Annotated in this window: 58 protein-coding genes and 3 pseudogenes (2 of these 61 cut by a window edge); 49 read left to right on the forward strand and 12 right to left on the reverse strand. The window is 69.3% G+C overall.

What is annotated here, in order from left to right:
- From ACIA8R_RS04060 to ACIA8R_RS04100, 9 genes are all read left to right on the forward strand, one after another.
- On the forward strand, positions 1-170 hold the 3' end of the coding sequence (locus ACIA8R_RS04060) for an acetoin utilization protein AcuC (RefSeq protein WP_357692469.1). The gene continues 994 nt to the left of window position 1, outside the view; the window shows 170 of its 1,164 coding nt (coding positions 995-1,164); its start codon lies off the left edge, out of view; its stop codon occupies positions 168-170.
- A 33-nt stretch (positions 171-203) separates the two neighbouring features.
- A complete protein-coding gene (locus tag ACIA8R_RS04065; RefSeq protein WP_397036419.1) occupies positions 204-986 on the forward strand; it encodes a phosphatase in 783 nt (260 codons plus the stop codon).
- Positions 987-1,298: 312 nt separating this feature from the next.
- Entirely contained in the window at positions 1,299-1,502 is a 204-nt protein-coding gene (locus ACIA8R_RS04070; protein WP_026214222.1) for a helix-turn-helix domain-containing protein, read from the forward strand.
- Between the two features lie 175 nt (positions 1,503-1,677).
- Positions 1,678-1,776 carry a 30S ribosomal protein bS22 gene (locus ACIA8R_RS04075; RefSeq protein ID WP_018654693.1) on the forward strand — a complete coding sequence of 33 codons (99 nt, stop codon included), beginning with the start codon at positions 1,678-1,680 and terminating at the stop codon, positions 1,774-1,776.
- A 22-nt stretch (positions 1,777-1,798) separates the two neighbouring features.
- Entirely contained in the window at positions 1,799-2,794 is a 996-nt protein-coding gene (locus tag ACIA8R_RS04080; protein WP_364082629.1) for an NAD-dependent epimerase/dehydratase family protein, read from the forward strand.
- Positions 2,791-3,693 carry a lysophospholipid acyltransferase family protein gene (locus ACIA8R_RS04085; protein WP_397036421.1) on the forward strand — a complete coding sequence of 301 codons (903 nt, stop codon included), beginning with the start codon at positions 2,791-2,793 and terminating at the stop codon, positions 3,691-3,693. Before ACIA8R_RS04080 ends, ACIA8R_RS04085 begins: the two co-directional genes overlap by 4 nt.
- A 70-nt stretch (positions 3,694-3,763) precedes the next feature.
- A complete protein-coding gene (locus ACIA8R_RS04090; RefSeq protein ID WP_357692463.1) occupies positions 3,764-4,549 on the forward strand; it encodes an SDR family oxidoreductase in 786 nt (261 codons plus the stop codon).
- A gap of 58 nt (positions 4,550-4,607) precedes the next feature.
- A complete protein-coding gene (locus ACIA8R_RS04095) occupies positions 4,608-5,189 on the forward strand; it encodes an RNA polymerase sigma factor (protein WP_364082626.1) in 582 nt (193 codons plus the stop codon).
- Positions 5,190-5,191: 2 nt separating this feature from the next.
- Complete coding sequence (locus ACIA8R_RS04100; protein ID WP_397036423.1) at positions 5,192-6,205, forward strand: LCP family protein; 1,014 nt, start codon at positions 5,192-5,194, stop codon at positions 6,203-6,205.
- Between the two features lie 5 nt (positions 6,206-6,210).
- On the opposite strand, the gene ACIA8R_RS04105 is transcribed toward ACIA8R_RS04100, so the two are convergent.
- From ACIA8R_RS04105 to ACIA8R_RS04115, 3 genes are read right to left on the reverse strand one after another with little or no spacing between them, the layout of a single operon-like run.
- Positions 6,211-7,080, reverse strand: coding sequence for an HAD family hydrolase (locus tag ACIA8R_RS04105; protein WP_397036425.1), 870 nt, complete (start codon positions 7,078-7,080; stop codon positions 6,211-6,213).
- A 22-nt stretch (positions 7,081-7,102) separates the two neighbouring features.
- On the reverse strand, positions 7,103-7,750 hold the full coding sequence (locus ACIA8R_RS04110) for a DUF5667 domain-containing protein (RefSeq protein ID WP_364082620.1): 648 nt from the start codon (positions 7,748-7,750) through the stop codon (positions 7,103-7,105).
- A 60-nt stretch (positions 7,751-7,810) separates the two neighbouring features.
- Positions 7,811-8,374 (reverse strand): sigma-70 family RNA polymerase sigma factor, encoded by a 564-nt coding sequence (locus ACIA8R_RS04115; RefSeq protein ID WP_397036427.1) that lies wholly within the window; start codon positions 8,372-8,374, stop codon positions 7,811-7,813.
- A 288-nt stretch (positions 8,375-8,662) separates the two neighbouring features.
- Between ACIA8R_RS04115 and ACIA8R_RS04120 the strand changes: the two genes are divergently transcribed.
- The gene (locus ACIA8R_RS04120) at positions 8,663-10,054 is read left to right on the forward strand and encodes a putative quinol monooxygenase (protein ID WP_397036429.1); all 1,392 of its coding nucleotides are present in this window, start codon (positions 8,663-8,665) and stop codon (positions 10,052-10,054) included.
- Here ACIA8R_RS04120 and ACIA8R_RS04125 read toward each other — a convergent pair.
- Positions 10,051-10,284 (reverse strand): glutaredoxin family protein, encoded by a 234-nt coding sequence (locus tag ACIA8R_RS04125; RefSeq protein ID WP_357692449.1) that lies wholly within the window; start codon positions 10,282-10,284, stop codon positions 10,051-10,053. The two genes, ACIA8R_RS04120 and ACIA8R_RS04125, sit on opposite strands and share 4 nt — an antisense overlap.
- A 114-nt stretch (positions 10,285-10,398) precedes the next feature.
- Between ACIA8R_RS04125 and ACIA8R_RS04130 the strand changes: the two genes are divergently transcribed.
- The 7 genes from ACIA8R_RS04130 to hemL all read left to right on the forward strand — a co-directional run bounded on the left by ACIA8R_RS04130 (position 10,399) and on the right by hemL (position 17,850).
- Complete coding sequence (locus tag ACIA8R_RS04130) at positions 10,399-11,076, forward strand: redox-sensing transcriptional repressor Rex (RefSeq protein ID WP_397036431.1); 678 nt, start codon at positions 10,399-10,401, stop codon at positions 11,074-11,076.
- The gene (locus tag ACIA8R_RS04135; protein WP_364082610.1) at positions 11,073-12,329 is read left to right on the forward strand and encodes a glutamyl-tRNA reductase; all 1,257 of its coding nucleotides are present in this window, start codon (positions 11,073-11,075) and stop codon (positions 12,327-12,329) included. Before ACIA8R_RS04130 ends, ACIA8R_RS04135 begins: the two co-directional genes overlap by 4 nt.
- Positions 12,326-13,231: a hydroxymethylbilane synthase gene (gene hemC, locus ACIA8R_RS04140; protein ID WP_364082607.1), complete on the forward strand. Its 906-nt coding sequence runs from the start codon at positions 12,326-12,328 to the stop codon at positions 13,229-13,231. The genes ACIA8R_RS04135 and hemC overlap by 4 nt, the downstream gene beginning before the upstream one ends.
- A gap of 35 nt (positions 13,232-13,266) precedes the next feature.
- On the forward strand, positions 13,267-14,772 hold the full coding sequence (locus ACIA8R_RS04145; RefSeq protein WP_357692441.1) for a bifunctional uroporphyrinogen-III C-methyltransferase/uroporphyrinogen-III synthase: 1,506 nt from the start codon (positions 13,267-13,269) through the stop codon (positions 14,770-14,772).
- Positions 14,769-15,752, forward strand: a complete 984-nt coding sequence (hemB, locus tag ACIA8R_RS04150) for a porphobilinogen synthase (RefSeq protein ID WP_357692439.1) — start codon at positions 14,769-14,771, stop codon at positions 15,750-15,752. The genes ACIA8R_RS04145 and hemB overlap by 4 nt, the downstream gene beginning before the upstream one ends.
- A 130-nt stretch (positions 15,753-15,882) precedes the next feature.
- Positions 15,883-16,512: a bifunctional DNA primase/polymerase gene (locus ACIA8R_RS04155; RefSeq protein ID WP_357692437.1), complete on the forward strand. Its 630-nt coding sequence runs from the start codon at positions 15,883-15,885 to the stop codon at positions 16,510-16,512.
- Positions 16,513-16,560: 48 nt separating this feature from the next.
- A complete protein-coding gene (hemL, locus tag ACIA8R_RS04160) occupies positions 16,561-17,850 on the forward strand; it encodes a glutamate-1-semialdehyde 2,1-aminomutase (RefSeq protein ID WP_364082602.1) in 1,290 nt (429 codons plus the stop codon).
- Here hemL and ACIA8R_RS04165 read toward each other — a convergent pair.
- On the reverse strand, positions 17,792-18,691 hold the full coding sequence (locus ACIA8R_RS04165) for an EamA family transporter (protein ID WP_397036435.1): 900 nt from the start codon (positions 18,689-18,691) through the stop codon (positions 17,792-17,794). The two genes, hemL and ACIA8R_RS04165, sit on opposite strands and share 59 nt — an antisense overlap.
- A gap of 183 nt (positions 18,692-18,874) precedes the next feature.
- On the opposite strand from ACIA8R_RS04165, the gene ACIA8R_RS04170 reads away from it, so the two are divergent.
- A complete protein-coding gene (locus tag ACIA8R_RS04170; protein ID WP_357692431.1) occupies positions 18,875-19,795 on the forward strand; it encodes a LysR family transcriptional regulator in 921 nt (306 codons plus the stop codon).
- A 39-nt stretch (positions 19,796-19,834) separates the two neighbouring features.
- On the opposite strand, the gene ACIA8R_RS04175 is transcribed toward ACIA8R_RS04170, so the two are convergent.
- A complete protein-coding gene (locus tag ACIA8R_RS04175) occupies positions 19,835-20,695 on the reverse strand; it encodes a DMT family transporter (protein ID WP_364082596.1) in 861 nt (286 codons plus the stop codon).
- A 246-nt stretch (positions 20,696-20,941) separates the two neighbouring features.
- Between ACIA8R_RS04175 and ACIA8R_RS04180 the strand changes: the two genes are divergently transcribed.
- The 5 genes from ACIA8R_RS04180 (at position 20,942) to ccsA (ending at position 25,450) form a co-directional block, all read left to right on the forward strand.
- A complete protein-coding gene (locus ACIA8R_RS04180) occupies positions 20,942-21,580 on the forward strand; it encodes a histidine phosphatase family protein (RefSeq protein WP_397036437.1) in 639 nt (212 codons plus the stop codon).
- A 71-nt stretch (positions 21,581-21,651) separates the two neighbouring features.
- On the forward strand, positions 21,652-22,224 hold the full coding sequence (locus ACIA8R_RS04185; protein ID WP_357692425.1) for a TlpA disulfide reductase family protein: 573 nt from the start codon (positions 21,652-21,654) through the stop codon (positions 22,222-22,224).
- Positions 22,217-22,939: a cytochrome c biogenesis protein CcdA gene (locus tag ACIA8R_RS04190; protein WP_364082590.1), complete on the forward strand. Its 723-nt coding sequence runs from the start codon at positions 22,217-22,219 to the stop codon at positions 22,937-22,939. The genes ACIA8R_RS04185 and ACIA8R_RS04190 overlap by 8 nt, the downstream gene beginning before the upstream one ends.
- Positions 22,939-24,501: a cytochrome c biogenesis protein ResB gene (locus ACIA8R_RS04195; RefSeq protein ID WP_364082587.1), complete on the forward strand. Its 1,563-nt coding sequence runs from the start codon at positions 22,939-22,941 to the stop codon at positions 24,499-24,501. Before ACIA8R_RS04190 ends, ACIA8R_RS04195 begins: the two co-directional genes overlap by 1 nt.
- The gene (ccsA, locus tag ACIA8R_RS04200) at positions 24,491-25,450 is read left to right on the forward strand and encodes a cytochrome c biogenesis protein CcsA (RefSeq protein WP_357692419.1); all 960 of its coding nucleotides are present in this window, start codon (positions 24,491-24,493) and stop codon (positions 25,448-25,450) included. The genes ACIA8R_RS04195 and ccsA overlap by 11 nt, the downstream gene beginning before the upstream one ends.
- Here ccsA and ACIA8R_RS04205 read toward each other — a convergent pair.
- Entirely contained in the window at positions 25,447-25,734 is a 288-nt protein-coding gene (locus ACIA8R_RS04205; protein WP_364082584.1) for a PLD nuclease N-terminal domain-containing protein, read from the reverse strand. The genes ccsA and ACIA8R_RS04205 overlap by 4 nt on opposite strands.
- Positions 25,735-25,857: 123 nt before the next feature.
- On the opposite strand from ACIA8R_RS04205, the gene ACIA8R_RS04210 reads away from it, so the two are divergent.
- Both ACIA8R_RS04210 and ACIA8R_RS04215 read left to right on the forward strand, forming a co-directional pair.
- Positions 25,858-26,835 carry a hypothetical protein gene (locus ACIA8R_RS04210; RefSeq protein ID WP_397036441.1) on the forward strand — a complete coding sequence of 326 codons (978 nt, stop codon included), beginning with the start codon at positions 25,858-25,860 and terminating at the stop codon, positions 26,833-26,835.
- Positions 26,836-26,845: 10 nt separating this feature from the next.
- Positions 26,846-27,088: a hypothetical protein gene (locus ACIA8R_RS04215; protein WP_357692412.1), complete on the forward strand. Its 243-nt coding sequence runs from the start codon at positions 26,846-26,848 to the stop codon at positions 27,086-27,088.
- A gap of 165 nt (positions 27,089-27,253) precedes the next feature.
- Here ACIA8R_RS04215 and ACIA8R_RS04220 read toward each other — a convergent pair whose 3' ends face one another.
- Positions 27,254-27,475, reverse strand: coding sequence for a BldC family transcriptional regulator (locus tag ACIA8R_RS04220; RefSeq protein WP_026214226.1), 222 nt, complete (start codon positions 27,473-27,475; stop codon positions 27,254-27,256).
- Between the two features lie 257 nt (positions 27,476-27,732).
- Here ACIA8R_RS04220 and ACIA8R_RS04225 point away from each other — a divergent pair, with 257 nt between their 5' ends.
- Positions 27,733-27,951: a DUF4229 domain-containing protein gene (locus tag ACIA8R_RS04225; protein ID WP_357692410.1), complete on the forward strand. Its 219-nt coding sequence runs from the start codon at positions 27,733-27,735 to the stop codon at positions 27,949-27,951.
- Here the strand turns inward: ACIA8R_RS04225 and ACIA8R_RS04230 are convergent.
- Entirely contained in the window at positions 27,948-29,108 is a 1,161-nt protein-coding gene (locus ACIA8R_RS04230; RefSeq protein WP_357692408.1) for a hypothetical protein, read from the reverse strand. The genes ACIA8R_RS04225 and ACIA8R_RS04230 overlap by 4 nt on opposite strands.
- A gap of 207 nt (positions 29,109-29,315) precedes the next feature.
- On the opposite strand from ACIA8R_RS04230, the gene ACIA8R_RS04235 reads away from it, so the two are divergent.
- The 18 genes and pseudogenes from ACIA8R_RS04235 to ACIA8R_RS04320 all read left to right on the forward strand — a co-directional run bounded on the left by ACIA8R_RS04235 (position 29,316) and on the right by ACIA8R_RS04320 (position 48,535).
- On the forward strand, positions 29,316-30,032 hold the full coding sequence (locus ACIA8R_RS04235) for a demethylmenaquinone methyltransferase (RefSeq protein WP_397036444.1): 717 nt from the start codon (positions 29,316-29,318) through the stop codon (positions 30,030-30,032).
- Between the two features lie 519 nt (positions 30,033-30,551).
- Positions 30,552-30,719 (forward strand): annotated as a pseudogene (locus ACIA8R_RS04240) (DUF397 domain-containing protein); the annotation flags it as partial.
- 183 nt (positions 30,720-30,902) lie between these two features.
- A complete protein-coding gene (locus ACIA8R_RS04245; protein ID WP_357692404.1) occupies positions 30,903-32,156 on the forward strand; it encodes a geranylgeranyl reductase family protein in 1,254 nt (417 codons plus the stop codon).
- Between the two features lie 64 nt (positions 32,157-32,220).
- Entirely contained in the window at positions 32,221-32,616 is a 396-nt protein-coding gene (locus ACIA8R_RS04250) for an NADH-quinone oxidoreductase subunit A (protein WP_364082570.1), read from the forward strand.
- A 2-nt stretch (positions 32,617-32,618) separates the two neighbouring features.
- Positions 32,619-33,170, forward strand: coding sequence for an NADH-quinone oxidoreductase subunit B family protein (locus ACIA8R_RS04255; RefSeq protein WP_352322512.1), 552 nt, complete (start codon positions 32,619-32,621; stop codon positions 33,168-33,170).
- The gene (locus ACIA8R_RS04260; protein WP_397036447.1) at positions 33,167-33,874 is read left to right on the forward strand and encodes an NADH-quinone oxidoreductase subunit C; all 708 of its coding nucleotides are present in this window, start codon (positions 33,167-33,169) and stop codon (positions 33,872-33,874) included. Before ACIA8R_RS04255 ends, ACIA8R_RS04260 begins: the two co-directional genes overlap by 4 nt.
- On the forward strand, positions 33,871-35,196 hold the full coding sequence (locus tag ACIA8R_RS04265) for an NADH-quinone oxidoreductase subunit D (protein ID WP_357966348.1): 1,326 nt from the start codon (positions 33,871-33,873) through the stop codon (positions 35,194-35,196). The genes ACIA8R_RS04260 and ACIA8R_RS04265 overlap by 4 nt, the downstream gene beginning before the upstream one ends.
- Positions 35,183-35,917, forward strand: a complete 735-nt coding sequence (nuoE, locus tag ACIA8R_RS04270; RefSeq protein ID WP_364082567.1) for an NADH-quinone oxidoreductase subunit NuoE — start codon at positions 35,183-35,185, stop codon at positions 35,915-35,917. Before ACIA8R_RS04265 ends, nuoE begins: the two co-directional genes overlap by 14 nt.
- The gene (gene nuoF / locus ACIA8R_RS04275) at positions 35,914-37,206 is read left to right on the forward strand and encodes an NADH-quinone oxidoreductase subunit NuoF (protein ID WP_357692395.1); all 1,293 of its coding nucleotides are present in this window, start codon (positions 35,914-35,916) and stop codon (positions 37,204-37,206) included. Before nuoE ends, nuoF begins: the two co-directional genes overlap by 4 nt.
- Entirely contained in the window at positions 37,203-39,590 is a 2,388-nt protein-coding gene (locus ACIA8R_RS04280) for an NADH-quinone oxidoreductase subunit G (protein WP_397036450.1), read from the forward strand. Before nuoF ends, ACIA8R_RS04280 begins: the two co-directional genes overlap by 4 nt.
- A complete protein-coding gene (nuoH, locus tag ACIA8R_RS04285; RefSeq protein WP_352322507.1) occupies positions 39,587-40,891 on the forward strand; it encodes an NADH-quinone oxidoreductase subunit NuoH in 1,305 nt (434 codons plus the stop codon). The genes ACIA8R_RS04280 and nuoH overlap by 4 nt, the downstream gene beginning before the upstream one ends.
- A complete protein-coding gene (gene nuoI / locus ACIA8R_RS04290; RefSeq protein ID WP_189646988.1) occupies positions 40,878-41,393 on the forward strand; it encodes an NADH-quinone oxidoreductase subunit NuoI in 516 nt (171 codons plus the stop codon). The genes nuoH and nuoI overlap by 14 nt, the downstream gene beginning before the upstream one ends.
- Positions 41,386-42,168 (forward strand): NADH-quinone oxidoreductase subunit J, encoded by a 783-nt coding sequence (locus tag ACIA8R_RS04295; protein WP_357692390.1) that lies wholly within the window; start codon positions 41,386-41,388, stop codon positions 42,166-42,168. Before nuoI ends, ACIA8R_RS04295 begins: the two co-directional genes overlap by 8 nt.
- Positions 42,165-42,461 carry an NADH-quinone oxidoreductase subunit NuoK gene (gene nuoK, locus ACIA8R_RS04300; protein WP_125643825.1) on the forward strand — a complete coding sequence of 99 codons (297 nt, stop codon included), beginning with the start codon at positions 42,165-42,167 and terminating at the stop codon, positions 42,459-42,461. Before ACIA8R_RS04295 ends, nuoK begins: the two co-directional genes overlap by 4 nt.
- A 12-nt stretch (positions 42,462-42,473) precedes the next feature.
- The gene (nuoL, locus tag ACIA8R_RS04305) at positions 42,474-44,387 is read left to right on the forward strand and encodes an NADH-quinone oxidoreductase subunit L (RefSeq protein WP_364082558.1); all 1,914 of its coding nucleotides are present in this window, start codon (positions 42,474-42,476) and stop codon (positions 44,385-44,387) included.
- The gene (locus ACIA8R_RS04310) at positions 44,387-45,946 is read left to right on the forward strand and encodes an NADH-quinone oxidoreductase subunit M (protein WP_364082555.1); all 1,560 of its coding nucleotides are present in this window, start codon (positions 44,387-44,389) and stop codon (positions 45,944-45,946) included. The genes nuoL and ACIA8R_RS04310 overlap by 1 nt, the downstream gene beginning before the upstream one ends.
- Entirely contained in the window at positions 45,943-47,532 is a 1,590-nt protein-coding gene (gene nuoN, locus ACIA8R_RS04315) for an NADH-quinone oxidoreductase subunit NuoN (RefSeq protein ID WP_364082552.1), read from the forward strand. Before ACIA8R_RS04310 ends, nuoN begins: the two co-directional genes overlap by 4 nt.
- 13 nt (positions 47,533-47,545) lie before the next feature.
- A complete protein-coding gene (locus tag ACIA8R_RS04320; RefSeq protein ID WP_357692382.1) occupies positions 47,546-48,535 on the forward strand; it encodes a polyprenyl synthetase family protein in 990 nt (329 codons plus the stop codon).
- Here ACIA8R_RS04320 and rarD read toward each other — a convergent pair.
- Positions 48,497-49,426 carry an EamA family transporter RarD gene (gene rarD / locus ACIA8R_RS04325; RefSeq protein WP_357692380.1) on the reverse strand — a complete coding sequence of 310 codons (930 nt, stop codon included), beginning with the start codon at positions 49,424-49,426 and terminating at the stop codon, positions 48,497-48,499. The two genes, ACIA8R_RS04320 and rarD, sit on opposite strands and share 39 nt — an antisense overlap.
- 169 nt (positions 49,427-49,595) lie before the next feature.
- Between rarD and msrA the strand changes: the two genes are divergently transcribed.
- Positions 49,596-50,258, forward strand: a complete 663-nt coding sequence (gene msrA, locus ACIA8R_RS04330) for a peptide-methionine (S)-S-oxide reductase MsrA (RefSeq protein WP_397036455.1) — start codon at positions 49,596-49,598, stop codon at positions 50,256-50,258.
- A 75-nt stretch (positions 50,259-50,333) separates the two neighbouring features.
- On the opposite strand, the gene ACIA8R_RS04335 is transcribed toward msrA, so the two are convergent.
- Positions 50,334-51,506, reverse strand: coding sequence for a Fic family protein (locus tag ACIA8R_RS04335; protein ID WP_397036457.1), 1,173 nt, complete (start codon positions 51,504-51,506; stop codon positions 50,334-50,336).
- Positions 51,507-51,818: 312 nt separating this feature from the next.
- Between ACIA8R_RS04335 and ACIA8R_RS04340 the strand changes: the two are divergent.
- Positions 51,819-51,926, forward strand: a pseudogene (locus tag ACIA8R_RS04340) (peptide-methionine (S)-S-oxide reductase); the annotation flags it as partial.
- 296 nt (positions 51,927-52,222) lie between these two features.
- Here ACIA8R_RS04340 and ACIA8R_RS04345 read toward each other — a convergent pair.
- Positions 52,223-52,495, reverse strand: a pseudogene (locus ACIA8R_RS04345) (DUF4143 domain-containing protein); the annotation flags it as partial.
- A 146-nt stretch (positions 52,496-52,641) separates the two neighbouring features.
- Here ACIA8R_RS04345 and ACIA8R_RS04350 point away from each other — a divergent pair.
- From ACIA8R_RS04350 to ACIA8R_RS04360, 3 genes are all read left to right on the forward strand, one after another.
- Positions 52,642-52,839 (forward strand): hypothetical protein, encoded by a 198-nt coding sequence (locus tag ACIA8R_RS04350; protein WP_397036459.1) that lies wholly within the window; start codon positions 52,642-52,644, stop codon positions 52,837-52,839.
- 489 nt (positions 52,840-53,328) lie between these two features.
- Positions 53,329-53,595, forward strand: a complete 267-nt coding sequence (locus tag ACIA8R_RS04355; protein WP_364099399.1) for a hypothetical protein — start codon at positions 53,329-53,331, stop codon at positions 53,593-53,595.
- Between the two features lie 220 nt (positions 53,596-53,815).
- Positions 53,816-54,423, forward strand: the 5' portion of a protein-coding gene (locus ACIA8R_RS04360; RefSeq protein WP_397036461.1) for a GNAT family N-acetyltransferase. It continues 22 nt past the right edge of the window; the window shows 608 of its 630 coding nt (coding positions 1-608); the start codon lies at positions 53,816-53,818; its stop codon lies beyond the right edge, outside the window.

Genomic DNA, 54,423 nt, shown 5'->3' on the forward strand with positions numbered 1-54,423 from the left:
ACGTCAGAGAGCGCACCGGCGAGGTGCCCCCGCTGACCATGACCGATGGACGACACCCGGAATTTCACGACTTCTCCGACGGTTATGACCCAGCGGACCCCATCGACCGTGCGGTCATGGCGACCCGGCGCGCGGTGTTCCCCCTGCACGGCCTCGACCCGATGCCCTGACGACGCTTGACGTGCCCCTGATGAGGAAGACCTGTGCTGAGCCGCGACGAACTCCGCCGACACCTGATCCGAACCCGCATCGCCGGTGACGTCGCGACGTCGCGCGAGAACAATCTCGACCACTACAGCTCGCTGGCCAACCGCGACCCCTACTACATGCTCGGCCTGACGTTCGAGCAGCCGTGGTCCTTCCGGGACGTCCTCGCCCTGATGGCCAAGTCGGCGGGCGTGGTCGCCGATCCCGGTCACCGCCGGGGCCAGGACACCATCGACGCCGACCTGACGATCGACGCGATCGACGCCATGGCCGATCGGATCGCGTCCGTGCTGGCGCGGCCGGCCCCGCGCGTGCTGTTCGCCACCGGGCACCCGACCGGGCTGCTCGCCGTCCACCTGCCGCTGGCCAGGTTCGTCGTCGAGCGCGGCGCGACCCTGCTCACCCCGGCCGAGGGCTGGACGTACGCCGGCTCCGACTTCGGCCGTCCGCGCCGCCTGCGCTACCTCCAGGACGTCGCCATGCTGGACGACCGCGGCGGCTTCGTGCACACCCACGACTCGGCCCCGATGCGGCACATGCTCGACGAGCTCGAAGGCGAGCTGCCCGACCTGGTGATCGCCGACCACGGCTGGGCGGGAGCGGCGGGCGAGGCGGGGGTGCCGACGGTGGCCTTCGCCGACAGCAACGACCCCGGACTGTTCCTCGGCGAGGCCGAGGGAAAGATCGACGTGGTCGTGCCACTCGACGACAATGTGCTACCGCGCTATTACGCTCCGCTGACCGAGCGGTTGGTCACTCTGGTCTCACGAGCCCTTTGAGTCGAAAACGGCCCTCCCCATACCGTCTTTTCGCGCCTGCATTCCAAGAGGCTCGCTGTCCCTTTGCCAACTTTTGATGGTGCTTGGGCGACTCTTATGTGTGGCAACTTGGACAGTTCCAAGGTCCAGGCGAGGTGCTCGGCCTGGCTGCTAACCAGCGACTTTACTGGTCCGGCTGACAGGTGGCTCCGTGGACTGAGAAAATAGGGGGTTTGCGCACCCGGAGTCCCGACTTACGCTGACGGCAGTACACGTGCGTGAGCAATGGCACCAGTGGGGATAACCCGGAAACACGTGCGGAAGAGGCGTCCGATGGGTGCAGGCGAAAGACCTCTCAGCGAGGTGAAGTTCCTGACCGTGGCAGAAGTGGCGACGGTCATGAGGGTGTCCAAGATGACGGTGTACCGGCTCGTCCACTCAGGTGAGCTGCCGGCCATCCGAGTAGGCCGGTCGTTCAGAGTGCCCGAGCAGGCGGTCCACGACTATCTGCGGGAGGCCTACATCGAGGCAGGTTGAAGTAGCGGCGCGCCCGAACGCGCCGTGAATTCGGTCGCGGGAGAGGCCCGGCCTGCGCACCACGAGGCCGGGCTTTCGCCCCCCAAGGGGCGATCCACCTCGGATCGCCGGTAGTCTGTCACCCGGTGTGCGCTCGCACATCGATTCAGACTTGCTATCAGTACCTGGGGGTCCCGTGGGCTCTGTGATCAAGAAGCGCCGCAAGCGGATGGCCAAGAAGAAGCACCGCAAGCTGCTCAAGAAGACGCGCATCCAGCGGCGTAACAAGAAGTAACCGACGCAGCTGCGAGGCGCTGATGACCCACACCGTGCTTGTCACCGGGGTCTCGCGCCACATAGGCGCCCGGGTGGCGAGCGTCCTCGCGGCTGACCCGGAGATCAGCCGCGTCATCGGAGTGGACACCGTGCCGCCCCCCTCGCTGACGCGGGACGGCGGCATCACTCTGGGCCGGACGGAGTTCGTCCGGGTCGATCTGCGCAGCCCCGACATCGCTCAGGTGATCGCGGCCGCGGACATCGACACCGTTGTGCACATGAGCCTGGTCAGCGCCCCGTCCAAGGGCGACGGCAGGGCTGCCATGAAGGAGCACAACGTCATAGGCACCATGCAACTGCTCGGTGCCTGCCAGCGGTCGTCGACTGTGCGGCGCGTGGTGGTGCGCTCCACCACCGCCGTCTACGGCTCGTCCCCGCGCGATCCGGCGGTGTTCACCGAGGACCTGGAGCCGCACGAAGGCCCCGTCCACGGCTACGCCAAGGACGCGGCCGAGGTCGAGGGCTACGTGCGCGGTTTCGCGCGCCGCCGGCCCGACGTCACGGTGTCGCTGCTGCGCTTCGCCAACTTCATGGGTCCGGGCGTCGACTCGCCGCTCACGCGTTACTTCACCCAGCCCGTCCTGCCGACGGTGTTCGGCTTCGATCCGCGGTTGCAGTTCGTCCATGAGGACGACGCGGTCGAGGTGCTGCGCAGGATGGCGAACGAAGACCACCCCGGCACGTTCAACGTGGCCGGGGCAGGCGTGTTGCTGCTGTCGCAGTGCGCGCGCCGGGCGGGGCGGGCGTCGCTGCCGCTGTTCTCGCCGGTCTTCCGCGCGCTCGGCAACACCGTGCGCCGGGTGGGCCTCGTCGAGTACTCGCCCGAGCAGCTCCGGCTGATGAGTTACGGCCGGGCGGTCGACACCTCCAAGCTGGAGGCCGAGCTGGGCTGGCGGCCCAAGTACACCACGGCGGCGGCCTTCGACGACTTCGTGCGTTCGCGGGGTATGCATCCGTTCGGAGGTGTGCGTCCGTGAGCGTGCCGCACGACGAAGAGGAGGGCCGCGTGATCCCGATCCGCGCCGCGCCCTCCTTCGAGGAGCCCGATCCGCTGGCCCGGGTGCTGGCGTTCGTCCGCCGGCGCATCACCGGCGAGTACGACGTCGACGAGTTCGGCTACGACCCCGAGCTGACCGACAAGGTGCTGCTCGAACTGATCAGGCCGCTCTACCACCACTGGTTCAGGGTGGAGACGGCCGAGCTGAAGAACGTGCCCGCCGAGGGCGGCGCGCTGGTGGTGGCCAACCACTCGGGCACGCTGCCGGTCGACGCGCTCATGATGCAGGTCGCGCTGCACGACGAGGCGGGGCGGGCCGTCCGCCTGCTCGGGGCCGACCTGGTCTACCAGCTTCCGCTGCTCGGCCATCTGTCCCGCAAGACCGGCCACACCCTGGCCTGCCCCGAGGACGCCGACCGGCTGCTGCGCAAGGGCGAGCTGGTCGGGGTGTTCCCCGAGGGGTTCAAGGGGGTCGGCAAGCCGTTCTCCGAGCGCTACAAGCTGCAGCGGTTCGGCCGGGGCGGGTTCGTGGCCTCGGCGATCCGCGCGGGCGTGCCGATCGTGCCCACGGCCATCGTGGGGGCCGAGGAGATCTATCCGAAGATCGGCGACCTGAAGTTCCTGGCCCGCCTGCTCGGCGTCCCCTACCTGCCGATCACGCCGTTCTTCCCGCTGCTCGGGCCGCTCGGGCTGGTGCCGCTGCCGTCGAAGTGGATGATCGAGTTCGGCGAGCCGATCCGCACCGACGAGTACGAGCCCGCCGCGGCCGACGACCCGATGCTGGTGTTCAACCTGACCGACCACGTGCGCGAGGTCATCCAGCAGATGCTCAACGAGTTGCGGCTGCGCAGAGGGCCGGCCTTCCCGCCGCTTCTGTGAAGTGCAACCGGTCGCGCATGGCCGGTGTTCTTCCCGGTGTAGTCACTGACACCCGAGAGGAACCTCTTCGATGGATCTCCAGCTTTCCGGCCGTGTGGCCGTCGTCACCGGCGCGTCCAAGGGCATCGGCCTGGCCGTGGCGCGCACCCTGGCGGAGGAGGGCGTGCACGTCGTGGCGGCCTCGCGTACCGCGCCCGACGCCAAGGTGACGCACGTCGCGGTGGACCTGATGGACCCGCAGGCACCCGCCCAGGTGATCGCCCGCGCCGTCGAGGAGTTCGGCGGCGTGGACATCCTGGTCAACAACGCCGGCGGGCCGCCCCCCGGCGTGACGCTGCCCCGGATCGGCTTCCTGACGCCGGGCGACGACGACTGGCAGGCCATGTTCGAGTTCAACCTGTTCTCGGCCGTACGCATGATCCGCGCGGCCGTGCCCCACCTGGTGGAGCGCGGCGGCGGCTCGATCGTGAACATCTCCTCCGGCTCGGCCCGCCAGCCCGGCGCCATGAACGTGGACTACGGCGCGGCCAAGGCCGCCATGAACCACGTGAGCAAGGCCGTCTCCGAGGAGTACGGCCCGCAGGGCGTCCGGGTGAACACGATCTCGCCCGGCCCGGTGCTCACCGACTGGTGGACCAAGGACGGCGGCGCCGCCGACGTCATCGCCGGGATGGCCGGGGCGTCGAAGGACGACGTGATCGCCCAGGTCGCCCCCGGCATGATGAAGCTGGCCACCGGGCGTCTGGTGAGCCCGCAGGAGATCGCCGACATGGTCGCCCTGCTGGTCTCGCCGCGTTCGGGCAGCACGACCGGCGCCGACATCGCCGTGGACGGCGGCTTCCTCAAGGAGATCTGAACCCTCCTGGCGGGTTGTGGCAAGACATCCGTGACCGATTCCCCACAGAAGGGCGGAGATGATCACGCAACCCGCCACCAGAGGGGCGGACTCGGAGCTGGTGAGCGCCTCCTTGACGGAACCGGAGGCGTTCGCCGAGCTGTTCGACCGCTACTCCGCCATGCTCTACCGGTACGTCTCCAAACGCCTCGGCCCCGAGCCCGCCGAGGATCTCGTCGGTGAGACGTTCCTTGTCGCCTTCTCCCGCAGGAAGAGCTACGACCTGTCGTACCCCGACGCCAGGCCGTGGCTCTTCGGGATTCTCACCAAGCTCATCTCCCGCCACCACCGCAAGGAGGCGGCGCGTTACCGGGCGTTCCTGCGTGCCCCCGTCGACCAAGACGTGGAGTCGCCCGCCGACCGCGTCGCCGCGGGGGTCACCGCGCAGGCCGCCGGACCCCGTCTGGCGGGCGCCCTGGCCGCGCTTCCCGCCAAGGACCGGGACGTCCTGCTGCTGATCGCCTGGGGGGACCTCACGTACGAGGAGGCCGCTCAGGCGCTCGGCATCCCGATCGGAACCGTGCGCTCCCGCCTCAACAGGGGCAGGCGGAAGGTGCGGGCCGCGCTCGGCGACACCAACCCCATGCTGGAGGAGGAGTGACCATGGACGATCTGAGGATGCTCCGCGACCTCGGCGGGGCTCTGGAGCACGAGCCGCCCGCGACGCTCGTCCGCCAGCGCGAACGCCTGCTGCGGGACCGCCCGCGCCGCAGGTGGACGCCCTTCTGGATGGCCGGGCTCGTCGCCGTGGGCACGGCCGCGGCCGTCGCGGTGCCGACCCTGCTGGTCAACGGCAACACCGTGGCCGCGCCGGCGATGGGCCCGGGGGCGGCCGACATGAGCGGCGACCGCAACATCCTGGTGATCGGCTCGGACACGCGCGACGGGCCGGGCAACGCCAAGTACGGCCCCGCCATGGCCAGGACCCCCGACAAGGGCGGCGGGCGCTCCGACACCATCCTGCTCGTGCACGTGCCCGCCGACCGCGGCGCGGCCGTCGGGGTCAGCCTGCCGCGCGACTCGCTCGTGCGCATCCCGGCGTGCGGGTCGCAGCCGGCGAGACGGGACATGATCAACTCGGCGTACAACTCCGGGGGAGCGAGCTGCCTGAGGAAGACGCTGGAGAAGCTGACCGACGTCCGCATCGACCACACGGTCGAGGTCGACTTCACCGGTTTCAAGGGCATGGTGGACGCGCTCGGCGGCGTGGAGATCACGCTCAGGACGCCCGTGGACGACAAGGCGTCGAAGCTGAAGCTGCCCGCGGGCAGGGTCCAGCTCGACGGCGAGAGCGCCCTCGGCTACGCCCGCCTGCGCCGCTACGGCGACGGCTCGGACGTCCAGCGGATCAAGCGGCAGCAGATCCTGATGCTGGCGCTGCTGAAGAAGGCGAAGAGCGCGGCCTCCGACCCGAACCGGCTGAACGCCTTCCTCGGACAGGTGAGCAAGTCGATCAAGACGGACATGAGCCTCGAATCCATGGTCGAGTTGGCCACGAGCACGTCCGCCACACGGATGTCGTTCGTCACCGTGCCGTGGAAGCCGGCCAAGGACGATCCGAACCGGCTCGAATGGCGGCAGCCCGAGGCCGCGCAGCTGTTCAAGCGCCTGCAATAGGCGGGTCAGTGGGAGCGGTAGTGCCTGCGCAGGGCGATGCCCGCCGCGACGCCGCCCGCGATCGCGCCGACCCCGGCAGCGATCGGCAGGGCCGTCATGGTGGCCTTGCGGCCGGTGCGGAAGTCCTTGACCGGCCAGTCGTGCTTCCTGGCGTGCTCGCGCAGCTCGCTGTCGGGGTTGATCGCCACCGCGCTGCCGACCAGCGACAACATCGGCAGGTCGTTGGCCGAGTCGCTGTAGGCGGTGCAGCGGGTCAGGTCGAGCCCCTCGCGGCGGGCCAGCGCGCGCACCGCCTCCGCCTTGGCCGGGCCGTGGAGCAGGTCGCCCACCAGATGGCCGGTGTAGATGCCACCGGCCGTCTCGGCGACCGTGCCGAGCGCGCCGGTGAGGCCGAGCCGCTGGGCGATGACCCGGGCCAGCTCGACGGGCGTGGCCGTGACGAGCCACACCCGCTGGCCGGCGTCGAGGTGGCTCTGCGCGAGCGCGCGCGTGCCGCCCCAGATGCGGTCGGCCATGACCTCGTCGTAGATCTCCTCGCCGAGATGGACGACGTCGTCGACCTTGGCGCCCGCGACGAAGGCGAGCGCGGTCTCCCGGGCGACCGCGATGTGCTCGGGGTTCTCGTTGCCCCGCAGCCGGAACACGGCCTGGCCCACGGCGAACTTCAGCAGGTCGGAGGTGGTGAACATGCCGCGCGTGGCAAGGCCGCGGGCGAAGTGGTAGATGGAGGCGCCGCGCATCATGGTGTTGTCGACGTCGAAGAAGGCCGCCGCCTCCAGGTCGGGCTCGACCGGCTCGACCGGCGCGACGGTGACCGCCGCCCGCGCCGCGGCCTCGCCGGCGGCCTCGGCCCCAACCTCGTGTCGTCGTCGCATTAGCCGCCACATGCGGTTCAGCTTACCTAGCCGGTGCCACGAGCCCCTCGATGTAGTCGAGGTAGCCCGCGGCCTGTCCCTTCTGGGCCTCGTTGAGCTGGTCCAGCATCGGCTCGACCACGTCCCGCTGCTTCTGCGCGAACTTCTTGATCTTGGACGAGCGGGGCTGCGTACGCGTCAGCCGACTGATGCCGGAGCGGGTGGAGTCCTCCATGTCCTTGAGCGTCTCGCCCACCAGCGGGCTGTCGGTGGACGAGCCGAGCAGGCTGGCGACCTCCTTGGCACGGGTCTCGGCCGAGGCCAGCTCGCGCGCGCCGCGTTCCGCGTCGTCGGTGCTCAGGTGCACGAAGGTGCTCTCCGCGGCCCTCTTGAGCGGGTACAGCGTGTCGCCAGGGACCGCCTGGTACGTGGTGAAGGCGGCGATCACCATGACCCCCGCCAGGCCGAACGTGGCGAGCTGGGACAGCAGCGGGCGGCGGCGCCGAACGGGCGGGCCGGCCGGGGCCGGGGCGCGCTCCTCGTCGGGGGCCGACAGCAGCAGGCGGCCGGAGACCAGGTCCTCGCGCAGCCGCTCGCGGAAGGCCGGCTCCGGCCCGCCGCCCACGGACGGGCCCCGCAGCTCCGTGAGACGCTCGATGACGAGCTCCCGCCGCCTGCGCGCCCTACTCATGACAGCTCCCTGAGGGATCCAGCCGTGACAACTGGCCTAACGAGGTGCGGGTGGGGGAGGTTACGCCAGGTCGTGCTTGAGTGCCCTGGCGAGCGTTCGAATGGCTCGAAACTGCAGCGCTTTGATCGCTCCACTCTTCTTCCCCATGATCAACGCGGTTTCCGCGAGCGAGAGGCCGTGCAGGAAGCGCAGCACCACGCATTCCTGCTGGTCGGGATTGAGATCGCGGACGGCGCGCAGCACCCGGTCGTTGATGATGGCGGTGACCACCGCGTTCTCCGGGATGTGCGAGCCTTCGAGCGGTACGTCGATCAGCTCCCCCGTCGGGATCTCCAGTCGGTAGCGGCCGGACTTGAAGTGGTCGGCGACCAGGTTCCTGGCGATGGTGACGAGCCAGGCGCCGAAGTCGCGGCCCTGCCAGGTGAAGTCGCCGATCCTGCGCAGCGCGCGCAGGAAGGTCTCGCTGGTGAGGTCCTCGGCGAGCTGGTGGGCGCCGACGCGGAAGTAGATGTAGCGGTAGACCAGGTCCACGTAGCGGTCGTAGAGCGTGCCAAAGGAGTCCGTGCATCCGTTCTTGGCGTGCAGCACCAGCGTGCGGATGTCGTCGGGCACTTCTTCGCGCACGCCAAGCTCGCCCGTCCGGGCAGGTCCAGCGACCGGCGGAGCAAGCAGCCCGGCGAACGGCCACGAATCAGGCATCCGATATCCCTAGGGGTAAGGGGTGCGGCGTGCTCGAATACTCTAGAAATCAACTCGAAATTCCACAATCCGTGCCCGCTGGCATGGCTACGAGTAATCGCCCTATACCGTATAGGCGCATACCCCACAGCCTGCGGCGAAGCCCCTCATGGAGCGCCTGTTTCCTCTTCGGCTACCGGCCGGGAGGCATCGTCCGGCAGCATTGGAGTCACCATGGAGATCCTTGTTGCTGTCATAGCCCTTGCCGGTGCGCTCCTCGCCGCCGTCGCGACCGGAGCCCTGATCCGCCGGTTGCGCGACGAGCCCGAGGGCTGGTTGATCGCCTGGACCGTTGCAGCTGGAGCCCTGTGTCTGTCGCTGGCCGTGGTCGCCATCGGCTCCGTCCTGGGCTTCGGGCCGGTCACGTTCCGGATCTACCAGGTGACGGGTTCGCTGCTGGCGCCGCTCTGGCTGGCCGTGGGACTGATCCAGCTGATGGCCGACAAGGTGCCGCCGAGATTCCTCGCGTGGCTGTTCGGCATCGCGCTCACCGTCGTCTCCGTCGCGATCCTGACCTTCGACCCGCTCAGGTCCACCGACCTGGGCAAGAAGCTGCCGTCCGGCTCGGCCCTGTGGGGGCTCATCCCGGACAAGCTGCTCATCGGCGTGCACGCGATCGACGTGCTCGTCCTGCTGGCGTGCGTGGTGGTGGCCGCGCTCAAGTGGCGCGGCGGCGACGAGTACGACACCGACAACCTGCACGCGGTCCTGGTCATCGCGCCGTCGAGCATCGCGCTGGTGGGCGCCATGCGGTTCGCGGTCCCGCCGCTGTTCACCACGGCGCTGCTCGCGGTGGGCTCGGCGGCGATCTGGTACACCGTGCTGCGCCCGCTGGCGCCGTACGAGGACGACGACGAGGACGAGCTTGAGGCGCCGCACGACGACCGGGAGCACCGGCCGGGACGCAGGGCCGCGCCGGAGCCCGTGCCGGCCGCCGAGCCGCCTCCCGTGGCGCCCCCGCGCCGCTCACCCGGCCTGGGCGACCTGGTGGCCGAGTACCGGGCGGGCGACCAGCAGGTCGACTACGCCGCCCGCATGGGGGCCGCCCCCGACACCGGCCCGGCGACCGGCTACATCATGAACGGCTCCCCGCCCCCGCGCATGGACACCTCCCCGCGCCTGGAGCCCCCGCCCCAGCGGCCCGACTACTCGATGCCCGGCACCGGCGTGGCCTACCCGGGCGCCGAGCTGTTCAGCCCGTCGCAGCCGCAGCCGCAGCAGGGCGGGGGCCGTCCCGCGCCCAGCATCTACGGCCTGCTCACCGTCTTCACGATCATGGACGGCGCCGGCGCCGCGTTCGACCGCCTGGCGGAGGCCACCGTCGAGGCCGTGCGCCGCAGCGAGCCCGACACGCTCGTCTACGCCTGCCACGCGGTCAAGTCGGCCCCCCTGCAGCGCATCGTCTACGAGCTCTACCGGGACGAGGTCGCCTACCGCGACCACCAGCGCCAGCCGCACGTCGAGCGCTTCCTCAACGAGCGTCAGGCGATGGTCCTGGCCACCAACGTCATCGAGCTCAACGTCAACGCCGCGAAGGTGGTGCCGCTGCCCACCGTGATGTTCTAGGCCAGGGCGGCGCGCAGGCGGGTCTCGTCGACCCGCCAGAAGTCGTGCTGCACGCCGTCGATCAACGTCACCGGGATCATCTCCCAGTACTTCTCCCTCAGCTCCTCGGAGGAGTCGATGCTGACCTCCTCCCACGGCACACCCAGCTCTCCGGCCACCCTGGCGATGACCGCGCGGGCGTCGTCACAGAGGTGGCAGCCGGGCTTGCCGAGCAAGGTGATGCGATGCATGTCCCCAACGGTAGCGCCCCTACTTTGTGCATCGGTTCACAAAGGGATTAACCTGAAAGACGGTTCTAATCCGTTCACGCGGTCCCCACCGCCCGTTCCCTGGAGCTCCGGCACGTGAAGAGCCCGTCCCAGTCCCGTGACCGCGGCATCCCCGAGGCGACGGTCGCCAGGCTTCCGTTGTACCTGCGGGCGCTGCACGGGATGGCGGAGCGCGGCGTCGCGACCGTGAGCTCGGAGGACCTGGCCGTGGCCGCGGGCGTGAACTCGGCCAAGCTCCGCAAGGACCTCTCGCACCTCGGCTCGTACGGCACCCGCGGCGTAGGCTATGAGGTGGAGTACCTCGTCTACCAGATCTCCCGCGAACTCGGCCTCACCCAGGACTGGGCGGTGGCGATCGTCGGGGTCGGCAACCTCGGCCGCGCCCTGGCGAACTACGGCGGTTTCGTCTCCAGGGGCTTCCGCGTGGCCGCGCTCTTCGACGCCGACCCCGAAGTCGTGGGCGACACCATCGCGGGGTTGAATGTGGAGCACATCGACGAACTGGAAGCCGTCATCAGGCGGCGTGGAGTCTCGATCGTGGTACTGGCGACACCGGCGGCAGCGGCGCAGGAAGTGTGCGATCGCGTTGTCGCCGTGGGCGTGACCAGCATCCTGAACTTCGCCCCAGTCGTCCTCGCCGTTCCGGACACCGTCGACGTCCGGAAGGTCGACCTGTCAATCGAACTGCAGATTCTCGCGTTCCACGAGCAACGCAAAGCTGGGGGGCCACTCATGGCGGTGGACGGTCAATGAGTGTTCTGGCGATCGGACTAAGCCACCGGACCTCTCCGGTGGCTCTTCTCGAACGCGTCTCGGTGACCGGTGACGCGCTGGTCAAGCTGCTGCACGACGTGCAGCAGGACGCCAGCGTCGCGGAGGCCATGGTGATCTCGACCTGCAACAGGGTCGAGATCTACGTCACGGTCGACCGCTTCCACGCCGCGGTCACCTCGATCAGCGGGCTGCTGGCCGTGCACTCGGGTGTGCCGGCCGACGAGCTGACCCCGCATCTCTACGTGCACTACGAGGAGCGGGCCGTCGAGCACCTGTTCTCAATGGCGTGCGGCCTCGACTCCATGGCCGTCGGCGAGGGCCAGATCCTGGGCCAGGTCCGCCAGGCGCTCAAGCTCGCCCAGAAGCACGGCACCGTCGGCGCGACCCTCAACGAGCTGACCCAGCAGGCGCTGCGCGTCGGCAAGCGCGCCCACGCCGACACCGGCATCGACCAGGCGGGCCCCTCGCTGGTCTCGGCGGGCCTCGCGCTCGCGGGCGACCTGGCCGGGCGGCGGGCGCTGGTGGTGGGCGCCGGCTCGATGAGCTCGCTGGCCGCCGTCACGCTGCAGCGCGCCGGCGTCACCGACATCGTCGTGGCCAACCGCACGTACGAGCGGGGCGCGCGGCTGGCCGACTCGGTCGGCGGCCGGGCCGTCGGGTTCGCCGCCGTGCGCGAGGAGCTGGCGGGCGCCGACGTCGTCATCACCTGCACCGGCGCGGGGCGGCACGTCATAACCCCGGATATGCTGACCAGGGGCGCGTTCCTGCTGGACCTGGCGCTGCCGCACGACATCGACCCGGCCGTGCGCGAGGTGCCCGGCATCACACTGGTCGACCTGGAGACCATCCAGGAGTCCGGCATCGGCTCGCACGGCGGCGACGCCGTCGAGTCCGTGCGCGCCCTCGTGGCAGAGGAGCTCAACACCTACCTCGACGCCGCCCGCGCCGCCCGCGTCACCCCGACCGTGGTGGCGCTGCGCAGCAAGGCGGCGGGCGTGGTCGAGTCCGAGCTCGGCCGCCTGATGATGCGTATGCCCGATCTCGACGACAAGGCCAGGGACGAAGTCGCCATGACCGTGCAGAGGGTCGTTGACAAACTGCTTCACGAGCCGACTGTGCGTGTCAAGCAGCTCGCCGCCGGTCCAGGGGGCGATCATTATGCGGAAGCCCTGCGTGAGTTGTTCGATCTCGACCCGAAGATGCCCGCGGCCGTGAGGGAGGTGGAGCTGTGAACCTGCGGTTGGGCACCCGCCGCAGTGTGCTGGCGACCACGCAGTCCCAGATGGTGGCCGACGCCCTCACCGAGCGCACCGGGCGTCCGGTCGAGCTGGTGGGCGTGACGACCTTCGGCGACGTGACCAAGGCCCACCTGGCGCAGCTCGGCGGCACCGGCGTGTTCGTCAGCGCGCTGCGCGACAAGCTGGTCGAGGGCGAGATCGACTTCGCCGTCCACTCGCTCAAGGACCTGCCGACCAAGCAGGACCCGCGCTTCACGCTGGCCGCGCTCCCCGAGCGCCACGACCACCGCGACGCGCTGGTCGGCTCGCACAAGTTCGCCGACCTGCCCGCCGGGGCCCGGGTCGGCACGGGCTCGCCGCGCCGGGTCGCCATGCTGAGCGCGCTGCGCCCCGACCTTGAGTACGTCCCGATCCGCGGCAACGCCGACACGCGCATCGGCAAGATCGCCGCGGGCGAGCTCGACGCCGTCGTGCTGGCCAGCGCCGGGCTGACCAGGCTCGGCCGCGGCGGCGAGATCGCGCAGATCTTCGAGGTCGAGGAGCTGCTGCCCGCCCCCGGCCAGGGCGCGCTCGCCGTCGAGTGCCTGGCCGGCCGCGCCGACCTGGTCGAGACCCTGGCCGTGCTCGACGACCCGCGCACGCGCAGCGCGGTGACCGCCGAACGCGCCGTGTTGTCCGCACTGGAGGCCGGCTGCGCCGCTCCCGTGGGTGCTTTCGCGGCCGATGACGGGCACACTCTGAACCTGACCGCCACGGTCGTCTCCATCGACGGCCGCGAAGCGGTCCGCAAGTCCGCCGCCGGCTCTCCTTCGGAGGCTGCACAGCTGGGCCGCCTCCTGGCGGCCGAGATGATCGCCGAAGGGGCCGACAGATTGATGGGGGAGCAATCCCATTGAGCTCCGATAGTCCAACCTCCGGTTTCGTCGCCTTCGTGGGGGCGGGTCCCGGTGACCCCAACCTGCTGACGCTCCGCGCCGCCGAACTCCTGGGCAAGGCGGACGCCGTCGTGCTCGACGACGAGCAGTTCGGCCCGCTGCTCAAGTACTGCCGCGAGGGCGTCGAGGTCGCCGAGGGCGACTACGTCCAGCGGGCCAAGGCCGGGCAGCTCGTGGTGCGCCTGTGCGCGGGCGACCCCATGTTGTTCTCCTCGATCGACGACGAGGTCGCGGCCTGCGTGGCGGCGGAGGTGGACTTCGAGATCGTGCCCGGCGTGCCGCCCGCGACCGCGGTGCTCACCTACGCCGGCATCCCGGCGGCCACGGCCGTGCCCGAGTTCCGCGTCGTCGACGCCGCTCAGGAGCAGGACTGGTCGTCCCACGCCGCCACCCGCGGCACGCTGGTGATCTACAACGGCATCACCGAGGCCGTCGCCATCGGCAAGGCGCTGATCGCCGGCGGCAAGCCCGACACCACGCCCGTCGCGGTCAGCAGCGGCGGCACCACCACCGAGCAGTACACCGTCGTGTCCTCGCTCGGACGGCTGCAGGCCGACCTCAAGCACGCCGGGTTCACCGAGCCCGCGCTGATCGTGGTCGGCGAGGCCGTGGGGCAGCGCGACAGGCTGTCGTGGTTCGAGACCAAGCCGCTGTTCGGGTGGCGGGTGCTGGTGCCGCGTACCAAGGAGCAGTCGCGCAGCCTGTCCGAGCAGCTCATGGCCTACGGCGCGGTGCCCGAGGAGGTGCCGACCATCTCGGTCGAGCCGCCGCGCACGCCGCAGCAGATGGACCGCGCCATCAAGGGCCTGGTCACCGGCCGCTACGAGTGGGTGGCCTTCACCAGCGCCAACGCCGTCAAGGCGGTGCGCGAGAAGTTCGAGGAGTACGGGCTCGACGCGCGGGCCTTCGCCGGGCTCAAGGTGGCCGCCGTGGGCGAGGCCACCTCCCAGGCCCTGGTCGAGTTCGGCGTCAAGCCCGACCTGTTGCCCTCGGGGGAGCAGTCCTCCGAGGGGCTCGTGGCCGAGTGGCCTCCCTACGACTCGATGCTCGACCCGATCAACCGGGTGCTGCTGCCGCGGGCCGACATCTCGACCGACACGCTGGTGGCCGGGCTCACCGAGCTGGGCTGGGAGTGCGACGACGTGACGGCGTACCGGACGGTCCGCGCCGCGCCGCCGCCCGCGCCCATCCGCGAGGCGATCAAGGGCGGCGGGTTCGACGCCGTGCTGTTCACCTCGTCCTCCACCGTGCGCAACCTGGTCGGCATCGCGGGCAAGCCGCACAACGTCACCGTGATCGCGGTGATCGGGCCGCAGACGGCCAAGACGGCCGAGGAGTTCGGGCTCCGGGTCGACGTCATGTCCGACAAGCCATCCGCATCCGCCTTGGCCGCAGCGCTGGCCGAGTTCGGTGCCAAGCAGCGCCAGGCGGCCGTGGCCGCGGGTGACAGCCCGCGCAAGCCCTCCCAGAACCGCCGTGGCGCCAGGAGGAGAGCCAAGTGAGCGCCCAGTTCCCCGTCGCACGTCCCCGGCGCCTGCGCCGCAATCCGGCGCTGCGCCGGCTGGTGTCGGGCACCCGGCTGCACGCCGCCGACCTGATCCTGCCGATGTTCGTCAAGGAGGGCATCGACGAGCCGCAGCCGGTGGCGTCGATGCCGGGTGTGTTCCAGCACACCCGCGACTCGCTGCGCAAGGCCGCGCACGAGGCGGCCGAGGCGGGCGTGGGCGGCCTGATCCTGTTCGGCATCCCGGCGGTCAAGGACGCGACCGGCTCGGCGGCCGACGACCCCGACGGCATCCTCCAGGTCGCCCTGCGCGAGGTGAACGCCGAGGTCGGCGACGCCCTCGTGGTCATGGCCGACACCTGCCTCGACGAGTTCACCGACCACGGCCACTGCGGCATCCTCACCCCGTCCGGCGACGTCGACAACGACGCCACGCTTGAGCGCTACGCCTCGATCGCGGTGGCCCAGGCCGCCGCCGGCTCCCAGATGGTGGCGCCGAGCGGCATGATGGACGGCCAGGTCGGCGCCATCCGGACCGCGCTCGACGGGGCCGGCTACGCGGACGTCCCGATCCTGGCCTACTCCGTCAAGTACGCCTCCGCCTTCTTCGGCCCGTTCCGCGAGGCGGCCGAGTGCGCGCCGCAGTTCGGCGACCGCAGCACCCACCAGCAGGACCCGGCCGGTCCGCTGGAGGAGGCACTGCGCGAGGTCAGGCTCGACCTGGCGGAGGGCGCCGACGCCGTCATGGTCAAGCCTGCGCTGGCCTACCTCGACGTCATCACCCGGGTGCGCGACGCGGTCGACGTGCCGGTGGCGGCGTACCAGGTGAGCGGCGAGTACGCGATGGTCGAGGCGGCCGCGGCCAACGGCTGGGTCGACCGCGAGCGGATGATCATGGAGTCGCTGGTCGCCATCAAGCGCGCCGGCGCCGACCTGATCCTCACGTACTGGGCGACGGAAGTGGCACGAGGGCTCTAACCATGGGGTTTCCCGTCAACTCCTGAGGCCTGTGCGTTAGAGTGCGATAACAAGTGCTGGTGTGTCCCGCGGTGCGCGAACGGCCCGGAGCCGGGACCTCCTCAGGCGCTGGACTTCGACGGGAGACACCATGGTGGGGGTACCACTGGCTCGGCGTACCAGAAAGCGGTCGCGGCCGACGCGCATCGATACTGTGCTGGAGTACGCGTCCCTGGGCTGGCCCGTCGTGCCGGGGGCCTTTCCGCTGCGTCACGGCCCCCGCGCGTGCTCGTGCGACCGCGTCGGCTGTCCCGACCCGGGCGCCCATCCGCTCTCGCCCGCCTGGCACATGCAGGCCACGACGGACACGACGCTGCTGACCCGCTGGTGGGAGAGCGAGCCCGAGGCCAACGTGATCCTGCCCACAGGGCGCGTGTTCGACGTGTTCGACGTACCGCTCGCCTCCGGCCTGTCGGCCCTCACCAGGATCGACGCCGCCGATGCCCACCCAGGCCCGGTCGCCGCTCAAGGCGACCGGGTCTTGTTTTATGTGGCCACCCGCGGCAATCCCGAGGACGAGGACGAGTGGTGGTCCTGCCAGCTCGACTGCGACCCGGCCACCATCGACGACACGCCGGGCCTGCGCTGGCACTGCCGCGACAGCTACGTGCTCGCGCCGCCCTCGACCCTGCCCACGGGCCAGCCGGTCTCCTGGCTCCGGCCGCCGGACGGCCGCCCGCTGCCCGACCCGCTGCGCATCCTGGAATGGCTGGCCGACTGACCACGCCCTGCGGCGAGGGCACCGGTACGCGGGGCTAACCTGGGTCGGGTGAGCCGTACACAGAACTCCGAGGACCTGTTCGCCCGCGCCAGGGAAGTGGTGCCCGGCGGCGTCAACTCGCCCGTGCGCGCGTTCGGCGCGGTGGGCGGCACGCCGCGTTTCATGGCCTCCGGCCAGGGGCCCTACATCACCGACGTCGACGGCAACCGCTACGTCGACCTGGTCTGCTCCTGGGGTCCGATGATCCTCGGCCACCGGCATCCCGCGGTCGTCGAGGCCGTCTCCGGCGCGGTCGCCCACGGCTTCTCCTACGGCACCGCCACGCCCGGCGAGGTCGAGCTGGCCGAGGAGATCGTCTCCAGGATGGCGCCGGTCGAGAAGGTGCGCCTGGTCAGCTCCGGCACCGAGGCGACGATGAGCGCGGTGCGCCTGGCGCGCGGCTTCACCGGGCGGTCCAAGGTGATCAAGTTCGCCGGCTGCTACCACGGGCACGTCGACGCGCTGCTGGCCTCGGCAGGGTCAGGGGTGGTGACGTTCGGGCTGCCGGACACGCCGGGGGTCACCGGGGCGTCGGCGGCCGACACGATCGTGCTGCCGTACAACGACATCCAGGCGGTGGAGGAGGCGTTCGCGGCGGCCGAGGTGGCCTGCGTGATCACCGAGGCGTGCCCGGCGAACATGGGCGTCGTCCCGCCGCGCGACGGCTTCAACGCCCGGCTGCGCGAGCTGTGCACGGCCAACGGCGCGCTGCTCATCGTCGACGAGGTGCTCACCGGCTTCCGCGTCTCGTCCGCCGGCTGGTACGGCCTCGACCCCGTTGACGCCGACCTCATGACGTTCGGCAAGGTCATGGGCGGCGGCCTGCCCGCGGCGGCGTTCGGCGGCCGGGCCGACGTGATGGCCTTCCTGGCTCCGGAGGGCCCGGTCTACCAGGCGGGCACGCTGTCGGGCAATCCGCTGGCCTGCGCGGCCGGCCTGGCCACCCTGCGCGCCCTCGACGCCGACGCCTACGCGCGCATCGACGCGGCGGCGCTCGCGGTGGGCGACGCGGCGGCCGAGGCGCTGGCGAAGGCGGGCGTGCCCCACCGGTTGCAGCGGGCCGGCAGCCTGTTCTCGATCTTCTTCGCCGAGGCCGAGGTGAGCAACTTCGACCAGGCGAAGGCCCAGAACACCGCGGCCTTCACCGCGTTCTTCCACGCGATGCTCGACCAGGGTGTCTATCTGCCGCCGTCGGCGTACGAGGCGTGGTTCCTGTCGGCGTCCCACGACGACGAGGCGCTCAACCGGATCGCCGACGCCCTGCCGGCAGCGGCGAAGGCGGCCGCGGCGGTTCTGTGACCCGGCGCGGCCTGGTGCCGGCGTAGAGCACGCCGGCGACGATGAGGGCCGCGGCCAGGAGCTCGATCCAGGAGAGCGGCTCGCCGGCCACCAGCGCGGCCGACGACATGCCGAACACCGGCACGAGCAGCGTGTACGGCGCCACGGTCGAGGCGTCGTACCGGCGCAGCAGCCAGCCCCACACGCCGAACCCGCCGAGCGTCGAGACGAAGGCCACGTAGGCCAGCGACAACCATCCCTCGGCGGGGGCGGCCAGCACGGGCGGCCCCTCGACCAGCAGCGACAGCAGCAGCAGGGGCGGCGCCGAGAAGGCGCTCACCCAGACCATGAACCGCAGCGAGTCCGGCGGCGCGGCCCTGCGCTGCACCACGTTGCCGAGGCCCCAGGCCGCGGCGGCGGCCACGCACAGGGCGAAGGCGCCCAGCGGACCGGACACCCCGAAGTCGAACGCGACCAGGGCCAGGCCGCCGAAGGCGACCGCCAGACCGAGGACGCGGCGGGCGGTGGGCCGCTCACCGAGCAGCGTCACCGCGAACAGCACGGTGAAGAGCGCCTGCATCTGCAGGACGAGAGAGGTCAGCCCGGCCGGCATGCCCGCTCGCATGCCCACCAGCAACAGGCCGAACTGACCCACTCCGAGCGTGGCCGCCACCCCGGCGACCCAGCGCCACGGAACTCCGGGCCGCCCCACGAGCAGCAGGGCGGGGAACGCCGCCAGGGTGAACCTGATGCCCGCGTACAGCAGCGGGGGGAAGTACTTCAGGCCGACCTGCATGACGACGAAGTTGAAGCCCCAGACGGCCGCGAGGCCGACGGCGAGGGCGAGGTGGCGGGGGCTCACGCAGAGCGGGTCTTCTGGTACCGGTTGCGCTGCTCGCGGGCCTGCTCGGCGAGCACCTTGAGGTACGAGGTGGAACGGGTCTCGGGCTTCCTGCTCTTAATGATTCGCATGCATATATTTTCATCTGCTTCAGATACAACCACAAGCGAGACTTTCTACGCTAAACCCTTTAGTCTGGCTTACATGTTGGACCTGAACCGGCTCAAGGCTCTTCACGCCGTGCACGTCTACGGTTCGGTCGGCGCGGCGGCCGACGCGCTCATGGTCACGCCCTCGGCCGTCAGCCAGCAGATCGCCAAGCTGGAGCGGGAGACGGGCGCCCGGCTCATGGAGCGCAACGGGCGCGGCGTCCGGCTGACCGACGCCGCGGGCCTGCTCGCCGAGCACGCCGAACGCATCCTCGCCCTGGTCGAGACCGCCGAGGCGGACTTCGAGGCCCTGCGCGGCGAGGTCGTCGGCCGGCTCAGCATCGCCGCCTTCGCCACGGCGACCCGCGGGCTGATGCCCGGCGCGGTCGTCCGGCTCAAGAAGAACCACCCCGACCTGCACGTGCACCTCTACGAGCGCGAGCCCGAGCGGGTGCTGCGCGAGGTGGCCAGGGGCGAGCTGGACCTGGGCGTGATGCAGGACTGGCTCAACCGGCCCATCGCCATGCCCGAGGGCCTGTCCAGGGCCACGCTGCTCGACGACGTGGCCGACGTCGCCATCCCCGCCGGTCACCCGCTGGCCGGGCGCAGGGAGGTGGGGCTGGCCGAGCTGCACGGCGAGCAGTGGATCAGCTCCTCGCCCGGCACGGTCTGCCACGACTGGCTGGTCTTCACGCTGCGCAACGCCTCGCTGGAGCCGGAGATCGCCTGCATGGCCGACGAGTACCCGACCCAGCTCGCCCTGGTCGCCGCCGGGCTGGGCTGCGCGATCGTGCCGCGGTTGGGCCGCGACTGCGTGCCCGACGGCGTGCGACTGGTCCCGCTCATGCCGCGGCAGTCGCGCCGCATCTACGCGGTGTGGCGCACCGACGCGGCCCGCCGTCCCGCGATCAGGGCCACGGTCGAGGCGCTGGTCGCCGTCAGCCGCGAGCAGGAGAACGCCTGGGCGGTCAGCTGAGCACCCGCCACGCGCCTGCCCCCGCCTCCGCGCCCGCGCTCAACTGAGCGCGATCGCCACCACGCCGCCGAGGATCACGCCCGCCGCCAGCAGCCGCCGCCGCAGGTCGCCCTCGGCCAGCAACCGCCCGCCGAGCACCACCGCGATCAGCACGCTCACCTCGCGCGCCGGCGCGACCACGCTCACCGGCGCCATCGTGAACGCGACCAGGATCAGCAGGTACGACAGGAAGATCAGGAACGCCGCCCCCACGATCCGCGACCGGTGCTCCCGCCACACGCTCACGACCAGCCGCCGCCTGGCCCCGGCGACGAACGGCGTGAGCGCCAGCGCCCGCCCGACCTCCCCGAGGTAGTTGAGCATGATCGGCGCCACCGCGAACGCGCTGACCACCTGCGAGTCCCACACCGTGTACCCCGCGATGAACAGCCCCACGACCAGCCCGGACACCACCCCCCGCAGGTCGCCGCGCCCGGCCGCGCCGCCGCTCATCATGAACACGCCGACCCCGACGAGCACGATCCCGGCCACGCCGGCCGGCGCCGGATGCTCGCCCAGGAACAGCACGGCCACCAGGCTGGCCAGCATCGGCCCGGTGCCGCGGGCGACGGGGTAGACGAGCGACAGGTCACCCGCGCCGTAGCCACGCTGGAGCAGCACGAAGTACCCCAGGTGCAGGGCCGTGCTGCCGCAGATCACCGCGAGGTCGCCCCACGACAGCCGGGCGCCCGTGACCAGCAGGAACCCGGCGAACAGCGGGCTCCACACCACCGTGGCCACGACCCCGATCAGCCAGAGGAAGACGATCCCGTCGGCCTGGGCCGCCTTCTTGCTCAGCAGGTTCCAGGTGGCGTGCGCGACGGCGGCGACGAGAATGAGGACCAGCGCCCAAGGGCTCATGCGGGCGACTCCTTCCAGGGGTGACGGAGAGGAGCCTCCAGGCTTTTGTCCCGTCAGCTGTACGACCCCCCGGGGGCCGTGGCGCCGCTCGGACCTGTCTTCCGGCCCTGGTTGTGGTGGCGGGGGAGGGCAGGCCGGACGCGGAACCCTAGGCGCAGTCGTCCCCGACCCTACCGCCGCGCGAAATGCCGGACCAGGCAGCCCCTGACTATGACCGGCATCGAAACGGATAGGCTGTGGCACACCATGGCTGAAACCACCGTCGTCCACCTTTTGCGCCACGGTGAGGTGCACAATCCCGGCGGCATCCTGTACGGCAGGCTGCCCGGCTACCACCTGTCCGACACCGGCAGGCTCATGGCCGAGACGGTCGCCAAGGCCGTCGGCGGTCGCGACATCGTCGCCGTCCACAGCTCGCCGCTCGAACGCGCGCTGGAGACCGCGGCTCCGCTCGCCGACAAGCTCGGCCTCGACGTGACCAAGGACGACCGCCTGCTCGAAGCGGCGAACATGCTGCAGGGCCGTCCGGTCGGCCAGGGGCTGGGCATCCTCCGCAACCCGCGCAACTACCGCTATTTCTGGAACCCGCTGCGCCCGTCGTGGGGCGAGGCGTACCCGGCGATCGTGGCGCGGATGAAGTCGGCGGTCGACGACGCCAGAGCCGCCGCGCGCGGGCACGAGGCCGTCCTGGTCAGCCACCAGCTCCCGATCTGGACGATCAGGATGGCCGCCGAGGGCCGCCGGCTCTGGCACGACCCGCGCCGCAGGCAGTGCGCGCTGGCCAGCCTCACCACCTTCACCTTCGAGGGCGACCGCCTGGTCAGCGTCGGCTACAGCGAGCCGGCCGGATCGCTGAGTGCGGGGCCGTCGATACCAGGGGCCTGATGTCCGGGCCATGAGTCCCCGCCGGTAGAGTTGCAAGCTCTACCGGTTGTAGTACAAGGAGATCATCCTCCGTGCGCGCGACGTCCATCTCCCTCGTTCTCCTGGCCGCGCTGGCCGCGCTCACCACGGGCTGCGCGGCCAACCAGAGCGGGCAGCCCCAGGTGGGCGACACCCGGTTCGTCGCGGGCGACGGCAAGATCCAGGTCTTCGACGTCTCCGACCGCAAGGCGGCCCCGCCGGTCGAGGGCCCCACGCTCGACGGCGGCACGGCCTCGCTGGCCGCCCACAAGGGCAAGGTCGTGGTGATCAACTTCTGGGCCTCGTGGTGCGGCCCGTGCCGGGCCGAGGCGCCGGTGCTCAAGGAGGCCGCCGCCAAGACCAAGGGCGACGTGCAGTTCATCGGCGTCGACTTCAAGGACCGCCAGGCCGACGCCATCGCCTTCGAACGCACCGAGCAGACCGGCTACTCCCACATCTTCGACCAGCCCGGCAAGGTCGCGCTGTCCTTCCAGGGCACCGTGCCGCCCGCGGCGATCCCGTCCACGCTGGTCATCGACAAGCAGGGGCGGGTCGCGGCCAGGGCGCTCGGGGCGGTCAAGTACACCGACCTGATGAACACGCTCACCAAGGTGCGCGATGAGTGACGTCGTCGCCTCGGGCTCGCTGCTGCTCGCGCTGCCGATCGCGCTGCTGGCCGGGGTGGTGTCGTTCCTGTCGCCGTGCGTGCTGCCGCTGGTGCCGGGCTATCTGTCGTACGTGACGGGCATGAGCGCCGACCCCAAGCGGGGGCGGCTGGTGCTCGGCACGGTGTTGTTCGTGGCCGGGTTCGCGCTGGTGTTCGTGCTCAGCGGCGCGCTGTTCGGCGGGCTCGGCTCGATCATGCTGGGCAACGCCCAGATCATCACGCGGGTGCTGGGCGTCCTGACGATCCTGCTCGGGCTGGCGTTCCTGGGCGTGCTGCCCGGCCTGATGCGCGACGTGCGCATCCACAAGCTGCCGGCCGCGGGCCTGGCCGGCGCGCCGCTGCTCGGCGTGGTGTTCGGCCTCGGCTGGACGCCGTGCATCGGCCCCACGCTGGCCGTCGTGCTCACGCTGGGGCTCAACGAGGGCAGCGCCTCGCGCGGCGCCCTGCTGGCCGTCGCCTACGCGCTCGGTCTCGGGCTGCCCTTCGTGGCCGCGGCCCTGGCCTACAGCAAGGCGTTGCGCACGTTCCGGGCCGTGCGCCGGCACACCCAGCTGATCACCAGGATCGGCGGGGTCATGATGGTGGCCGTCGGGCTGCTGCTCGTCACCGGACTCTGGGGAGCGATGATCGCGGCCATGCAGGGGCTCATCGGCGCGTTCGAGCCGGTGATCTGATGAGCGTCGACGAGCTGGTGCGTGAGGAGCGTGAGCCGCGGCAGGCCAGGCTGGGGCCCGTCGGCTGGCTGCGATGGTGCTGGCGCACCCTCACCTCGATGAAGACCGCGCTGATCCTGCTCTTCCTGTTCGCGCTGGGCTCGATCCCCGGCTCGCTGGTGCCCCAGCGCAGCGTCGAGCCCGACAAGGTGGCGCTGCTCTACCAGCAGAACCCCACCCTGGCCGAGTGGTACGACCGGTTCCAGCTCTTCGACGTGTTCACCTCGGTCTGGTTCGCCGCCGTCTACCTGCTGCTGTTCACCTCGCTCGTCGGCTGCATCATCCCGCGCACCGCGACCTATCTGCGCGAGCTGCGCCGCAAGCCGCCCGCGGCCCCCAAGAACCTGTCCCGGCTGCCGCACGCCGACTCCTTCGAGGGCGACCTGACCGTCGAGGAGGCCGCCGGACGGCTGCGCAAGCTGCGTTTCCGCGTCGTCACCGGCGACGGCTGGGTGGCCGCGGAGAAGGGCTACCTGCGCGAGACCGGCAACCTGTTCTTCCACGTCGCGCTGATCGGCATCCTGCTCGCGGTCGGCTTCGGCTCCCTGTACGGCTACCGCGGCAACGTCCTGGTCGTCGAGGGCGACGGCTTCGCCAACACCGTGGCCGCCTACGACAGGTTCATCCCCGGCAGCCGGGTCTCGGCCGAGTCGCTCCAGCCGTTCTCCTTCGAGCTGTCCGACTTCAAGGCCACCTACCAGGTCGAGGGCGACAAGAAGGGCCAGGAGCTCGACTACTCCGCCTACCTGAAGGTGCACGACGAGCCCGGCGCGCCCGTCCGCGACTACGAGCTCAAGGTCAACGACCCGCTAGAGGTCGACGGGACGCAGACGTACCTGATCGGCCACGGCTACGCGCCCGTCTTCAAGGTCACCGACGGCAAGGGCCAGGTCGCCTACGAAGGGCCCGTGGCCTGCCTGATCGACCAGAAGGCCACGCTGACCTCGTCGTGCGTGGTCAAGGCGCCCGACGCGCAGCCGTCCCAGCTGGGGTTCCTGCTGCGCTTCCTGCCCACCAGCGTGCCCCTGACCGACGGCAACTACGCCTCGGCCTTCCCTGGCGAGCTCCAGCCGCAGGTGCAGCTCCTGGGCGGTTACGTGGGCGACCTCGGCATGCGGTCGGGCAAGCCCCAGTCGGTCTACAAGATCCTGCCGGACGAGCTCGACGGCAAGGTCGTCCCGGTGGTGCGGGGATCGTTCGCGACCAAGCCGCTGTCGGTGGGGGAGTCGACCACGCTGCCCGGCGGGGCCGGGAAGCTGGAGTTCACCGGCGTCAAGGAGTGGATCACGCTCCAGACCGCCTACGACCCGGGGCGCGTGCCCGCGCTGATCGCCGCGGCGGTCGCGGTCGTCGCCATCGCGCTGTCGTTGATGATCCGTCGCCGCCGTGTCTGGGTGCGGATCAAGGAAGGGCGGGTCGACGTGGGCGGCCTGACCCGCACCGAGGGCTCCGCGGCGGGCTTCGCCGAGGAGTTCGCCGAGATCGTCAAGGCTCTATCAGCAGGAGAACAGCATGTCCGCTGAGCAATTGGCCGAGCTGAGCGACAATTTCGTCGTCGCCACCGTCCTGCTCTACATCTTCGCCATGGTGGGCTTCGCGATGGAGCTGGCCTTCGGCAGGGCCGTGCTGGGCAAGGCCGCCGTGAAACGGGCCGCCCGGCAGCCCGTCACGGTCGGCGCCCCCTCGGACGGCGACTCCGCGCCCGAGGCGGAGGAGGCCGTCGCCGACCCCGTGCCCGTCATGGGAGGCGGGGCCAAGGCCGGGCGCATCGCGCTCGTGCTGGCCTGGATCGGCTGGGCGGCCAACCTCGGGGCCATCATCACCCGCGGCCTGGCGGTCGGCCGGTGGCCGTGGGGCAACATGTACGAGTTCGTGGTGGCCATCTGCCTCGCCGCCGTGACCGCGTTCCTGTTCACCCAGGTGCGTCAGAACGTGCGGTTCCTGGGCGCGTTCGTGATGATCGCCGCGACGCTCGGGCTCGGGTTCGCGGTCAAGGTGCTCTACACGGCGGCCGGGCCCGTGGTGCCGGCGCTGAACTCGTACTGGATCGCGATCCACGTCAGCGCGGCGATCCTGGCCAGCGGGCTGTTCACGCTGGCCGGCGTGTCGGGTGTGCTGTTCCTGGTGCGCGGCGACGGGCTGTCGCGGCTGCCCAGCCGCGACGACCTGGAGCGGGTGGCCCACCGCGCGATCGTGCTGGCCTTCCCGCTGTGGACGTTCGCCGTCATCGCCGGCGCGCTCTGGGCCGACCGCGCCTGGGGCCGCTACTGGGGCTGGGACCCCAAGGAGGTCTGGTCCTTCATCACCTGGGTGGCGTACGCGGCCTACCTGCACGCCAGGGTGACCGCCGGCTGGCGGGGCAGGGCCGCCATGATCGTGCAGCTGCTGGCGTTCGGGTGCCTGATGTTCAACCTGGTCGGCGTCAACATCTTCATCTCCGGCCTGCACAGCTACGCCGACGTCAGCGGTTAGTCCTCGCCGCGCATCCGCCGGTCGAGATCTCTCAGGAAGTCGGGGTCGTCGTCCGGGCCCTTCGGCGCGCCCGGGCCCGGCGACACCGGCCACGGGTCGCGCTCGGCCTTCGGCCGCCCGCGCAGCATCCAGATCACGCCGCCGAGAAGCGGGATCAGCACGACGATGAGGACCCAGAGCGCCTTTGGTACGTTCCTGACCTCTTCCTCGGGTGCGGTGATGACGTCGAAGAGTGAGAAGAGCCAGAAGGCCAGCAACGCCAGGCCGATCAGAACACCTGCCATGCCCGAACTGTAAGCCATCCGCGACGTGATCGTGTCGGACGATGTCCCGTTTCGGATGACTCGGGAAGATCAGCGTCGTACCGTGGAACCCGGTTCGGCATGGACGCGGCGTGAAGGGGTGCGATGGCCTTTTCTCACGACAAGGGCCGACATCGGCGCGGCCGTTGGTGGCGACGCGGGTCGTACCTGTTCTCGCGGCGCGACGAGGCTCCTCCGGACGCGGACCGTTCCTTCTGGTCCCGGCGGAGGGACAGCCGCCCCGAGGTCCCGAGAGAGCGGCTCAACGGCGCGGAGCGGCGCAAGGAGCAGCAGCCGGAACGGTTCGCCCGCCCCGGCACCCCCCAGCGGCGCGAGGTGACCTGGGACGGCCTCTCGCTGCGCGAGCGCGGTGAACGCCTGCCCGCGGCCGTCGCCGAACGCCCCCGCTACACCTGGTACGACTTCGAGCTCGACGACACACCCCCCAGGGCCCAGCCCAACAGGCCCGAGGCCCCTTCCATCGGCGACGGCCTGCGCCACTGCGGCAAGCTGGAGAAGATCCTCCACCGCCAGTGGGACGCCCGGCACGGCCCGCCGTCCAAGGACGCAGTACGCGCGGTGGAGAGCCTGGCCCGGCTGCCCGAACGGCTGAAGGAGCTGCTGGCGACCGGCCTGGAAGGCATCTACGTCGGCGCGGGCGGCGTCCCCGACCTCGACGACATGGGCTACTTACGCGGCGCGCCGCTCCCGGCGGGCCGGGCCACCTGGGACATCTGCGCCGGCGCGTACGGCGACCGCAAGATCGTGGTGGGCGACCGGCCCTCACCCACGCCGGACGTGATGATGCACGAGGTCGGGCACGCCATCGACGACCTGGACTCGCTCCACGGCGAATGGGTGTCGGACTCGCCGGAGTTCCTCAAGCTCTACCAGAACGCCTTCCCCAAGCTGGCCTCGACCTTCCACCGCCAGGGCAACGGCCTGGGCCGCAAGGAGTTCTTCGCCGACGCCTTCGCGGCCATCGCCGCCCGCCAGCGCCCGGCCCTGGTGGACATGCTCGGCGGCGACACACGGATGGCGCTCGACGTCATGCTCTTCTTCAACCGGCGCTACGGAATCTAGGTGATCAGCCATGTACGTGATCCGGCTCGCGGACGGGACCTTGCGCGTGCCGCAGAGCCTGACCAGCGAAGACGGGCGTCTGATCGGCAACGCGTACGTGGACGTGCAGCCCGGCGATCCCGAATACGACAAGTGGCTGCCCGAGTCGCTGACCGAGGAGGAGGCGGCCGAGCGCAGGCGTCGCTGGGAGGAGGAGAACGACGACCTCGAACGCGAGTTCCTGGCGTTCAAGGCCAGCCAGGAGGACGCCTGAGGAGGACAGGCGCCAGCCACGGTCGGCGGTTGGCGCCGCCCCGTGCTTGCCCTCGGGAGGTGTGGCCCGGAAGCACGCTCGTTCACGGCCTCACGACGTGAGGCGGATTGAGGTCCCGCCAGCGGTGATCCTGGCGGATCTCAGGATCACCGACTAGACGGAACGTCAGACGCGCGGGGACTCACCTGCTGGCCTGTCGGCCGTGAGAACGTCCTCGCCTCTAAGAAGGGCGTGCACTTCCGACTCGCGGAAGCGCCGGTGCCCTCCGGGGGTGCGGATACTGCTGATGCGGCCTGCCGCAGCCCAGCGCGTAACCGTCTTTGGGTCTACCCGGAAGAGGGCGGCAACCTCTCCTGGGGTCAGCAGACGCTCGCTGCTACTCTCCACCAATCTCTCCCCCTCGCATCCCGCTTCCTGCCAGCGGGCGGACAGGTAACCAGTGTGTCGAGCGAAGCCTGATTTATCCGTGGTTTTCGACAAAGATCACGGGTTGTTATCAGCTGACTGCCCGATTGTTATATGATAGAGCCTCTTTGGGGCTCTCGTGGGTGTTTCTTTACGAAACACCCTTACTGGGAACAGTAGCAGCGCTCGCGTCCGATGCGAAGAGCGACCGCTACCCAGGGACGAGTAACCTCGAACCTGTGCATCCCGTTCTCGTTTACACCGCGTCGCGGATCGGCCTGTTTGTCGTGACCCTGGGTGTTCTCTACCTCGTCGGCCTGCAAAACCCGCTGATCCTGCTCGCAGCCGCTTTCGTGATCAGCGGCGTAGCCAGCTACGTGTTGCTGTCGAGGCAGCGTGACGCCGTCAGCCAACGCCTCAGCAACAAGATCGATCGCCCGAAGCCGCAGGGCGACTAGGGCAGGGGGAACATGCCAATCCGGGCATGGTACTCCCGTCCGAGTCGCGTTGTGTCACTACCGACTAGTAGCCCTGTCTTGTGCGCCAGAAATGCCTTCACGCCGATGCCGCGCTCCCGGCCGGGATTCCAGGCGAGCGCCTTTCCGGTGGACGGATGAATGGCGCCGATGCCCTCGCGGGGGACCGCGCCCGGGCCGGCCGAGTCGCGGCCCTGCGGGTTGTTCAGCCAGCGCTGGTGGCCGCCGACATAGACCGCTGAGCCGGTCACCGCGACCGCGTAGAGAGAGTCGCCGCCGGTGGCGTTGGTCCAGGTCGGCCTGATGTCCGAACCCGTCGCGTAGGTCTCGAACCGGGCGGCCGTGTCGCACATGCGACCCCTCGGGCCCCCGGTCGTGACGACCACGAAATAGCGGCCGTCGGGGGAGAAGTCCAGGCCGCGCACGTAGGAGGGGAACGGCTCGGCGCAGCGCTGCGCGTAGATCTCGGTGCGCCAGTCGGCGACCCTGGCCACGGGCCCGCTGACGTCGACCAGCCCGAGCTGCGGGCGCGACTTCCCGCCGAGCATGGTGAACGAGCCGTCGACCGCCAGCCTGCTCCCCGACAGAGCCAGGGCCTGGACCTTCACCCTGGGCGTCAGCGGCTCGCCCGGCGTGATGACGAAGCCGGGGTCGGCCACGCCCGTCGCGGCGTCGAGCCCGGCCAGGGCGACGCGCGGCCGGACGAAGTCGCCGCCGACGTAGAGCTTGGACCCGTTCCTGACGAGGGTGGTGACCATGCCGCCCTCGACGCGGGGGGAGAAGCCGCTGACGAGTTGCCCGTCGGCGAGGCTGATCCGGGCCAGCGCGCGGGCGCCGGTGTTGTTGACGCCGGGGAAGGCGCCGCCCACGTAGACCGTGCCGTGGTCGCCGGCGGCCAGGCCGTAGACCGGGCCGGCGACGGACGGCGCGAAGTCGCGCAGGATGCGGCCGGTCGCCAGGTCGTAGGCGAACAGGTTGGCCCGGCGCAGTGTGTACGTGCGGGCGGCGTCGCCGACCTCGCTGAACGAGCCGCCGACGACGACGGTGCCGCCGACCAGCGCGATGGCGTTGACGATGCCGTCGAGGACGTGGGGGGTGTTGTCGACCGGGTCGGCCGAGACCACGCGGGGATGCGCCACGGGGGCCGAAGCGATGATCGCCGCAAGGGCGACACGGGCAAGCATTCACCAACAACTAGCAGACGTTCGGTAGTGGTGCCGTTACTTTGCGTGAATTGCCGTAAGGGCCGGGCTCGCCGTGGGTCCGCCCGTCCACCCGGCGGTAGCTGGTCAAAGGCCGTAACGCCCGGCGAAAACCCCGCCGGCCGCGTGAGTACTCTTGTCCGCATGACGCGCGCTCAGTTGGACAAGCAGCCGGACGAGGTCGCGGCGATGTTCGATCGCACCGCCCGGCGCTACGACCTGGTCAACGACGTTGCCTCGCTGTGGCAGGTCAGGCTCTGGCGCAAGGCCGTGGCCGCCGCCGTCGACGCGGGGCCCGGCGAGGTCGTGCTCGACCTGGGGGCGGGTACCGGCACCTCCACAGACAGCTTCACCAGCCTCGGCGCCCGCGCGGTGGCCTCCGACTTCTCCCTCGGCATGTTGCGCACGGGCGTGCGGCGGCACGGCGGCAATTCGTTGAGCGGGCCCGGCATCCCCTTCGTGGCCGGTGACGCGATGCGGCTGCCGTTCGCGGACGGCGTCTTCGACGCGGTGACGATCTCGGTGGCGCTGCGCAACGTGCACGACACCTCGCAGGCGCTGCGCGAGATGCTCCGGGTGACCAGGCAGGGCGGGCGGCTGGTGATCCTGGAGTTCTCGCACGTGACGTTCGCGCCGTTCGACCTGGTCTACCGCGAGTACCTGATGAAGTTCCTGCCCAAGGTGGCCGGGGTGTTCGGCTCCAACGACGACTCCTACGACTACCTCGCCGAGTCCATCAGGGACTGGCCCGACCAGCGGACGCTGGCCCGGACGATCAGTGACGCCGGCTGGGAGCGGGTCGCCTGGCGCAACCTCTCGATGGGCATCGTCGCCGTGCACAGGGCCTTCAAGCCCGCCTGACCGGGCCCGGTCCTGCCTGGCCGGAGTTCAGGGATTCGGCTTGCGCCTTTCTGCCCGCTTTCGCCTTTGCGGGTTGCTCTGAGGGAGACCTCGTGCAATTCCCGCCGGGATGACGACGGGGGCTCTTTCCGGGATTGCTCATTCTGGGCATATCTCCTCGAATTCCCGGAAGGAGCCCGGGTGATCGGAGAAATCAATCCGGCACTCCGCCGCCGGGAGCTCGCCGATGGAGAACGGGCAGGTGGCGCCGTCCGAGAAGGGCGTCGCCAGGCTGCTGCGGCACTACGGCGCCGGCAGAGCGCGGCGACCTGCTGCTCGTCGTGGCCCGCAACGACGGGCGCGAAGGGCTCCGAATTCACCGCGTCGTTGGCAGATCAATTGTAACGACATGGTTATCGCGGCGTGTCTTGCGGGCCCGGCCGATCTTCTGTTGGCTACCGTCATTGGTCCAGACCAATGAGACTCAGGAGGTAGTCCGTCCGATGAGGCCTCACTGTCTCACCGGACGGATGGCGCAGGAGCAGTCTCAGCGCGGCCGCCGGCGAGTGCGTCGAGTTTACCCGGAGCACAACCGGTGAGGTGCTGTTGCGTGACGCGAAAGACCCCTCCGGTCCGGTTCTGTCCTTCACGCCCGGTGAGTGGCGGGCGTTCCTCGGCGGAGTGCACAACGCCGGGTTCGAAGTCTGACGCTCTCGTGCGAGGCCCTTCGTTGACGACGGAGGGTCTTCTTGTGTCCGGGATGCGTACCCCGACTGCCACTATGTACAGGAAAAGCAGTAGACTGCGGGCCGACAAGTTTGTGAAGGGGTTCACAAAGGAACGAAGGCGCAAGACCCCGAGGCCTTCGAGCGTGTAGGACAGGACAGTCCAGTGACCGTGCCACCAGCCATACAGGCTGACGCCGACGTCATCGTCGTCGGCGCCGGTCCCGCCGGTTCCGCAACCGCCTTTTACCTCGCTCAGGCCGGTCTCGACGTGCTCCTCCTGGAGAAGACCAGGTTCCCCCGCGAGAAGGTCTGCGGCGACGGCCTGACGCCGCGTGCCGTCAAGCAGTTGCTCAACATGGGCGTCGACATCGACGCGCCCGGCTGGATCAGGAACAAGGGCCTGCGCGTCGTCGGCGGCGGCCACCGCTTCGAGCTCGACTGGCCGCAGTTGGAGCGCTTCCCCGACTTCGGGCTCGTCCGCACCCGCAAGGACTTCGACCAGATCGTCGCGGCCAACGCGGTCAAGAACGGCGTGCGCCTCATGGAGGGCGTCACCGTGACCGGGCCGGTGCTCGACGACCGCAGCGGGCACATCGTCGGCGTGCGCACCAAGGACGGCGCGACGTACCGCAGCCGGGTGGTCGTGGCGGCCGACGGCAACAGCACCCGCCTGGCGATCGGCATGGGCCTGCACAAGCGGGAGGACCGGCCCATGGGCGTGGCCGTCCGCACCTACTTCGAGAGCCCCCGCCACGACGACGACTACCTGGAGACCTGGCTGGAGCTGTGGGACGGCGACACGCTGCTGCCCGGCTACGGCTGGGTGTTCGGCGTCGGCGACGGCACCGCCAACGTCGGGCTCGGGCTGCTCAACACCAGCGCCCAGTTCGGCAACATCGACTACCGCGACCTGTTGAAGCGCTGGTGCAAGGCCATGCCGGCCGACTGGGGCTTCACCGAGGAGAACATGACGGCCCCCATCCGCGGCGCCGCTCTCCCGATGGCCTTCAACAGGCAGCCGCACTACACGCGGGGTCTTATCCTCGTGGGTGACTCCGGCGGGTCAATCAACCCGTTCAACGGCGAGGGCATCGCCTACGCCATGGAGACCGGCGAGATCGCCGCCGAGATCATCGCGAAGGCCCTCAAGGACACCACTCCCGCACAGCGCGAGCGGATCCTGAGGACCTACCCCCAGGTGATGAAGGACGCCTACGGCGGCTACTTCACTCTAGGGAGGTTGTTCGTCGAGGCGATTGGGAAACCGGGTGTGATGCGCTTCGGGACCAGGCACGGCCTGCCTCACCCGAGGCTGATGCGCTTCGCGCTCAAACTCCTTGGTAATCTCACCGACCGGCGAGGCGATGCGTCCGACATGATCATCAACGCACTCTCGAAGGTCGCCCCACCAGCATGATTCCCACGACAGACACATCAAGCTGCGCGCCCGCGCGCGCGGCGACTCCAGAGGAGGCGTAGCGATGGACCTTTACGTGCCCATCCTGGTGCTCGCCGTTCTCGCGGGGGGCTTCGCGATCTTCTCGGTCGCCATCGCTCCCTTCACCGGACCCAAGCGCTGGAACCGCGCGAAGCTTGACGCCTATGAATGCGGCATCGAGCCGACGCCCCAGCCGGTCGGTGGCGGACGGTTCCCGCTCAAATACATGATCACCGCGATGCTCTTCATCGTGTTCGACATCGAGATCATCTTCCTCTACCCGTGGGCGGTCTCCTTCGCACCGCTGAAGAACGACGCGGGCGACGTCATCTCGTCGGGCCTCGGACTGTTCGCGCTGGTCGAGATGCTGCTGTTCATCGTCACCGTGCTCGTCGCCTACGCGTACGTGTGGCGCCGCAAGGGTCTGGACTGGGACTGAAAATGGGACTTGAAGAGAAACTCCCCAGCGGGTTCATCCTCAGCACGGTCGAAGCGGCCGCCGGATGGGCGCGTAAGAGCTCCGTGTGGCCGGCCACGTTCGGCCTCGCATGTTGCGCCATCGAGCTGATGGCCACCGGTGGCCCCCACTACGACCTGGCGCGCTTCGGCATGGAGCGCGCTTCGGCGTCTCCCCGCCAGGCCGACCTCATGATCGTCGCCGGGCGCGTGTCGCAGAAGATGGCGCCCGTCCTGCGGCAGATCTACGACCAGATGGCCGAGCCCAAGTGGGTCATCGCCATGGGCGTGTGCGCCTCCAGCGGCGGCATGTTCAACAACTACGCCATCGTGCAGGGCGTCGACCACGTCGTGCCGGTCGACATCTACCTGCCCGGCTGCCCGCCGCGGCCGGAGATGCTGATCGACGCGATCGTGAAGCTGCACGACAAGATCCAGAACATGAAGTTCGGCGCTCACCGCGCCAAGCAGATCGAGGACCTCGAACTGCGGGCGCTGCGCACGCTGCCGCTGATCGACCAGGGGGCCGGAAAGTGACCTCGCCCGACCACCTTCCCGGGAGCCCGGAGAGCGGGGAGGCCCCCGAGGCCGCCTCGGTCCCGGCCGTCCCCGAGGCGCCCGTCGCCCGGCACGGCATGTTCGGCGCGCACGACTCCGGCGACACCTCCGGCTACGGCGGCCTCGTCGTCCGCCGGGCGCCGCAGATCTCCACGCCCCGCCCGTACGGCGGCTACTTCGACGAGCTCGTCGACGCCCTCGCCCTCGACGACGCCATCGAGCGCGTCGTGGTCGACCGCGGCGAGCTGACGCTGCACGTGCGCCGCGAGCGCGTGGTGGAGGTCTGCCAGAAGCTGCGCGACGACCCGGCCCTGCGGTTCGAGCTGTCGCTCGGCGTGTCCGGGGTGCACTACCCGCACCTGAAGGGCGAGGAGCTGCGCGCCGTCTACCACCTGTGCTCGATCACCCACAACAGGCGCGTGCGCCTGGAGGTGAGCGCACCGGACAGCGACCCGCACATTCCATCCACCGTGGGCGTTTACCCTGGTCATGACTGGCATGAGCGGGAGACGTACGACTTTTTCGGCATCGTCTTCGACGGTCACCCGTCGCTCACCCGGATCATGATGCCGGACGACTGGGACGGTCACCCGCAGCGCAAGGACTACCCGCTCGGCGGCATCCCGGTCGAGTACCGGGGCGCCACCATCCCCTCGCCGGACCAGAGGAGGTCTTACTCATGAGCACCGCTTATGACGAGGCGACAGAGGGCAAGGTCTACTCGGTCACCGGCGGAGACTGGGACGAGGTCGTCGGCGGAGCGCGCGACACCGAGGAAGAGCGCCTGGTCGTCAACATGGGCCCGCAGCACCCGTCCACGCACGGCGTGCTCCGCCTGGTCCTGACTCTCGACGGTGAGACGGTCACCGAGGCGCGCAGCGTCATCGGCTACCTGCACACCGGCATCGAGAAGAACATGGAGTACCGGACGTGGACCCAGGGGACCACGTTCGTGACCCGCATGGACTACCTCTCGCCGATCTTCAACGAGACCGCGTACTGCCTCGGTGTGGAGAAGCTGCTCGGCATCACCGACCGCGTGCCCGAGCGGGCGCAGGCCATCCGCGTGATGATGATGGAGCTCAACCGCATCGCCTCGCACCTGGTCGCGATGGGCACGTTCGGCATGGAGCTGGGCGCGACCACGCCGTTCCTGTTCGGCTACCGCGACCGTGAAATGATCATGGACCTGTTCGAGTACATCACGGGTCTGCGCATGAACCACGCCTACGTCAGGCCGGGCGGCGTGAGCGTCGACCTGCCCGCGGGCGCGGTCGACAAGGTGGGCGAGTTCCTCAAGGAGATGCCCAAGCGGATCAAGGACATCCGCAAGCTGCTCGACGAGAACCCCGTCTACGTGCGCCGCACCAAGGACGTCGGCTACCTCGACCTGACCGGCTGCATGGCGCTCGGCATCACCGGCCCCATCCTGCGCGCCGCCGGGCTGCCCTGGGACCTGCGCAAGTCGCAGCCCTACTCCGGCTACGAGACGTACGAGTTCGAGGTCGCCACCGAGCGCGGCTGCGACGTCTACTCGCGCTACCTGGTGCGCATGCGGGAGATGGAGGAGTCGCTCAAGATCGTCGAGCAGGCTCTCGACCGCATCGCCGGCCCGCTCAAGGGCGACCCGGTGATGATCGAGGACAAGAAGATCGGCTGGCCCGCGCAGCTCGCGCTCGGCCCCGACGGCTTCGGCAACTCGCCCGATCACATCGCGCACATCATGGGCAGCTCGATGGAGGCCCTGATCCACCACTTCAAGCTGGTGACCGAGGGCTTCCGGGTCCCGGCCGGCCAGGCGTACGCGAGCATCGAGTCGCCCAAGGGCGAGCTCGGGGCGCACGTCGTCAGCGACGGCGGCACCCGCCCGTACCGCGTGCACTTCCGTGAGCCTTCCTTCTGCAACCTGCAGGGCTTCCCCGCCATGGCGGAGGGCGGCCAGGTCGCCGACGTGATCGCCGCGGTGGCTTCTATCGACCCCGTCATGGGAGGTGTGGACAGGTGAGCGAGCTTGTCGAGCACACAATCAGACACAGCACGCAAGTCATGAGCGGGCCGGAGGCACGTTCATGACTTATTCACCGGAAGTCCGGGAGCGTCTGGAACAGGACGCCAAGGAGATCATCGGCCGCTACCCCAAGACGCGGTCCGCGCTTCTCCCGCTGCTCCACCTCGTGCAGTCGGCCGACGGCTACGTCTCCGACGACGGCAAGGAGTTCTGCGCCGAGATGCTCGGCCTGAGCAAGGCCGAGGTCACCGGCGTGGCGACCTTCTACACGATGTACAAGCGCAAGCCCGCCGGCGACTACCACGTGGGCGTCTGCATCAACGCGCTGTGCGCCGTCATGGGCGGCGACCAGATCTGGGACGAGCTGTCCGAGCACGTCGGCGTCGGCCACGAGGAGACCACCGGCGACGGCAAGATCTCGCTGGAGCGCCTCGAGTGCAACGCGGCCTGCGACTTCGCCCCGGTCATGATGGTCAACTGGGAGTTCTTCGACAACCAGACGCCCGCCTCGGCCAAGCAGCTCGTCGACGACCTGCGTGACGGCAAGGACGTGCGGCCGACCCGCGGACCGAAGAAGCTCTGCACCTTCAAGGAGGCCTCGCGCGTGCTCGCGGGCCTGCCCGACGACCAGGCGGGCGACGGCCCGTCGGCCGCCGGCCCCTCGCTGGAGGGCCTGAAGGTGGCCAAGGCCAACGGATGGAAGGCCCCCGAGGCATGAGCACCACACTGACCCCGGTCCTGACGGCCAACTGGGACCAGGCCGACTCCTTCACCCTCGACGGCTACGGCGGTGACTACAAGGCGGCCAAGAAGGCGCTGGGCATGGACCCCGACGCCGTCATCCAGGCGGTCAAGGACTCCGGCCTGCGCGGCCGCGGCGGCGCCGGCTTCCCCACCGGCATGAAGTGGGGATTCATCCCGCAGGGTGACGGCAAGCCCCACTACCTCGTCGTCAACGCCGACGAGTCGGAGCCGGGCACCTGCAAGGACATCCCGCTGATGATGGCCAACCCGCACTCGCTGGTCGAGGGCGTCATCATCACCGCGTTCGCGATCAGGGCCAACTACGCCTTCATCTACGTGCGCGGCGAGGTGCTGCACGTCATCCGCCGGCTGCACGCGGCCGTGCGCGAGGCGTACGAGAAGGGTTTCCTGGGCGAGGACATCCTCGGCTCCGGGTACAACCTGGAACTCGTCGTGCACAGCGGCGCCGGCGCGTACATCTGCGGCGAGGAGACGGCGCTGCTCGACTCGCTGGAGGGCTTCAGAGGTCAACCGCGACTCAAGCCCCCGTTCCCGGCCGTGGCGGGCCTGTACGCCTCACCGACTGTCGTGAACAACGTCGAGTCGATCGCCAGTGTTCCCTCGATCATCAGCAACGGCGCCGACTGGTTCGCCTCGATGGGCACCGAGAAGTCCAAGGGCTTCGGCATCTTCTCCCTCAGCGGCCACGTCACCAGGCCCGGCCAGTACGAGGCCCCGCTCGGCATCACGCTGCGCGAGCTGCTCGACATGGCCGGCGGCATCCGCGAAGGGCACCAGCTCAAGTTCTGGACCCCGGGCGGCTCCTCCACGCCGATCTTCACCGACGAGCACCTCGACGTGCCGCTCGACTTCGAGGCCGTCGGCGCCAAGGGCTCGATGCTCGGCACCCGCGCGCTGCAGATCTTCGACGAGACCACCTGCGTGGTCCGCACGGTGCTGCGCTGGACCGAGTTCTACGCCCACGAGTCCTGCGGCAAGTGCACGCCGTGCCGCGAGGGCACGTACTGGCTCAAGCAGGTGCTCAAGCGCCTGGACAAGGGCCAGGGCACCGAGGAGGACCTGGCCACGATCACCGACATCGCGGACAACATCCTCGGCCGCTCGTTCTGCGCCCTCGGCGACGGCGCGACCAGCCCGATCCACTCCTCGGTGAAGTACTTCCGCGAGGAGTACCTCAAGCACTTCGAGATCGGCGGCTGCCCGTTCGACCCGAAGAAGTCCACTCTCTGGGGTGAGCAGTGACCGTCGTAGAAACAGAAATCACCCTGGTGACCCTCACCATCGACGGGTTCCAGGTCAGTGTCCCCAAGGGCACCCTGATCATCAGGGCCGCCGAGCTGCTGGGCATCCAGATCCCCCGGTTCTGCGACCACCCGCTGCTCGACCCGGCGGCCAACTGCCGCCAGTGTCTCGTGGACATCCCCGACGCGGGCAACGGCCGCGGCTTCCCCAAGCCGCAGCCGTCCTGTGCGATCGAGGTCGCCGAGGGCATGGTCGTGCAGACCCAGCTCACCTCGCCGGTCGCCGAGAAGGCGCAGCGCGGGGCCATGGAGCTGCTGCTGATGAACCACCCGCTCGACTGCCCGGTCTGCGACAAGGGCGGCGAGTGCCCCCTGCAGAACCAGGCCATGTCGAACGGCCAGGGCGAGTCGCGGTTCCAGGAGCAGAAGCGCACGTTCCCCAAGCCGCTGCCGCTGTCCACGCAGGTGCTGCTCGACCGTGAGCGCTGCGTCCAGTGCGCCCGGTGCATCCGCTTCTCCGACCAGATCGCCGGCGACCCGCTCATCGAGTTCTTCGAGCGCGGCGCCAAGGAGCAGGTGCGGGTCGCCGACGGCAAGCCGTTCAACTCCTACTTCTCCGGCAACACGGTGCAGATCTGCCCGGTCGGCGCGCTCACCGGCGCGGCCTACCGGTTCCGGGCGCGTCCGTTCGACCTGGTGTCCACGCCGAGCGCGTGCGAGCACTGCGCGTCGGGCTGCTCCCTGCGCACCGACCACCGGCGCGGCCGCGTCACCCGCCGCCTGGCGGGCAACGACCCGCAGGTGAACGAGGAGTGGAACTGCGACAAGGGCCGCTGGGCCTTCTCCTACGCCACCCAGCCCGACCGGCTCAAGACGCCTCTGGTGCGCAACGAGGAAGGCGTGCTCGTGCCCGCCTCGTGGCCGGAGGCGCTGGCGGTCGCCGCCGAGGGTCTGGCCGCCGCCCGCGGCAGGGCCGGCGTGCTGGTCGGCGGCCGGGTCACGGTCGAGGACGCCTACGCCTACAGCAAGTTCGCCCGGGTCGCCCTGGGCAGCAACGACATCGACTTCCGCGCCCGCCCGCACTCCGCCGAGGAGGCGCAGTTCCTGGCGCACGCGGTCGCCGGCAAGGGCATCGAGATCAGCTACACCGACCTTGAGAAGGCCCCGGCCGTGCTGCTCGTCGGGTTCGAGCCCGAAGAGGAGTCGCCGATCGTCTTCCTGCGCCTGCGCAAGGCGTGGCAGAAGAAGGGCCTGAAGGTCACCGCCATCGCGCCGTTCGCCTCCGCCGGGCTGGCCAAGATGGGCGGCACGCTCATCGCCACCGCCCCAGGGGCCGAGGCCGACGCGATCGGCGAGCTGGTCGGCACGCTGGCCGAGGGCACGATCGTGCTCGCCGGCGAGCGGCTGGCCACCGTGCCGGGCGCGCTGTCCGCCCTGGTCCGCCTCGGCGCCGGCTCCGGCGTCCGGGTGGCCTGGGTGCCGCGCAGGGCCGGTGAGCGCGGCGCGCTCGAAGCCGGCGCGCTGCCGAACCTGCTGCCGATCGGCCGTCCGGTGGACGACGAGGGCGCCAGGGCCGAGGTCGCCAGGGTCTGGAACGTGGGCTCGCTGCCCGCCGTCCCCGGCCGTGACACCGACGGCATCATCGCCGCCGCCCGTACCGGTGAGATCGACGCGCTGGTCGTGGCCGGCGTCGACCCGCACGACCTGGCCGACCCCGCCGCCGCGCTGGAGGCGCTGGAGAACACGCCGTTCATCGTCAGCCTGGAGATCCGGGCCAGCGCCGTCACCGACCGCGCCGACGTGGTGCTGCCGGTCGCGGCCGTGCAGGAGAAGGGCGGCACGTTCGTCAACTGGGAGGGCAGGGGCCGCTCGTTCGAGGCGCCGCTGCGCGTGCCCGGTATCCAGAGCGACCTGGCCGTCATCGGCAACCTCGCCGACCGCATGGACGTGCACCTCGGCCTGCCGGACGCCAAGGCCGTCCGCCGCGAGCTGGGCAGCCTCGGCGCCTGGCGCGGGGCCCGCGTCGCCGCGCCGAGCACCGCCACCCGCGCCCAGGCCGCCCCGGCGGCCGGTGAGGCGCTGCTGGCGACCTGGCACCTGCTGCTCGACGAGGGCAGGCTCCAGGACGGCGAGCCGTACCTGGCCGGCACCGCCCGCGCCACCGAGGCGCTGGTGTCGGCGGCCACGGCGGCCGAGATCGGCGTCGTCGACGGCGACAAGCTCGTCGTCGGCGGCCCCGGCCCCAACGCGGTCACGCTGCCGGTCCGCGTCGCCGACCTGCCCGACCGGGTGGTCTGGGTGCCGGCGAACTCCGGCGGCTGCTCGGTCACGCGCGACCTGCGCGCGCTGGCCGGCGACATCGTCACCATCGGGAGCGCATCATGACCCACGTTCTCGCGGCCGATCCCACCCTTGCCGACTTCGGCAAGGACCCGCTGTGGATCACCATCATCAAGGCCGTGATGCTGTTCGCCTTCCTGATGCTGGGCATCCTGTTCGGCGTCTGGTACGAGCGCAAGCTGATCTCGCGGATGCAGCACCGCTACGGCCCCAACCGGGCCGGCAAGTTCGGTCTGCTCCAGTCGGTGGCCGACGGCATCAAGATGGGTCTGAAGGAGGACATCTTCCCGCGGACCGTGGACAAGGTGCTCTACCTGCTGGCCCCCGTGATCATGGTCGTGCCGGCGTTCCTGGCCTTCTCGATCGTGCCGTTCGCGCCGATGGTCAACCTGTTCGGCGTGCAGACGCCGCTGCAGCTCGTCGACCTGCCGGTGGCGGTGCTGTTCATGCTGGCCATGGGCGCCATCTCGGTCTACGGCGTGGTGCTGGCCGGTTGGTCGTCGCGCTCGCCGTACGCGCTGCTGGGCGGTCTGCGGTCGGCGGCGCAGGTGGTCTCGTACGAGATCGCGATGGGCCTGTCGTTCGTGGCCATCTTCCTGTTCGCCGGGACGCTGTCCACCTCCGAGATCGTCAAGGCGCAGGGCGAGCAGGGCTGGTTCGTCTTCCTGCTGATCCCGTCGTTCGTGATCTACGTGATCTGCATGTTCGGCGAGGCCGCCCGCATCCCGTTCGACCTGCCCGAGGGCGAGGGCGAGCTGGTCGGCGGCTTCCAGACCGAGTACTCCTCGTCCCTGAAGTTCGCCCTCATCATGATGGGCGAGTACCTGCACACCTTCACCGCCTCGGGCATCGCGGTCACCCTGTTCCTGGGCGGCTGGCGGGCCCCGTGGCCGATCTCCCTGTGGGACGGCGCCAACACGGGCTGGTGGCCGGTGCTGTGGTTCTTCATCAAGTTCGTGCTGACCTTCAGCTTCATCGTGTGGGTGCGTGCCTCGCTGCCGCGCGTGCGCTACGACCAGCTCATGTCCCTGGGCTGGAAGGTGCTGATCCCGGTGAACCTGGCCTGGATCCTGCTCGTCGCCGCGGCTCGCAACGTGGTCGTCAACGAGGGCAACAAGACGGTCGGCATCGTGATCGGCGCGGTCATCGTGGTCGGCGCGCTGGCCATCTGGATGCGGTTCGACACCGTCAACCAGCGGCGCAAGGAGGCGCGCAAGGCCGAGGTGGAGGCCGAGTTCGAGCAACTGTCCGACGAGCCGACGGCCGGCGGCTTCCCTGTGCCGCCGCTCGATCTGCCGCACTACCACGGGGTGCAGCACAAGGAGATTCCCAGTGGGACTAACTGATTGGCTGAACCCCGTCAAGGGCTTCGGGGTCACCTTCCACACGATGTTCAAGAAGCCCGTCACGACCAACTACCCGGAGGTCAAGAAGCCGACGGCTCCTCGCTTCCATGGTCGTCACCAGCTCAACCGCTGGCCGGACGGGCTGGAGAAGTGCGTCGGGTGCGAGCTGTGCGCGTGGGCGTGTCCGGCGGACGCGATCTACGTCGAGGGCGCGGACAACACCGACGAGGAGCGCTTCTCGCCGGGTGAGCGTTACGGGCGCACGTACCAGATCAACTATCTGCGGTGCATCCTGTGCGGCCTGTGCATCGAGGCCTGCCCGACCCGCGCGCTCACCATGACCAACGAGTACGAGCTCGCCGACAGCAGCCGCGAGAGCCTCATCTTCACCAAGGAGATGCTCCTCGCGCCCCTGACGCAGGGCATGGAGCAGCCGCCCCACCCCATGCGGCTCGGTGAGACCGAAGAGGACTACTACCGGCTGGGACGAACCAATGGGTGAGACCATCACATTCTGGGTTCTCGCCGTCGTATCCGTCGGCGCGGCGCTCGGCATGGTCTTCAACAGGAAGGCCGTCTACTCAGCGCTGATGCTGGGCACCGTGATGCTCTGCCTCGCGGTGCTCTACGCCGTCCAGGACGCGCCCTTCCTCGCCGCGGTGCAGATCATCGTCTACACCGGCGCCATCATGATGCTGTTCCTGTTCGTGCTCATGCTGGTGGGCGTCGACTCCTCCGACTCCTTCGTGGAGACGCTGAAGGGTCAGCGCTTCTGGGGCGCCCTCGCGGCCCTCGGCTTCGCCGTCCTGATCATCCTGGCGGTGGGCAACGCGATCTTCTCCGGTGAGGCGGGCCTCGCGCAGGCCACGGCGCAGGGCGGCTACGTCCGCTCGATCGCGCTGCTGCTGTTCACCAAGTACGTCTTCGCGTTCGAGGTCACCTCGGCCCTGCTGATCACCGCCGCCCTGGGGGCGATGGTCCTGGCGCACCGGGAGAAGCTCACCGAGAAGGTCACGCAGAAGGACCTCTCGCGCGCCAGGTTCCTGAGCGACAACCCCTCGGCCCTGCCCGGCCCCGGCACGTACGCCAGGAGCAACGCCATCGACATGCCGGCGCTGCTGCCCGACGGTTCGGTCGCGCCGTCGTCGGTCAACCGCTACATCGCCCGCTACGACGTCGAGCACGGCCACCTCCCCGAGGACCCGAAGCTCGCCGAGGCCATCCAGCACACGGCCGAGGATGACGCCGAGGAGACGACCAACGAGGTGACCAAGTGACGACCCACTACCTGATCCTGTCGGGTGTGCTGTTCGCGATCGGCGCGCTCGGCGTGCTGATCAGGCGCAACGCGATCGTGGTGTTCATGTGCGTCGAGCTCATGCTCAATGCCTGCAACCTCGCGTTCGTCACCTTCGCCAGGCAGAACGGCAACCTGGAGGGCCAGATCATCGCGTTCTTCGTGATGGTGGTGGCCGCGGCCGAGGTCGTCGTCGGCCTGGCCATCATCGTGACGATCTTCCGAACCCGCAGGTCCGCGTCCGTCGACGACGTCAACCTGCTGAAGTACTAAGAGAGGTGACTGATGCAATCTGAAATCGCTCAGATCACCCCTCACGTCGGCGGTGTGATCGGGAACGCCTGGCTGATGATCGCCCTTCCGCTCGTGGGGGCGTTCATCCTGCTGGTGTTCAACAAGTTCACCAACCGCTGGGGCCATCTGCTCGGCACGGTCATGTCGCTGGCCTCGTTCGTGGTGGCGGTGCTGGCCTTCTTCGAGCTGATCGGGTTCGGGGAGGAGGAGCGTCGCCGGGCGGTGCACCTCTACGAGTTCATCCCCGGCATGGTCGACATGGGCCTGCTCATCGACCCGCTGTCGATCAGTTTCGCGCTGCTCATCACGGGTGTCGGATCGCTGATCCACATCTACTCCATCGGCTACATGTCGCACGACGAGCACCGGCGCAGGTTCTTCGCGTACCTGAACCTGTTCGTCGCCGCGATGCTCCTGCTGGTGCTGGCCGACAACTACGTGGGCCTGTTCATCGGCTGGGAGGGCGTGGGCCTGGCCTCGTACCTGCTGATCGGGTTCTGGCAGTTCAAGCCGTCGGCCGCGGTCGCGGCGAAGAAGGCGTTCGTCGTCAACCGCGTCGGTGACTTCGGCCTGCTGGTCGGCATGTTCATCATCTGGACGTCGTTCGGCACCCTGGCCTTCAAGGACCTGGGCGCGAAGATCGGCTCCGGCGCCGCGTCCGACGGCACCATGCTGGCCATCGGCCTGCTGCTGCTCCTCGGCGCCTGCGGCAAGTCGGCCCAGCTCCCGCTGCAGTCCTGGCTCCTCGACGCCATGGAGGGCCCGACGCCCGTGTCGGCCCTGATCCACGCGGCGACCATGGTCACCGCCGGCGTCTACCTGGTGGTCCGCTCGGGCGCGTTCTTCTTCCCCGAGGGCTCGGGCGCGGCTCTCGCCGTCTCCATCGTCGGCGCGGCCACGCTGCTCGCCGGTGCGATCATCGGTTGTGCGAAGGACGACATCAAGAAGGGCCTGGCCGGCTCGACGATGTCGCAGATCGGCTACATGATGCTCGGCGCGGGCCTCGGCCCCGCGGGCTACGCCTTCGCCATCGGCCACCTCATCACGCACGGCTTCTTCAAGGCCGACATGTTCCTCGGCGCCGGATCGGTCATGCACGGCATGAACGACGAGGTGAACATGAGGAAGTACGGCGGCCTGCGCAAGTTCATGCCGATCACGTTCGTCACGTTCTTCATCGGCTACCTGGCGATCATCGGGTTCCCGCTGCTGTCCGGCTACTTCACCAAGGACGGCATCATCGAGACCGCGGTCCACCACCAGCCGATCCTGGGCTGGCTGGCCGTCCTCGGCGCGGGCATCACGGGCTTCTACATGTCGCGGATGGTCTTCATGACCTTCTTCGGCGAGAAGCGCTGGGCGGAGGACGCCCACCCGCACGAGTCGCCGCTCGTCATGACGGTTCCGCTGATGATCCTGTCGCTCGGCGCGCTCGGTCTGGGCGCGTACCTGGTGCTGGGCGGTACGCTCTACAACTTCCTGCGGCCCGCCGTGGGCGGCGAGGCAGAGGCGCCGACCTTCCAGTTCGCCAGCACGCCCGGTCTGGCCACCCTCGCGCTCGTCGCCGTCGGTGTGGTCTTCGCCTGGATGAAGTACGGCCGGGCAGCGGTGCCGGCGGTGCAGCCGCGCGGCTCCTTCCTCACCACGTTCGCCCGCCGTGACCTGTACGGCGACGCCCTCAACGAGTCCCTGTTCATGCGTCCCGGCCAGTGGCTGACCCGCATCGCGGTGTTCTTCGACAACCGCGGCGTCGACGGGCTGGTCAACGGTCTGGCGGCAGGCATCGGCGGGAGCTCGGGTCGCCTGCGCAGGCTCCAGACGGGCTTCGCGCGAACGTACGCGCTGTCCATCCTGATCGGTGCCGCCCTGCTGACCGGCGCCCTGCTCCTCGTTGGGAACATCTGATGTCACCCTGGCTCCCGATACTCATGGCGGTGCCCGTTGTGGGCGCCATCGTGGTGGCCCTGCTTCCCAAGGGCGGCGACAAGCTGGCCAAGCAGGTCACGCTGGCGGTCTCGCTGCTGACGATGGTGCTGACGGGCGTCATGGCCGCCGGGTTCAAGCCCGGTGGCGAGCGCTTCCAGTTCAAGGCGGAGTACGACTGGATCCCGAGCTTCGGCGTGAAGTTCGGGGTCGGCGTCGACGGCGTCGCGCTGGTCCTGATCGCCCTGTCGGTCGTGCTGGTGCCGATCGTCGTGCTGGCCTCCTGGCACGACGCCGACGGCGTCAGGACCTCGGACGGCACGCTGATCACGCCCAAGCGGTCGGTCAAGACGTACTTCTCGCTGCTGCTCGTCCTTGAGACGATGATGATCGGCGTCTTCGCGGCGACCGACGTCTTCCTCTTCTACGTGTTCTTCGAAGCCATGCTGATCCCGATGTACTTCATGATCGGGTCGTACGGCGGCGCCCAGCGGTCCTACGCGGCCGTCAAGTTCCTGCTGTACTCGCTGTTCGGCGGCCTGCTCATGCTGGTCGCGGTCATCGGCCTGTACGTGCTGGCGAACAAGGGCACGTTCATGTTCGAGCCGCTCGTCGGCGCCATCAAGGACCCGACGACGCAGAAGTGGCTGTTCGGCGGCTTCTTCATCGCCTTCGCCATCAAGGCGCCGCTGTGGCCGGTGCACACCTGGCTGCCCGACGCGGCCGCCCAGGCCCCGGCCGGCGCGGCCGTGCTGCTCGTGGGCGTGCTCGACAAGGTCGGCACGTTCGGCATGCTCCGCTTCTGCCTGGAGCTGTTCCCCGACGCGGCCAAGGCGTTCACGATGCCGATCGTCGTCCTGGCGGTCATCAGCATCATCTACGGCGCGATCGTGGCCATCGGCCAGACCGACATGAAGCGGCTCATCGCCTACACGTCGATCTCGCACTTCGGCTTCATCGTGCTCGGCGTGTTCGCCATGTCGTCGGTCGCCCAGTCCGGCGCGGCCCTCTACATGGTCAACCACGGCTTCGCCACGGGCGCGCTGTTCCTGGCGGCCGGGTTCCTCATCGCCCGGCGCGGCTCGCCGTTCATCGCCGACTACGGCGGCGTCCAGAAGGTCGCCCCGGTGCTCGCGGGCTTCTTCCTGGTCGCCGGTCTGGCCGGTCTCTCGCTGCCCGGACTGTCGTCCTTCGTCAGCGAGTTCATGGTGATGATCGGCACGTACTCCAGCGAGGCGCACGGCTCCGGCGCGCTGACGGTGGCCGCGATCATCTCCGCGGTGGCCGTCATCCTGGCCGCCGTCTACATCCTGTGGATGGTCCAGCGGACGCTGAACGGCCCGACCGCCGAGCCGGTCAAGGCGTTCAAGGACCTCAACGCCCGCGAGATCTGGGTGCTGGCGCCGCTGGTCGCGCTGATCATCGGGTTCGGCTTCTTCCCCAAGCCGCTGCTCGACGTGATCAACCCGTCGGTCCAGCAGACGCTGACCAACGTGCACGTACCCACTGCCACCATCGCTGAGAAGGGGACAGGTCAGTGAACGACGTCATCCAAGCGCCGACGATCGAGTACGGCACGCTGGCGCCGTTGCTGATCATCTTCGGTGCGGCCTGCATCGGCGTGCTCGTCGAGGCGTTCGCGCCGCGCTACCTGCGCAAGTCCATCCACGTCCCGCTCACGCTGCTCAGCCTGATCGGCGCGTTCGCCCTGGTCATCCTGCAGGTCATGCGCGGCGTGCCGACGCAGGCCGCCGCCATGGGCGCGGTCGCGGTGGACGGGCCCGCGCTGTTCATCTGGGGCGTGATCATCGTCCTGTCGTTCGTGTCGGTGCTGCTGATCAACGACGAGGGCCACTTCGTGGCCTCGGCGGCGGCCGTGCCGGGCAGCGTGGACGAGGAGGAGGCCGAGGCGGCCGACAACGGCGCCGGGCAGACCGAGGTCTACCCGCTGGTGCTGTTCGCGGTCGGCGGCATGCTGCTCTTCCCCGCCTCGCACGACCTGCTGACGATGTTCGTGGCCCTTGAGGTCATGTCGCTCCCGCTGTACCTGCTGTGCGGCTTGGCCCGCCGGCGCCGCCTGCTGTCGCAGGAGGCGTCGATGAAGTACTTCCTGCTCGGCGCGTTCTCGTCGGCGTTCTTCCTGTACGGCACCGCCATGATCTACGGCTACGCGGGCACCGTCTCGCTGCCCGGGATCAACGCCGCCCTGTCCAAGGGCGCGCTGCTCGACCCGCTGCTCATGGCCGGGCTCGCGCTGCTCGGCGTCGGCCTGCTGTTCAAGATCGGCGCCGCGCCCTTCCAGGCATGGAAGCCCGACGTCTACCAGGGCGCCCCGACCCCCATCACCGCGCTCATGGCGTCCGGCACGCTCGTCGCGGCCGTCGGCGCACTGCTGCGGGTGTTCTGGGTCGGTCTGGGCAACCTCGACTGGAACTGGCGGCCGGTCATCTGGGCCGTCGCGGCCCTGACGATGATCGTCGGCTCGATCCTGGCGATCACGCAGACCGACATCAAGCGCATGCTGGCCTACTCCTCCATCGCGCACGCGGGCTTCCTGCTCGTCGGCGTGATGGCGACGTTCGGCTCGGCCGGGCAGAACGCCCAGTCGCTCAAGTCGATCCTGTTCTACCTGGCCGTCTACGGCATCACCACGGTCGGCGCGTTCGCGGTGGTCACGCTGGTGCGCGATCCCGGCGGCGAGGCGAACCACCTGTCGCGCTGGGCCGGGCTCGGCAAGCGTTCGCCGATGCTCGCCGGGGTGTTCGCCTTCTTCCTGCTCGCCTTCGCCGGAATCCCGCTGACCAGCGGCTTCTTCGGCAAGTACGCCGTGTTCGCGGCCGCCCTCAACAGCGGCACGCAGCCCGGCGACTCCATGGGCGGCTGGATGGCCGGTTTGGTCGTGGTGGGCGTGGTGGCCTCGGCCATCGCCGCGTTCTTCTACGTCCGCGTCATCGTGCTGATGTTCTTCAGCGAGCCCGCGGCCGACGGCCCGGCGATCGCGGTGCCCAGTATGGGGACCGTGGCCGTCATCGCCGTTTCCCTGCTGGTTACCGTAGGAGTGGGGCTCTACCCGGAGTCCCTCCTCGGTGTCGCCAACGACGCCGCTTCGGCTCTGTTCATTAGATAAAAGGGGATCTCGTATGTCTGCGCCGCCCGTGGTTGACCTTCCCATTGAGGACGAACGGTTGGCGCAGGACGTGGCCACCGGATTGGCCGCGGTCGAGAAGCTCCTTCGCTCGTCGGTGGAGAGCGAGGACGCCTTCGTCACGGAGGCGTCCAAGCACCTCATCGAGGCGGGCGGCAAGCGGTTCCGTACGCTGATGGTGCTGCTCGCGGCCCAGTTCGGCGACCCGTCCGCGCCGGGTGTCGTGCCCGGCGCGGTGGTCATCGAGCTGACCCACCTGGGCTCGCTCTACCACGACGACGTCATGGACGAGGCCCCGGTGCGCCGGGGGTCGCCCTCGGCCAACGCCCGGTGGGACAACACCGTGGCGATCCTCACCGGCGACTACCTGTTCGCCCAGGCCTCGGACCTCCTGGCCGACCTCGGCCCCGAGTTGATCCGCATCCAGGCCCAGACGTTCTCCCGGCTCGTCCAGGGGCAGATCCGCGAGACGGTCGGCCCGCGCGCGGACGAGGACCCGGTGGGCCACTACCTGAGCGTCCTGTCCGACAAGACCGGCTCCCTGATCGCCGCCTCCGGCCGGTTCGGCGCGCTGCTGTCCGGCGCCCCCGCCGACGTCGAGGAGCGGCTGAGCCGCGCCTGCGAGGCCGTCGGCGTGGCCTGGCAGCTCGGCGACGACCTGCTCGACGTGGCCTCCTCGGGCGCCCAGTCGGGCAAGACCCCCGGCACCGACCTGCGCGAGGGCGTCAGGACCCTGCCGGTCCTCTACGCGCTCACCAGCGGCGAGCAGTCGCGCATGACCGAGCTGCTGTCGGGCCCGGTGGCCGAGGAGGACGTGGAGGAGGCGCTCACCCTGCTGCGGGCCCACCCGGCCATGGAGCGGGCCCGCGCCGAGCTGGTCGCGTGGGTCGACCGGGCCCGCGTCGACCTCTCCGCCCTGCCCGACATCCCGGCCAGGGCGGCGTTCCTAGCGCTCTGCGACTACGTGGTCGAGCGTTCGGGCTGATCGCCTGACCCGGGCGGCCGTCCGTGCCGCCCGGAAGCTGTCGTACGTGAAGATGGCCAGGGCCAGCCACACGATCGAGAACCCGATCCACCGGCTGGGCGGCATGACCTCGCCGGCGATCGTCACCCCCACCACGAACTGCAGGATCGGCGCGATGTACTGCAGCACCCCGACGGTGCTCAGCGGCACCCGGATCGCCGCCGCGCCGAAGAAGATCAGCGGCACCGCCGTGATGATCCCGGCCCCCACCAGCAGCAGCGCGTGCCCGGCGCCCTCCTGCCCGAACGTGGCCCCGCCCGCGAACTCCAGATAGATCAGGTACCCGAGCGCCGGCAGCAGCAGCACCAGCGTCTCGACGGCCAGGCTCTCGGTGGCGGCCACGTTCGCCTGCTTCTTGACCAGCCCGTACACGCCGAAGCTGACCGCGAGCGTGAGCGCGATCCACGGCAGCCGGCCGTAGTCCACGGTCAGAACGACCACCGCGAGGGCCGCGAACCCCACCGCCGTCCACTGCAGCGGACGCAGCCGCTCGCGCAGCACCAGCACCCCGAACAGCACGCTGACCAGCGGGTTGATGAAGTACCCGAGGGCGCTCTCGACCACGTGGCCGGTGTTGACCGCGTAGATGTAGGTGCCCCAGTTGACGGTGATGACCACGGCGCCGATGGCGAGCAGGACGAGCTTGCGCGGTTGCCGGGCCAGCTCGCGGAACCAGCTCCAGTGCCGGCGTACGGCGAGCACCGCGACGACGGCGACCAGCGACCAGACCATCCGATGGGCAAGGATCTCCACGGCTCCGGACGGTTTGAGCAGCGGCCAGTACAGGGGGAACAGCCCCCACATGGTGTAGGCGGCGATCCCGAACAGTACACCGCGCCGAAGGTCAGGCATGTAACCCATTTTCGGGCCTTACCAGCTTAAATACAAATGTGTGTCACTATACGGGAATGTTTAGGCATCCTTAAGTGTTCCGGCGTTGTGTAGGCGCAATCCCGCTACCCACGCCACGCCGCCGCCCGCGGCGCTGCGTAAGGTAGAGACACCTGATGGAGGTGGCACGATGGGCTGGCTGTTCGGCGGCAACAAGACATCGATGGTCCGTCCCGAGGACGCCCTGCCGGGCCGCTCGGAGGCGATGCCCGTGCCCGCGCGGCACGCGGTCCTGGACGCTCCGCTCGCCCCGCCGTACCCCTCGGGCCTGGAGGTGGCCGACTTCGGCCTGGGCTGCTTCTGGGGAGCCGAGCGCAAGTTCTGGCAGACGCCCGGCGTGGTGACGACGGCCGTCGGCTACCAGGGGGGCTACACCCCCAACCCGACGTACGAAGAGGTCTGCAGCGGCCTCACCGGGCACACCGAGGCCGTCCGGGTGGTGTTCGACCCGGCCCAGGTGTCGTACGAGGAGCTCCTGAAGGTCTTCTGGGAGGCCCACGACCCGACCCAGGGCATGCGCCAGGGCAACGACGCCGGCACCCAGTACCGGTCGGCGATCTACTACCACTCGGCGGAGCAGGAGAAGGCGGCGGAGGCGTCCAAGGCGGCCTACCAGCAGGTCCTCACCCAGGCCGGCTACGGCCCCATAACCACCGAACTAGCCCAAGCCAAGCCTTTCTACTACGCCGAGGATTATCACCAGCAATATTTGCACAAAGTGCCCAATGGGTACTGCGGCATCGGTGGCACCGGGGTGGCTTGTCCGGTCGGCCTGACCTCTGGCGAGGCCTGAGGTAACGCGCCGAGGAGAGCGGCACCGGATCGAGTCGATGCCCGGTTTGGACGCTCTGTCGCCCGAGCTGGGACATCAAGGAGCTGTGGCAAGACGCGGGCGCATCCACGGATACGGATCAGTGAGCGGCGTGCGTCTTGCCCGACGGTTCTGCTGAATCCGCTGCAGCGACTCTCCGGCGGTGTAGAAGCGTCCCCTCCCGTTGCCATGAGGGACAAGGAGTCCAGCGTTGGCAAGGGCTGCCAGGTCGCGCGTGGCGGTCTGATCCTCGACGCCGGTTCGCTTCAGGTAGCCGGCGCGCCGTACCCGGTAGCCCAAAACAGCCTCGAACATGGCGTCAAGTGCGCGCTCGGGCAGTGAGTTTTCTGCGATGAGAGTATCGAGTTCGGCCCAGGTGGTTCCCGCCTCCTGTACTCGCTGAGCCACAGTCTGGGCCTGCATGTGGTGGGCGCGTAGATTGAATGAGATCCAGAGGTGGGCATCGTCACGCGGCTGCCACGAACCGTGGCCGGTGAGGGCCAAGGCGGCGTAGTAATCCTCGGTGTTCGCCCCCAACCACTCTTCGATACTTGAGAACTCCGGCTCTCCGATGTCTGATCTCGTCAGTACAGAAGTCGCAAGAGCGCGGGCCATACGGCCATTGCCGTCGCGAAATGGGTGGATCATGACGAGGTTCAGATGTGCCATGGCTGAGCGCACCACGGGATCGATCTCTGGTTCCGCATGGAGGCTCTCGACCAGCGCGTCCATGAGCGCTGGAACATCGCCAGCATCTGGGCCCTCATAGACCACTTGATCCTTGCGATCATCGTGTACGAAGACCGGGCCCTTGCGGTAACGGCCGGGGGACTTCGACGGCTCATGTTGCAGCATCATGTAGTGCATCGCGCGAATCTCGGTGGAGTCGAAAGTCGAATAATCGTCTTCGCCCATCGCGAGAACATAACCCAGCGCCTGACGGTAACCCTGAATCTCCAGGAAGGTCCGCTCATCGGCACCGATCGGCTCTTCGCCGTCCAGCGCGGCCACGGCGTCATCCTCGGCGACTTGATAGCCTTCAATGCTGTTGGACCCGCGGATGGCCCGAGCCAAGGCCGACCGACGCAGCCCGCCTTGCCAGCGTTTGGGCGTTTTCAGGACATGCCGAAGTTGCTTGCGCATCTGGTGAATCTCGCCCAGGACGCCGCGGTCCTCTGTGGTCAACGTAGGGGTGACGTAGATCGCGAGATGTCGCGATGATGCCTTCATCTAGTCATGGTACCCGCTAATTGAGCACTTGAACTAAACATCGTCAGCGGCCACGTGGCTGGAGACGGGCGGTGGTTCGCGGACAACGACGGAGGCGGTCGGTCGGGCTGACTCAGGGCGGTGGAACGTTGCGGCGAGTTCCCTCGCCTCGATCTCGGCATTGGTCATGGCGAGCCGCGTGCCATCGAAAGAGCGAACGCCGTGGTGCTCGTCTGCCTCCGTTCGACGTCCATGCTTGACCTCCACGAGGCCGTCGACATGTGGGCTGAGTGCCGGTCGAAGGCCAACTGAGCAGCACATCTATGACCTGAAGCAAAGCGCTACCACCAGCAATATCTCTTTAAAGTGCCCAACGGGTACTGCGGGATCGGTGGTACCGGCGCGTCCTGCCCCGTCGGTCTGGCCTCCGGCGAAGCTTGACCTGCCGGGCGCGGGCCGTGTGGCCAGGGCGGCCCGCGTTCGGGGACACCTGAGCCCGTCCATCAGGTCGTGGAGGACGCGGTCCACAATGCGGATAGTGGAAGAGCGCGCATGCGGTCCCCGAAAGGAAGCGTTTCCTGGCCCGCGTACAGGACGTACCCGGCAATGAGCCGGTCGCCCAGTTTGCGGGCCAGATGCTGCAGGCCCCTGAAGTCATCGGCGCGTACGGTTTCGGTGGCCTTGACTTCGATGCCGATGATCTCGCCAGAGGCCCGTTCGAGTATGCCGTCGACTTCGACCCCATCTCGATCTCGGTAGTGATAGAGCTGTACAGGCTCCTCGGACCACGTGAGCTGGCAGGCCAGCTCACGTGGTCCGAAGTTCTCGATCAGCGAACCCACGGGTGCCGGTATGTCGGCCACTCGAGACGGGGTCAGGCCTGCCAGATGGGCTCCAGGTCCGGAGTCGACCAGCAGCAGTTTGGGTGTCGCGATCGCGCGTGTGGTCGCGTTGGACGACCAAAGCTGTTGGAGTCGGGGAAGATTCCCTTCCGACTGATCGGCAAGCACCGCCGGATCACTTACGAGGATCTCCAGGAGTACAGGCGCCGTGATGATGCCAGGCGCCGATCGGCTGCTGACGAGCTTGCCGCGCTGGGGCAAGAGCCGGACATCTGAGCGGTCGTCCCGATTGGGGGGCGTCTAGCATCGTGAGCATGAATGAGGCCACCACCGTAACGCTCCCGCACGGCCAGAACCTCAGGTGCGACACGTGTCAGGGTGAGATCTTCGAGTCCCGTCAGTGGAAGTTGCAGACCACCGGGATGACCTTCATGGGCCTGGACTGGGCCAACCGAGACGCGACCTGCTTCGTCTGCGCCACTTGTCGGCGGATCCACTGGTTCCACCTGTAGAGGCGGAACTGCTGCAGATCGTCATGTGGTCCGGGGTTCGCCGTCTGACGTGGTGGCGTGGGATGCCTGTCCAGGTGATGTGGTCCGAAGGGGGTCCGTGAGACCGGGAGCCGCGTTCCCGATGTGTACCCGGCCCGGAGATCTGAAGGCGAAGTTGTGGTCGGGCTGTCTTCGATGGCCTTTACGTCAGTTAGTGAACTGGCAGCCTTTACGCGGTGGTGGTGATGGCTGTTGTCATACGAACTGTAGATTCGTCTGCGCTGCCTGGCTTGCTCTGCTCCGGAACTGTTCGGCTCTGTTTGTGTCCGGGGAGTCGGTGAGAATCTGTACCCCGGAGAGGAAAGAGGTTTGGCGTGGGGAGAAGGAACCACACCTGATCTGCGATATGGCCCGCCGTCTTTGCCATTCGCCTGTCACTGTGCTCATGTCAGAGTCCGTGCCGGGTCTCCGGGGCGGCATCTTCTTCCCTGTGTGGAACAGGCAGGAGTCGTGAACGTAGAGGCGCAGATCCTCGAGGTGTTGCTACGCGTCCAGGCGCTCGAGACGAGTAGCCGCACCGTGGATGACATCACCGTGATCAGCATTGTTCTGATGATGACCGAGCTCGCTGCCTTGCAGGACGAGTTGAGGCAAGATTTCGCGGCCGTGGTCGACGAGCTCACTGCCTTGCGGCGTCATATCAACGACCATTTCAACGGCCCGCGCTGTGAGTTCCTGCGCCGCCCCGGCACTTGGCAGCGACCAGAGAGCAACTAGCGGGTCGGAGCTGGGTGAGAAGGCCTTCGGTCGTGGTGGAGACGCCCGATCGGAGGTCTTCATGTTGCACGGCTCATGCCCTTGTCGAGGGGCTGTGGACGTCGGCTGCGCGTCAAGTAGATCATGGGGTGTGCAGCGAAATTCGGTGGGGCGGGCGGGGCGGTTGTGGGCGGGGCTGGCGAGGGTTCCGGTCGTGTTTCCTGGGCGGGGAGAGGTGGCGGTGACCGCCTCCGCCGGGTCGGGGTTGTGTCCGCCCGGGTGGACAGGAATCGTCGTCCTGGGTGGAGCGGCGCTGGTCACGGTGCCTGAGGCAGGCTTGGTGGGGCCGGTGCGGCGTGCTCTGACCGGCTGTCTTGGTGAGGATGGCGTTGATCTTGCGCGGCTGGCCGAGCGGCTGGAGGTTCGGGAGGTTCTGGGGCCGGCGACGCTCGCGTATCTCGATGCTGACGAGTTCGTTCCCTGCCATGTCGGGGTGGACGTCGAACGTTTGGCGGTGGGGGATCGGGATGTCTCTGGGCTGGTGGCGGGGGTGGACGAGCGGGATGCCGATGAGAGTGGGTTGGAGGAGGTCGGGTCGGGGGTCTGGGTGGTTCGTGAGGGTGGTGACGTGGTCGCCGCCGCTGGGTATCGGACCTGGTCGGGTGTGGCGGCGCATCTGTCCGTACTGACTGCTGGGGAGTTTCGGGGGCGGGGGCTGGGGCGGGTGGTGGCGTCGGCGGCGGTGGCCGACGCGCTGGGTGAGGGGTTGTTGCCGCAGTGGAGGGCGCGTCCGGAGGCGTCGCGGCGGGTGGCGCGAGCTCTCGGGTTCCGCGAGTTGGGGTCTCAGGT

The organism is Nonomuraea sp. NPDC051191 (assembly GCF_044455665.1).
Classification (GTDB): domain Bacteria; phylum Actinomycetota; class Actinomycetes; order Streptosporangiales; family Streptosporangiaceae; genus Nonomuraea.

Coding starts and splice junctions, on each gene's coding strand:
- ACIA8R_RS04255 (WP_352322512.1), top strand. CDS start 32,619: ATGGGACTTGAAGAGAAACTCCCCAGCGGGTTCATCCTCAGCACGGTC.
- ACIA8R_RS04120 (WP_397036429.1), top strand. CDS start 8,663: ATGGAGATCCTTGTTGCTGTCATAGCCCTTGCCGGTGCGCTCCTCGCC.
- ACIA8R_RS04265 (WP_357966348.1), top strand. CDS start 33,871: ATGAGCACCGCTTATGACGAGGCGACAGAGGGCAAGGTCTACTCGGTC.
- ACIA8R_RS04310 (WP_364082555.1), top strand. CDS start 44,387: ATGTCACCCTGGCTCCCGATACTCATGGCGGTGCCCGTTGTGGGCGCC.
- ACIA8R_RS04295 (WP_357692390.1), top strand. CDS start 41,386: ATGGGTGAGACCATCACATTCTGGGTTCTCGCCGTCGTATCCGTCGGC.
- ACIA8R_RS04210 (WP_397036441.1), top strand. CDS start 25,858: ATGGCCTTTTCTCACGACAAGGGCCGACATCGGCGCGGCCGTTGGTGG.
- ACIA8R_RS04350 (WP_397036459.1), top strand. CDS start 52,642: ATGAATGAGGCCACCACCGTAACGCTCCCGCACGGCCAGAACCTCAGG.
- ACIA8R_RS04335 (WP_397036457.1), bottom strand. CDS start 51,506: ATGAAGGCATCATCGCGACATCTCGCGATCTACGTCACCCCTACGTTG.
- ACIA8R_RS04155 (WP_357692437.1), top strand. CDS start 15,883: ATGGTGGGGGTACCACTGGCTCGGCGTACCAGAAAGCGGTCGCGGCCG.
- ACIA8R_RS04110 (WP_364082620.1), bottom strand. CDS start 7,750: ATGAGTAGGGCGCGCAGGCGGCGGGAGCTCGTCATCGAGCGTCTCACG.
- ACIA8R_RS04135 (WP_364082610.1), top strand. CDS start 11,073: ATGAGTGTTCTGGCGATCGGACTAAGCCACCGGACCTCTCCGGTGGCT.
- ACIA8R_RS04195 (WP_364082587.1), top strand. CDS start 22,939: ATGAGCGTCGACGAGCTGGTGCGTGAGGAGCGTGAGCCGCGGCAGGCC.
- ACIA8R_RS04235 (WP_397036444.1), top strand. CDS start 29,316: ATGACGCGCGCTCAGTTGGACAAGCAGCCGGACGAGGTCGCGGCGATG.
- ACIA8R_RS04070 (WP_026214222.1), top strand. CDS start 1,299: ATGGGTGCAGGCGAAAGACCTCTCAGCGAGGTGAAGTTCCTGACCGTG.
- ACIA8R_RS04215 (WP_357692412.1), top strand. CDS start 26,846: ATGTACGTGATCCGGCTCGCGGACGGGACCTTGCGCGTGCCGCAGAGC.
- ACIA8R_RS04250 (WP_364082570.1), top strand. CDS start 32,221: ATGGACCTTTACGTGCCCATCCTGGTGCTCGCCGTTCTCGCGGGGGGC.
- ACIA8R_RS04190 (WP_364082590.1), top strand. CDS start 22,217: ATGAGTGACGTCGTCGCCTCGGGCTCGCTGCTGCTCGCGCTGCCGATC.
- ACIA8R_RS04090 (WP_357692463.1), top strand. CDS start 3,764: ATGGATCTCCAGCTTTCCGGCCGTGTGGCCGTCGTCACCGGCGCGTCC.
- ACIA8R_RS04095 (WP_364082626.1), top strand. CDS start 4,608: ATGATCACGCAACCCGCCACCAGAGGGGCGGACTCGGAGCTGGTGAGC.
- rarD (WP_357692380.1), bottom strand. CDS start 49,426: ATGCCTGACCTTCGGCGCGGTGTACTGTTCGGGATCGCCGCCTACACC.
- ACIA8R_RS04205 (WP_364082584.1), bottom strand. CDS start 25,734: ATGGCAGGTGTTCTGATCGGCCTGGCGTTGCTGGCCTTCTGGCTCTTC.
- ACIA8R_RS04180 (WP_397036437.1), top strand. CDS start 20,942: ATGGCTGAAACCACCGTCGTCCACCTTTTGCGCCACGGTGAGGTGCAC.
- ccsA (WP_357692419.1), top strand. CDS start 24,491: ATGTCCGCTGAGCAATTGGCCGAGCTGAGCGACAATTTCGTCGTCGCC.
- ACIA8R_RS04105 (WP_397036425.1), bottom strand. CDS start 7,080: ATGCGACGACGACACGAGGTTGGGGCCGAGGCCGCCGGCGAGGCCGCG.
- msrA (WP_397036455.1), top strand. CDS start 49,596: ATGGGCTGGCTGTTCGGCGGCAACAAGACATCGATGGTCCGTCCCGAG.
- ACIA8R_RS04320 (WP_357692382.1), top strand. CDS start 47,546: ATGTCTGCGCCGCCCGTGGTTGACCTTCCCATTGAGGACGAACGGTTG.
- nuoF (WP_357692395.1), top strand. CDS start 35,914: ATGAGCACCACACTGACCCCGGTCCTGACGGCCAACTGGGACCAGGCC.
- ACIA8R_RS04125 (WP_357692449.1), bottom strand. CDS start 10,284: ATGCATCGCATCACCTTGCTCGGCAAGCCCGGCTGCCACCTCTGTGAC.
- ACIA8R_RS04080 (WP_364082629.1), top strand. CDS start 1,799: ATGACCCACACCGTGCTTGTCACCGGGGTCTCGCGCCACATAGGCGCC.
- ACIA8R_RS04100 (WP_397036423.1), top strand. CDS start 5,192: ATGGACGATCTGAGGATGCTCCGCGACCTCGGCGGGGCTCTGGAGCAC.
- nuoH (WP_352322507.1), top strand. CDS start 39,587: ATGACCCACGTTCTCGCGGCCGATCCCACCCTTGCCGACTTCGGCAAG.
- ACIA8R_RS04170 (WP_357692431.1), top strand. CDS start 18,875: ATGTTGGACCTGAACCGGCTCAAGGCTCTTCACGCCGTGCACGTCTAC.
- ACIA8R_RS04175 (WP_364082596.1), bottom strand. CDS start 20,695: ATGAGCCCTTGGGCGCTGGTCCTCATTCTCGTCGCCGCCGTCGCGCAC.
- nuoL (WP_364082558.1), top strand. CDS start 42,474: ATGCAATCTGAAATCGCTCAGATCACCCCTCACGTCGGCGGTGTGATC.